Origin of the sequence: Parabacteroides massiliensis (assembly GCF_900155425.1) — a bacterium.
GTDB classification, from domain to species: Bacteria; Bacteroidota; Bacteroidia; order Bacteroidales; family Tannerellaceae; genus Parabacteroides; species Parabacteroides massiliensis.
Genome location: NZ_LT700191.1, coordinates 1,475,826 through 1,533,496 on the forward strand (window position 1 = coordinate 1,475,826; position 57,671 = coordinate 1,533,496).

Below are 57,671 nucleotides of genomic sequence, written 5' to 3' on the forward strand. Positions count from 1 at the left end.
AGTTAGGCTATATGTTTGATCAGATGGGATTGAAAAAGATCGGTATCGGCAATATCTGTGTGTATGCGAACTTGCAGAATCCGTTTACATTCAGCAAAGAAAAACTGGTGGATCCGGAGAGCCGTGGACAGCGTGGCTCTTATCCGTTGGTAAAAACCTATTCTTTGGGACTTAGCTTGAATTTCTAATGATAAATAGATATAAGATTATGAAACTGAATAATATATTCAAAATAGCGGGGCTTTCCTCTATGTTGCTGATTGGAAGTACCGGTTGTGAAGATTTTCTGACGAAAGACCATCCTACTGCAACGACGGATGATAAATTTTGGAAAACGATGAATGAGTGCGAGAGTGCGCTTGGACAATGTCGTTCATGGCCGAAGGCCGGATATGGCGGGGATGATTTGGGATTTGTTTGTATGGAAGGCATGACGGACAATATGTATTTCTTGTCAAATTTCGAACAGCGTATCGTCATGATGGGAAATGGCTCTTTGGTGCCTCCTACATCTAATAATTCTCCCTCTTCGTGGGAATCGACTTTTTGGACTTGGCGTTATTATTATCAGAAAATCCGTCGCTGTTGCCGTTTCTTGGAACATGTGGATGGCGCTTATTTCTCAGATGAATCCGAACGGACCCGTATGAAGGTGGAAGCACGGACGTGGCGGGCTTGGTATCATTTGAATTTGTTGCGATGGTATGGCCGCCACGATGGTATTCCTATTGTGGATAAGGCTTTGAATCCGACGGAAGTATATATGGGACGCAATACGGTGGAAGAATGCCTTGATTTTCTGAACCGGGAGTTTGATGAGATCTTGAGTGTCCAGGACGAAAAGGCTTTCCCCTTCTTGTGGGATGAAGGACGCCGTGACCGTATCAGCCAAGCGGTTGTCTTGGCCATGAAAATGGATATCAACTTGCAGTTTAAAAAGTATGATCTGGCGAAAGCGGCAGCAAAACGTTTGATCGATTCAGGGGCGTTTGAACTGTATTACGATACGGAATCCGGTGATTCGGATCCGTCGGCTAATTACCGGAACTTGTTTACTTATAAAGGAGAACAGAATAAAGAACGTATATTCTTCACGAGAGATGGGGCAAGTGACATTTGGTTCCGTAATATGGGAACTCCTTTAGGGGGACAAGGTTGTGCGGCTCCTTTGAAATCGTTGTTGGATACGTATGAAACGATAGACGGTAAGACGATTCAGTCGTTACCGGCATCCGAACGTGGGCTGTATGAAAAGGACCCGCTGTATAAACCTCGTGACCCGCGTTTAGCTGCAACGTTCATACTTCCGGGGGATGATTCTTCAATTACCAATTATACATACAAGCCATTTGATCCAAGCAGTAGCGATTATGTAGGTAAGACCGGAGCTTCTCGTTCCGGCTATATGCTGAAGAAATATATTGACGAGAATGACCGTTCGACAGGTAACGGTTCTTTGGATTTTCCTCTGTATCGCTATGCCGAAGTGTTATTGGACTATGTAGAATGTCTGGTTGAAACGGGCGATTGGCAGAGTCCGGAGGTCGAGACGTATATCAATATGATCCGCCATCGTGCCGGATTGCCGAATATGGATAAATCGGTCTATAACTCACAGGAGAAAGTTCGTGAACTTTATCGTCGTGAACGTCGCGTGGAACTTTGTTTTGAAAACAAACGTTATGACGATATCCGTCGTTGGGGAATAGGAGCGGAAACCATGAGCGGCCCGATTTATGGAGCCTGGAATCCGAATGACGAGGCTTTCGTATTGATTGAAACTCGTGCTTGCACATTCCCGAAACATGATTCTTGGCCATTCCCGCAACAGGAAGGAACGGCTAATCCGAATATCCAACAACCGACAGGTTGGTAAAATAATTCAGGTGTGTCAAAATATACTTGTCCCCGCGTCAAGCGCGGGGACAAGTATATTTTGACACACCTCCACTATTTTTACTTATCCGGCCAACGCAGAAGCGATGAACATGTAGATCATCATACCGATAAAAAGCCTGGGAAAGGCAGGTGTTAGTTTGAATGATGCCGAATATGGAGCAAAATCTATCTCTATAATACGCTTCCAAATTTTATCACTATATTTGTAAAGAGAATCTATTTATATGTATTAGATGGCATTCCGAAAAGATTACCTTAGATTTGCATCCGAGGATTACAGATGAAGGCATTGGATTCTCAAAAACATATTTGGAAATACCGGATGGCCTCAAGAATATACTTCTGGTTATTTTTCAAAGAAGAAAAATGAATATGATGAATACAGAATCCCATAACATAGAATTTAAAGAATCTTGGCGTGACGAATATCTGAAATGGATATGTGGTTTTGCCAATGCACAGGGTGGGACACTATTTGTCGGCATTAAGGACAATGGCGAAATCTGTGGTGTGCAGGATGCCAAGAAGTTGATGGAGGATATTCCCAACAAGGTACGTGATATGCTTGGTATCTTAGTAGAGGCCAATCTGAAAGAGGAACATGAAAAACAATATCTGGAAATTGTAACAGAAGTGTATCCTTATCCGATTAGTTTTCGTGGCAAATATTACCAGCGGAGCGGTGCTACCAATCAAGAATTGAAAGGTGCGGCACTTGACCGTTTCATGCTTCGCAAACAGGGAAAGACATGGGATAGCACACCTGTGCCTTATCTGAAAACAGAGGATTTGGACAATGCTACTTTTGACTTATTCCGTAAATATGCCAAACGAAGTGAACGCATGGAAGATGCTGATTTAATGGATGACAATCATGGTTTGTTAGAAAAACTTCGGCTTTATGAAGGCAATTATCTGAAACGCGCTGCAGCTTTGTTATTTCATCCTGACCCGGAACGTTACGTGACCGGAGCTTTTGTAAAGGTTGGTTTCTTCCGTGAAGGAATGGATTTGGTGTATCAAGATGAGGTACATGGCAATCTGTTTCAGCAAATTGTAAAACTGATGGATTTGCTATGTACTAAATACATGAAAGCTATCATTACCTACGAAGGCATCCACCGAATAGAAACATTGCCTATACCGAGAGAAGCTCTGCGCGAGGCACTACTGAACGCATGCATTAACAAAGATTATGCAGAACCTTCTCCCATACAAATCCGTGTATGGGAAAATAAACTGGAAATTGTAAATGGCGGTGTGTTGCCAGATGGATGGACTGTAAAAACACTACTATCTTCCCATCGAAGTTACCCTTACAACCCCGATATCGCTAATACATTCTTTCGCTCAGGAGAGATTGAAGCATGGGGACGTGGTATTGAGCGTATTATTATGGCTTGTAAGAATGACGGATTTTCTACACCGGAATTTCGTTACGATGCTTCGGGTATTTGGACGATATTCAAGTATGAGTATCCGGAAAGAGCAACTACCCAAAAGACTACCCAAAAGACTACCCAAAAGACTACCCAAAACCTGACGGAGCAACAACAGGCTATGCTATCCTTCCTAAAAGAGCATCCCGAAGCGACCCGGAAAGAAATAAGTGAAAACCTCCCTAACATCACAGAGAACGGTGTTAAGTATAATCTTTCACGTCTTCAAGAACTTGGCTTATTGGAACGTGTAGGAGGTAGAAAACAAGGCTTTTGGCGGATTGTCGAGTAAAAACTTTATGAATGATTTACAGACTTATCCGGCCAACGCAGAAGCGATGAACATGTAGATCATCATACCGATAATGTCGTTTGTGATCGTGATAAACGGGCCGGTGGCTAAAGCGGGATCGATCTTCAGTTTATCGAGTGTCATGGGGACCAATGTCCCGAAGATACTGGCGAACATCACGACTGCAAACAGGCTTAAAGAGACCGAAGCGGTGATGCCTCTGTCGCCTAACATGAAGAAATTATAGATAAATACGACTAAGCTGATGATACTGGCGTTGATCAGCGAAACGACAGACTCTTTCAATATCTGGGGCAGGATATTCCCTTCTTTCAAGCTGTTGTTGGCCAGGCCTTGCACCACGATGGCGGAAGATTGGATACCGACATTTCCGCCTGTTCCTCCGATCAGCGGGATAAACAGCGCCATTTTGGGGTTGACGGCAAAATTTCCTTCGAAATTCCCTAAAATCAGGGAATTCCCGATTCCACCTATCATTCCGATCAGAAGCCAGGGTAGACGGGCGGCTGTCTGGGTGAAGACGTTATCTGATGTTTCCACATCTTGCGAGATACCGGATGCCAACTGGTAGTCACGCTCGTGCTGTTCGCGGACTTCGTCCATAACGTCGTCGATGGTGATGCGTCCGACGAGACGCCCGATACTGTCGATGACCGGCAGGGCGACCAAGTCATACTTCTCGATTGTCTCGGTCACCTCTTCGATACTGTCGCTGTCACGGACGGAGATCGGGTCTTTCTTCATCACGTGCTTGATCTTCGAGACGGAAGGATTGGTGATCAGTTTCTGCAAGGGGAGGACTCCGCGCAGGCGTTCATCGTCGTCGACAACATAGACATAATAGATTTCATCCATGTCTTCGGCTTGCTTGCGCATCTCGTCGATGCATTTGGGCATACTCCAGTTCTCGTTCACCACGATCATTTCGGTACCCATCAAACCACCGGCGGTGTCTTCGTCGTATTTCAACAGGTCGACGATATCGCCTGCCTGTTCTACGTCTTCGATGTGCGAAAGAATCTCTTCCTGGGTGTCTTCGTCCAACTCACGCATCAGGTCTACTGCGTCGTCGGTCTCCATATTGTCCACGAAGCGTTTGGCAATCAGTTCGTTCGGGAGCTCTTTCAGTAACTTGTGGCGGTCTTCTTCGTCCAGTTCCATCAAGACATCCGCTGCCTTTTCACCATCCATCAGCAGATAGAGGTAGATCGCCTCTTGCAGATCAAGTTCCTTGTATAGTTCGGCTATATCGGCCGGATACAGTTCGTGCAGTATTTCCTTAATCTTTGCGTCATCCTTCTCTGTGATGATGTTTCTCAGATTGTCGATGTATTCTTTCGTCAGTTCAATCATACCTTGGAGAATTTATGATTTATGATTTATGATTTATGAAGCTTGTGTTTTGTTTCATAAATCATAAATCATAAATCTGAAATCATAAATCTTTTAAGTTCCGCTCCGTTATCAGCGTCAGTTCCACAAACTGCTCTACGGATAACTGTTCCGGCCGTTTGTCGAAGATCGGGAGCGAATAATCGGGACAATCCTTGCCCAGCAGAGGTTTCATGGAGTTACGCAATGTTTTGCGACGCTGGTTGAATGAGGTCTTGACAACCGTTTTGAAAAGTTTCTCGTCGCATCCCAACGATTTCCGGTCGTTACGCACCATCCTGATCACCGCACTCTTGACCTTTGGAGGCGGATCGAATACTTTTTCGCTGACGGTAAACAGATATTCCACTTCGTACCAGGCTTGCAGCAGGACGCTCAGGATACCGTATGTCTTACTGCCCGGACCGGCGGCAAGGCGTTCGGCTACCTCTTTCTGTATCATGCCTGAACAGCAGGGAATATGCTCCTTGTAGTCGAGCACTTTGAAGAATATCTGGCTGGATATATTGTAGGGGTAATTGCCGATCACACAAAACTGGTCCGGAAACAACTTGCCGAGATCCAAACGCAGAAAGTCTTCCGCCAAAATCTTACCTTCCAGAGTGGGAAAATTCTGTTCCAGATAATCGACTGATTCCATATCCAGTTCCACAACTGTCAGATCATGTCCTTTTTCCAGTAAGAATTGGGTGAGGACACCCATGCCCGGGCCGATTTCCAGTATGGGCAACTGTTTGTAGTCGGACAATGTATCTGCAATACGTTCAGCTATTTGCAGATCTTTCAGGAAATGTTGTCCTAACGCTTTCTTTGGCTTAACTAATCTCATCCACTTCTTCGGTGTAATGTGTTCGTATTTAAATATAATGCTTATCTTTGCAGGTGTACAAAAATACAACAAATAATTTAAAGTCATCTACGCATAATGGATTTTAAAGCAATTCTACGCACGTTTCTCAAGATAATTCTCCCGCTTGCTTTCGGTTGTTTACTCCTTTGGTATCTGTACAGTAAGATGGATATTGGCGAAATCTGGAATGTGATACGTAAGGGTGTCCGTTATGAAATCATTCTTTTTTCCCTTTTGTTCGGCTTGGGAGCCAACATTATCCGGGGATTGCGTTGGGGACTGTTGATCCGTTCGCTGGGCGATAAGGTGAAGACTGTCAATGTGGTCTATGCCGTGTTGGGAAATTATGCCGTGAATCTTGTGCTGCCACGTGTCGGTGAAATCTGGCGTTGTGGGATGATAACCAAGTATGACAAGATCCCGTTTACCCGCTTGTTGGGAACGTTGCTGATCGATCGTGTGAGCGATACCATCATGGTCGGGCTGATCACCATGTCTATCATTGTCTTCAATTTTGATTTCTTCCGTAGCTTCTTTGCGAAGAACCCGGCGTTGCTGGACGGCTTTCAGTCTATGTTCAACTCGATATGGATTTACGTGGTCGGCGTAATTTTTATTGCCGGAATTTGGTTTATATTCACATATATGAGTAACTTTACGCTGGTCAAGAAAGCAAAGTCGATGTTGCAGAACGTCTGGGACGGAATGAAGAGCATTTGGCTGATGAAGCGTAAAGGTCTTTTCGTGATTCAAACCCTGTTGATCTGGACAGGATATTTCCTGTATTTCTACATCACATTCTATGCTTTCGATTTTACCCGTGACTTGGGCGTGACGGTCGGCCTGATCGCTTTTACGATGAGCAGTATCGCCGTGGCAGTACCCGTTCAGGGAGGAATCGGCCCGTGGCATTTTATGGTGATCGCCACCTTGATGTGCTTCGGGGTGAAAGAAACCGATGCTGCGGCTTTCGCCCTTGTGGTGCATACGGTGCAAACCGCCTGGCTCGGGCTTACGGGGTTGTTCGGTGTGGTGGCACTGCCCTTTGCGAATAAAACAATTGACAATGGACAATTGACGATTGACAATTAATGGTCTGGTTGTCCATTCGAAATATATAAATAGTAGTATCAACCTAATTGTCATTGCCAATTATCAATTGTCCGTTGATTAATAAGTTGTCAATAGTCAATTAAAACGCAGTTTTATTTATGTCAGCAGAAATCAAAAATCTTTCTCCGCAGCCTGTCTGGGGTTATTTCTATGACCTTACGCAAATCCCGCGTCCGACCGGGCATATGGAGGCTGTAACCCGTTTTATGGTAGCTTTTGGTAAAGGTTTGGGATTGGAAACCTTGCAGGATGAAGTGGGAAACGTTTTGATTCGTAAACCGGCTTCACCGGGGATGGAAGGACACAAAACCGTGACCATGCAGTCCCACCTCGATATGGTTCCACAGAAGAACTCTTCGGTAAAACATGATTTTCTAACCGATCCGATCGATGCTTACATAGATGGAGATTGGGTGAAGGCGCGTGAAACGACATTGGGCGCCGATAATGGCATGGGGGCTGCTTTTGCGATGGCTGTCCTGGCAGACAAGACGTTGAAGCATGGTCCGCTGGAAGCTCTTTTCACTATTAACGAAGAAGTGGGAATGGATGGGGCAGTCGGTCTGAAGCCGGGGTTCCTGAAAGGGGAGATACTTTTGAACTGTGATTCGGAGGAAGAAGGCGAGCTGTTTGTCGGCTGTGCCGGTGGCGCCGATCTGAATGTCTCCATGCAATTCAAGGAAGATACTTATATCCCGGAGGGCGATGTTGCCGTGAAAATCTGCCTGACCGGTTTGAAAGGCGGCCATTCCGGTGTGGATATTCATTTGGGGCGTGCGAATGCGAATAAGCTGATGTTCCGTTTCTTGAAAGAGGCTGTACGCGATTACGGGGCTCGCCTGTCGTCTATCGACGGCGGTTCGTTGCGCAACGCAATCCCGCGCGAGGCTTTTGCCGTCATAACGATCCCGGGCGATAACGTGGAAGCTCTCTGGGAGCTTGTTTCCGATTATCAGGAAATGTATCGTTCCGAATATAAGGGCATCGAACACAATATTAATTTTATGGCTGAAATGACCGATATGCCGGCAACTCTGATTCCGGAAGAGATTCAGGATGATTTGATCAACGCGATAGAAGGTTGCCAGAACGGTGTGATCAGTATGTTGGTCGATTTCCCGGGCACGGTCGAATCGTCTACAAACCTGGCAATCGTCAAGTCATCGAACGAAATGATCGAGATTCAGATTTTGGTTCGAAGTTCGTCCGAGAGCCGTAAGGATGCTGTTTGTTCGAGCTTGGAAAGTATTTTCTCTCTGGCCGGGGCGAAGGTGGAATATTCGGATGGTTACGGCGGATGGCAGCCGAATATTGATTCACCGATATTGAAAATCATGCAGCAGGCTTATCTGGATCTGTACGGAAAGAAACCGGAAGCGAAGGTTATGCATGCCGGCCTGGAATGTGGAATTATCCAGGAAGCCTATCCCGGTATGGATATGATCTCTATCGGTCCGGACTTGCAGCATCCGCATTCTCCTGACGAACGTGTGAGCATACAGTCTGTTGCCCGTACGTGGAACTTTATTGTGACGACGCTTGCGAGAATCTGATTCGTATCCTATATATAATATTGTAAAAAAAGCCTCCGATGAATTCAATCCATTGGAGGCTTTTTTATTTCGTCTTCATATTCCCGACTTATCTCATGGAATGATTGCGATACATCATCAACTATACAAAGTCTTTATTTTATCGGTTCAAAAGGCAGTTCCGTGTCTTTTCTGTAGCCTGTGCCGTTGAAGGTGGCGATCAGGTCGCCGGCTTCGTTGGTGATACGTACTTCACAGTTGGCAAGCCTTTTGTGGCTGAATGCTTCGTGAGCTTCGGCATAAAGGAAACCTTTGCTTTCGGCTTTGAAGAAGTTGATGCTGGAAGTAATGGAAAGCGTCAGACGCGCATGGCTGTTTGTCGCAGCAGCAAAAGCCAGATCTGCTAAAGTGAAGATGGCGCCGCCCTGGCAGACGCCGCCACCGTTGAGGTGTTCGGGCTTTATTTCCATGCGGGCCTTTGCATAACCGTTACCAGTCTCCAACAGTTCGACACCGGCCAATAATGCAAATTTGTCTCCTTGAAGGAATTCGTTTATCGTCATGATCCTGCTTTATTTGCTTAATTTCCATTCGGCTCCGTCTTTCGTATCTTTGATCTCAAAACCGATAGCCGTCAGTTCGTTACGAATCTTATCCGATGTAGCCCAGTCTTTGTTGGCTTTCGCCTGTTGGCGGATGGTCAGCAACAGATCCATTGCTTTTCCAAACGCTTCATTGCTATTGTTGCCGGCTGAAGCCGCTTCGTCTTTCATTCCGAGGATATCGAAGATGAACGTATGGAATACATCCTGCAATTCTTTCAGGTCTTCGGCCGAAATCGTTGCCTTACCGTCCTTTACGGAATTGATGGCACGGGTCGCATCGAACAAGTGTGCGATCACGATCGGTGAGTTCAGATCGTCGTTCATCGCATCGTAGCATTTGCGGCGCAAATCCTTTACATCCACTGTTGAAACATCGGCTGCCTTTAATTTCATCAGATGATTGTAAGCGTCCATCAAGCGTTCCAATCCCTTTTCGGCTGCCAGCAGGGCTTCGTTGCTGAAATCTACCGTACTGCGGTAATGGGCCTGGAGGATGAAGAAGCGGATGGTCATGGGCGAATAGGCCTGGCTTAACACTTTATTATTACCGGTAAAGAATTCGTCCAGCGTGATGAAGTTGCCCAAGGATTTTCCCATCTTCTGTCCGTTGATGGTGATCATGTTGTTGTGCATCCAGTAATGGACCATTTCTTCGCCTTGGGAAGCGACAGCCTGTGCAATCTCGCATTCGTGATGCGGAAAGATCAGGTCCATCCCACCGCCGTGGATATCGAAATGTTCACCCAAGTATTTTTTACCCATTGCCGTACATTCGCAATGCCAGCCGGGAAATCCGTCGCTCCACGGGGAAGGCCAGCGCATGATATGTTCCGGCTGTGCACATTTCCAAAGGGCAAAGTCGATCGGATTATGCTTCTCGTCCTGTCCGTCCAACGCACGGGTCGTATTCAACATGTCATCGATGTTACGTCCGGAAAGAACACCGTAGTTATGATCCTTGTTGTATTTCTCCACGTCGAAATAGACAGACCCTTTGCTTTCGTATGCATAACCGTTATCCAGTATCTTCTTGACCAGTTCGATCTGTTCGATGATATGGCCGGACGCATGTGGCTCGATGCTGGGCGGCAGCACGTTGAGCGCTTCCATCGCATGATGGTAACGGTTTAGGTAATACTGCACGACCTCCATCGGTTCGAGCTGTTCGAGACGGGCTTTCTTGGCAATCTTGTCTTCACCGTCGTCTGCGTCATGTTCCAAGTGACCGACATCCGTTATGTTGCGTACATAGCGTACTTTGTATCCTATATGTGTCAGATAACGGAACAGCAGGTCGAATGTGATCGCCGGACGTGCATGACCCAGATGGGCATCGCCATAAACAGTAGGGCCACAAACATACATACCCACATGCGGTTCGTGCAGCGGGATGAACTGTTCCTTTTTTCTTGTGAGTGTGTTGTAAATGCTTAATGGATGTTCCATATCTATTTGTATTTAAGTGGGGCAAACTTACAATAAAATCGGATAATTTTGAGTAAGTTTGTCCCTAATAATTGAAAATATAATAAACGAAAGATTCAGTCATGAAATTAAACTCTGTTTTGACATTCTTATTTATTGCCCTGTTTACGGCTTGTAAAGGTGGCACGTATGATCTGTCCGCGTACGGACTGAAACCTGATACCGGTGAAAATGCTTCTCCATTGATAGCGAAAGCCCTTCAGCAAATAGCGGCGGAATCGAACTCCGACACGGTCCGGATTTTCCTGCCGAAAGGTCGTTATGATTTTTACCCGTCGGGTTCTTCAGAGCGTGAATATTTCATTTCCAACCATGACCAGGATAATCCGAAACAGGTGGGACTGGCTTTCGAGAATATGAAGAACGTGGTTTTTGACGGGCAAGGATCCGAACTGATTTTCCACGGACGGATGCTTCCGGTCTCTCTGGTAGGTTCGGATAATTGTACGTTGAAAAATTTCAGTATCGACTTTTTAAATCCACATATCAGCCAGGTAAAAGTGTTGGAGAACGACACGATTGGCGGTATGATCACCTACGAGGTTGCTCCCTGGGTGGAATACGAAATACGTGACAGCAACTTTGTTGCCAAAGGGGAAGGTTGGGAGCATGTCCCTGCTGGAGGAATCGCTTTTGAAGGGGATACGAAGCGATTGGTCTATACGACCAGCGATATCCGTGTGGGTAGCAAGCGGGTCACCGAGATTGCGCCACGCAAAATCCTTGCCCCTTGGAAGAACAAGAAACTGATACCGGGAACAGTTGTCGTATTTCGTGGGTATGGGCGTCCAACACCGGGCGTTTTCATGTATCATGATACGAATACGATACTTGAAAACATACAGGTGCATTATGCGGAAGGAATGGGTTTGTTGGCTCAGATGAGCGAGAATATCACACTGGATAAATTCTCGGTCTGCCTGCGTGGCCAGGATGATCCGCGTTATTTTACGACACAGGCCGATGCCACTCATTTTTCCGGTTGCAAGGGGCTGATCCGTTCGGTCGGCGGTCTGTATGAAGGGATGATGGATGATGCCATCAATGTGCACGGAACTTACTTGAAAGTGCAGAAACGGATAGACGACAAGACGTTGGTCGGCGAGTATATGCACGGTCAATCCTACGGTTTTGAATGGGGGCGTCCGGGGGATACCGTCCAGTTTATCGATTCCAAGACGATGGAGATTTTAGGAGAGCAGAACAAGGTGACAGCGATTGAGGCTGTCGATAAGCCGGACGATCACGGTGCCAAACAGTTCCGTATTACGTTCGAGAAGTCTGTCGATCCTGCCATCAGTGAAGCCGGCACTTACGGTATCGAGAATCTGGAATGGACACCTGAGGTTTATTTTGCCGATAATGTGATCCGCAATAACCGTGCCCGCGGTTCCCTGTTCAGTACTCCGAAGAAGACAGTGGTCGAGAATAACATCTTCGATCATACATCCGGTACGGCAATCCTCTTGTGCGGTGACTGTAACGGCTGGTTCGAGACGGGTGCCTGCCATGACGTATTGATCCGGAACAATCGCTTTATCAACGCATTGACAAATCAATTCCAGTTCACGAATGCTGTTATTTCCATCTATCCGGAGATACCGGATTTGAAGGATCAGAAGAAATATTTCCATAGTGGAATCGTGATCGAGGACAACGAGTTCGAGACTTTTGACATGCCGATCCTGTATGCTAAATCGGTGGATGGCCTTGTTTTCCGTAATAATGTGGTTAAACAAAATCACGATTATCCGGCTTTCCATTGGAACAACCATCGCATCTACTTCCAGCGCGTTGTTAATGCCGAGATCAAAGATAATCGGTTCGATGGAGGGTTCGATGAAGCCAAAGATATAAGGTCTGAGGACTAAAAAAAGCCTCGGTAAGGTAGCAGAATGCTGGGGAATTATTATCCGGGGTTTTGCAGAAGTGAAAAAAAGGCGGTGTGCCAAAAAGTACTTGGCACACCGCCTTTTTTATTATACTTATTAATGATCCGTCCAATCCCCATTCTCCATTATCAGCTGGATCAATCGTTCCACAGCTTCTTCTTCGGGAATGTTTTTCAGGACACATTCTTTTCCTTTGTATAAACTGATCCGGTTCTTTCCGGCACCGACATAGCCGTAATCGGCATCCGCCATTTCGCCAGGCCCGTTCACGATACATCCCATGATGCCGATCTTCAAGCCTTTCAGGTGTGCGGTGGCTTCTTTGATACGGGCGATTGTCGTTTGCAAGTCATATAAGGTACGCCCGCAACTTGGGCAGGAGATATATTCTGTCTTGCTGATGCGGGTACGGGTTGCCTGCAGAATGCCGAACATGCAGCTATCCGTCACCATTGCTTCGCAACCTTCGTTGTGCAGCATGATGCCATCACCGAAACCGTCTAACAACAAAGTCCCGAAGTCGGCAGCCGATTTCAGTTGCAACGCTTCGATATCCGTTTCCCTATAATCGCGGTGCAAGACGACCGGCACGTCGCAACCGGCTGACAGCAAGCGATGCATGGCTGCACGTTCGGCGGCGATACCGTTCCGGTGATGCGTACTCAAGATTACGATTACGGAAGTGTCTTCTTTCAGGACCTCGATTACGCGGTCGGTCAGATCCCGGTAGGTGAGGCGTATAAATTTCAGGGGAGCGGAATAATCTTTCAGTTCCTCTATTTCCGATGCTATAAAGAAAGGGTAGGCATTCGGACGTTCTTTCCAGAAGTGGGCGTCTACCAAAAGGCGGAAATTGTCCGGCAGATTGTCAGGATCTTCCTTACCTATATATAGATAGTCCGGTTGAGACGCATAATCGAACTCGAAATCACCGTTGCTGCGGTCGGAAATGACAACCGGCGGGAAATTACCCCCCATTCCTTCCGTCACCCGGCTACGGCGACGCTCGACAGCAACCGGATCGTATCCCGGAGCCGGCATGGCTTCTATCGGTTCGTGCCCTTCACGTTCGAGTATGTAATCGACCAGTTTGCGGGCAACCGGAATTTCAGCTTCCGGATCTTCACTCAGGGAGACGCGAATCGTGTCGCCGATGCCATCGGACAGCAAAGCGCCGATACCGACGGCACTCTTGATACGTCCGTCTTCGCCGTCGCCGGCTTCCGTCACACCGAGATGCAACGGATAGTGCATATCTTCCGTTTCCATTGTCCTGACCAGCAAGCGGACGGTTTTTACCATGACAACCGTGTTCGAGGCCTTAATAGAAATCACGACATCGGAAAAGTTTTCATCCCGGCAGATACGCAGAAATTCCATACAAGAGGCAACCATGCCTTCGGGAGTGTCGCCATAGCGGCTCATGATCCGGTCGGACAGCGAACCGTGGTTCACGCCGATGCGGATGGCGGTTCCGTGTGCTTTGCAGATGTTAAGAAATGGAATGAAACGGTCGCGTATCTTCTGCAATTCTGCGGCATATTCCTCATCGGTATATTCCAGCAGGTCGAACGTCTTCACTTTGTCGACATAGTTTCCGGGGTTGATACGCACTTTCTCCACCTCTTCGGCAGCGGCGTCGGCCGCACGTGGGTTGAAATGGATGTCGGCGATCAACGGAGTCGTATATCCGGCTTCGTGAAGTTGTTTACGGATTACGCCTAAATTGCGGGCCTCACGTTCTCCTTGGGCAGTGAAACGCACATATTCCGCACCGGCCTCGATCATCCGGATCGCTTGGCTGACGGCCGCATCGGTGTCCATTGTGGAGACGTTTGCCATCGACTGGATGCGAATCGGATAGTCACCTCCAAGCGGCGTGTTCCCTATGTTGACAACAGACGATTTACGGCGACGATAGTTAAAAAAATCTTCCATTTTTTTAAGTTGAAAGGTGAAAGTTGAAAGGTGAGAGTTGAAAGTTGAAAGTCAACAAAAACGCAAAGTATTCGATACCGCTTGCCTCCCTTGTTGACTCTCACCTTTCAACCTCACCTTTCAACTAATTCGTTTTATATTTGAAGGAAACCTTAGCCAGTTCTTCGTTTGCTTTTACAATTTTCTTTTTAAGGTCTTCCTTGTAGGCTGCGAGCTTATCCTGGAGCTGTTCGTCTCCGACGGCAAGTATTTGGACTGCCAGAATCCCGGCGTTCAGGGCTCCGTTGATACCGACGGTGGCAACTGGTATTCCCGGAGGCATCTGTACGATGGCCAGTAAGGCATCCATACCGTCGAGCGTCGAATTGATAGGTACGCCGATTACGGGAACTGTCGTCATGGAAGCGATCACACCACATAGATGAGCAGCCATACCGGCAGCCGCAATAATCACTTTGATACCGCGTCCTTTGGCTCCTTTGGCGAATGCTTCCACTTCGGCAGGCGTGCGGTGGGCGGATAAAGCGTGCATTTCGAACGGGATCTCCATCTCGTCGAGCAGTTTGGCCGCTTTTTCCATTACGGGCAGATCCGAAGTACTGCCCATAATGATACTAACTACAGGTGTCATTTCGCAATCATTTGTTCGTATTCGGCAGCAGACATCAGTTCATCCAGTTCGGAAGGATCTGAAATGGTGATCTTGATCAGCCATCCGTTACCATATACATCTTCATTCACCAGTTCGGGTTTGTCTTCCAATTCGGCATTCATTTCGATTACTTCACCACCTACCGGCATGAACAGGTCTGAAACAGTCTTTACTGCTTCGATTGTTCCGAAAACTTCTTCTTTGCCAACAACTTCGCCTTCTGTCGTGATGTCGACGAAAACGATTTCGCCCAATTCGCTTTGTGCGTAATCAGTAATACCAACGTAGGCAACATTGCCATCTACACGGATCCATTCATGATCTTTTGTGTACTTTAAATCTGTAGGAAAATTCATAATTTTAGTGTTTTTATTAGATGAATAAATAGATATAACTCAAGAATGAGGCTACAAAGGTACATATAAATCCGAGACAAAACCCGGCGTATACCTGCATGGGAGTATGCCTTTTCAGAAAGATACGTGAAGTCCCGACCAGCCCCGCTATTATGATCACGATAATAAAGGCCCAATAAGGGTTTATCAAGTGGATCCGCGCTACGCCCATGATGCCACCCAATAATCCGCCTATCCCGATCGCATGAGCGCTGATCTTCCAGAAAAAGTTGATGAGCAACGCTAAGATTAGCGCTATACAAGCACCTAATAGCAAAGAAATGAACCAGAACGGCAACATCATTTTATACATATAGAAAGCGCAGACCATGATCGATGTGATAAAGATCAGGTACGGAACCACGCGTTCATGCCTGTTCGAGAGTTCCATATCGACTGCCGCCCCGTTTTTTACCATCATAAAGATGAATGCTCCGGGGATAACTGCCGTTGACAGGAATGCTCCGCCTGCGAGCAACAGCTTTATCGTCGGCGGATAGATTGCCAGATACGTGAAGGTGAGAGCCAACACGACCCCATACGTCACCATCAGCAACGGGTGGAACATACCGGATATGATATTTGAAAATAACCTCATAACGTTTCAATTTTATATTTCTTTTCTGAGTCGCGCAACCGGAATACCCAATTGTTCGCGGTATTTGGCTACCGTACGGCGGGCGATGATATAGCCTTTCTCTTTCAAGATGGAGGCCAACTCCTCGTCGGTAAGCGGTTTGCGTTTGTCTTCACCGTCGATATGCTCTTTCATGATCTTTTTCACCTCACGGGTGGAGATTTCTTCGCCACTGTCGGTTTGCATCGATTCGGAGAAGAAATATTTGAGCGGATAGATGCCGAAGTTCGTCTGCACGTACTTGCTGTTGCTCACACGTGAGATTGTCGAGATGTCATATCCGGCCCGTTCCGCCACATCTTTGAGGATCATCGGGCGCAAGGTCGCTTCATCACCGGTGAGGAAGAAATCGCGTTGCAGGAGGATGATTGTTTCCATCGTGCGTTGCAAAGTTTCCTGACGTTGCTTGATGGCATCGATAAACCACTGGGCGGAATCGAGTTTTTGCTTCACAAACTGGACGGCTTCCTTCATCTGGTTCGTCTGGTTCGCCTTGTTGCCGGCGTAATCCTGAAACATCTCCGCATATTCACGGTTGATGCGCATATCGGGAATTCCCCGGTTGTTCATGCTTAAGATCAGTTCACCATTGACAGCTTCCACCACAAAATCGGGAATGATCTGGCTCATAGCCGTCTCCATGGAACCACCCCAGCTGCTGCAAGGTTTGGGATCGAGGGTCGTTATTTCACGGATCGCTTTTTTCAAGGCGGCTTCATCGATCTCCAGCCCTTTCATGATCTTGTCGTAATGCTTGCGGGTGAACTCTTCAAAAAAGTCGGTCAACATCCGGGTTGCCAACTCCGTCTCGGGTGTTTTTTCCCGGCGGGCCAACTGGAGCAGCAGGCATTCTTGGAGGTTGCGGGCGCCGACTCCTGCCGGATCAAAATCCTGTATGATGGCAAGTACTTCTTCTATTTCTTTTTCCGTCACATCCTGCCCTGCCTGAAACACCAGGTCATCGGCTATGGCGGACAGGTCACGGCGTAAATAACCGTCGTCGTCTATATTCCCGATGATATATTCGGCGATTTTCACCTGCTTCTCCGGCAAATCCCGCAATCCGAGCTGTTGGAGCAGATATTCGTTCAGAGATTCACTGACCGAGAAAGGAACATCCTCCTTCTTTTCCGTCCGCTCGCTCAATTCGCGAAGCTTGTAATCGGGTATGTCGTCCTCGCTCATATAGTCGCCGAGTGAAAGGTCGATGTCTGTTTCGCCTCCTCCTTCCGTCTCGTTAGATGTCAACTCCTCGCCACCTTCGTCAGTACGGTCAAAGTCTTCCGCAATATCCTTTCCTTCTTCCAACGCGGGATTATCTTCCAGTTCATGCTTCACGCGTTCTTCCAGCTCTATGGCGGGGAGCTCCAGAAGCCGGATCAACTGAATCTGCTGCGGAGAGAGTTTTTGCTGTAACTTTTGCTGTAACTGTTGCTTCAACATAATCAAATTCAATAAATAAAGGACAATCGCCGGATCGTCCGATGTTAGAACATGCAAATATAACTTTTTACACGGAATGACCTCGATATTCAAAATATAATAGTTCTAAAGGAAGATAGATTAAATCATTATTATTGACGAAAAATGCTCAGAATCAAAACTATTTTTTATTTTTGTCATCATATAAAGAATCTGATATGACTCTTAAAACATCGCTATACGATCGGTTGACCCGGGAAGAATTAATACGATTACTGGAAGCCAAAGATAACAAACCTGGCAATACCGGAATTCGTATGTCTTCGGAAACGCCGACAATCAAACGTGTTATTTCTGAAGTCTTAGTTATCCTGTTCAACGAAGAAAACAAGCCAATCGAAAAAGCGATGAACTTGTTATTGGATTATTTCTGTGCTGATTGGGGGTATGTTGCCATCTTTGAGAAAGACGGGTTGGCTGCTAATTTTACGTGTGAAGTGAAGAGCTCGTGGGTGAAAGTCCCCAAAGATGACCGGAATAAATTGACATACGACACAATCCCGTGGATTATTGACACCGTCAAGGACGGGCACGATATCGTGCTGGGAGATATAGCCGGCCTACCTGCAGAAGCGAATGTCGACAAAATCCTGCTGGCCGAACAACGGCTGAAGTCTATGCTGATCATCCCGCTTACCTTCCATAATAAAGTACAAGGGTTCATCGGTTTCGACTCGGTGCAGAAGAGCCGTTTCTGGACCGCCTCGGAGGTGGAGGACATGCATATCATTGCTGGTATTTTCTCCATTATAATAGAACGTTGGCAAACCAGTTATAATCTGGAAGAGTCGAGAAAACGTATCTCCAAATTGAGCACGAAGTTCTATCAGTTTTTCAATAATCTGCCGATCGGTGTGGAACTGTATGATGCGGAAGGAAACTTGATCGATATAAACGATGCCGACACTAAAATCTTCGGTAGCCCGATGAAACGGAAAAACAGGCTAAAGAGGAACAGACGCAAAACAACCTAGCGATCCTGAAAGCCATTCTCTTGTCCGGTCATTCTCTTATAGCCGAATACGATATAGAGAAGAAAGAGTTGTTTGTCGATTCGCTCCTGAACGAAACGCCGGACGACAATAAACTGTTCAATTACTTGAGAGATAACAAGCATATGACGCTCGAAGGTGTACAACGGATTGTTCGTTCGAGCGATAATGTCAACCAACTTTTCCAAGTGATAGAAGGTAAACTGGACCATTGCAGCTTTGAATGCCGCACCGCTATCGAAAACGAAACGATCTGGATTCGTATCAATGCGCAGGCCTATAAGACGAAAGGGAGCAAGCGGCAAAACAAAATGATCTGCCACGTCACTAATATCACTGAAGAAAAACTGTTGGAGGAGAAGCTGCGGCATGCGGAGTACGAAACCCGGCAGTCGGAGTTGGAGATACAGAAAGTTCGTGAAGCGGACAAGCTGAAATCAGCCTTCCTTGCCAATATGAGCCACGAGATACGGACACCGCTCAACGCCATAATCGGATTTTCCAATATTCTTGCCGAGACTGACGATAGAGAAGAAAAAGAAGAGTTTGTCAAAATAATCAATAATAACAGTGACTTGCTCCTTCGTCTGATTACCGATATCCTGGACTTTTCCAAAATAGAATCGGGCATCCTGGACTACTCGCTTGCCGATGCCAGCCTGAAAGAGATATTCTATGAACAGTTTCAAGTACATGCGTTGAAAATACAGGAACAGGTTTCATTGATCTGTGACTTCGACGCGCTGCCGGACATCCTCGTTCATACCGATCCTAAGCGAGTCACGCAGGTGATTTCGAATCTGATCTCCAATGCTGTCAAATTTACGGAAAAGGGAAGCATAAGGCTTTCTTTCCGCATCGTAGAAGGGTATGTGCTGATTGAAGTAATCGATACGGGTATCGGGATCTCGCTCCAGCATCAACAGACGATCTTCGACCGTTTCATGAAAGTCAACTCATTCAAACAAGGGACCGGTTTAGGTCTGACAATCTGCAAAACCATTATCAAAGCCCTCGGTGGGACAATCGGTGTCGATTCGAAGGTGGGAGAAGGCACGCGCTTCTGGTTTACGCTCCCTTACAATAGATAATTTTCTGCGTGTGTAGCAGGCAACGAAGAAAAATTTTCACCTGTTTCCATTTGGTGAAAATTTATTTTCTCCCGCGGGAAAATAAATTATCATGGGCAGGAAATAAAATTTTCATGCCTATGAAAATTTTATTTCCTCATAAGAAAGTATTCCGTTATAGCAACTCAATACCGGAAACTGCCGCCTCCGAGGAATTCACGCAAAAGGGAAGTTCCCGGAAGCCCGGCATCGGGAATATAATTGAAGTAGCGGAGGAAACGGAGCAAACGATACGCTTCGGCATTTTCCGGATCGCATTCGCGCACTTCGCGCAGGATCGGTTCGGCTTCCTTACGCAAGGCGGCCAGTTCATACAACATGGCACTGTTGAACATCGCATCCGCATTTTCCTGATACGGGAATATCCATTTGTCTTCGCCCCGGCGTACGCTGGGCCAGCGGGCGATTGTGTCACGGGCGGAATATCCGCGGAACCGGTAGTCGCGGATGATACGGCGCAAGAGTCGGTTGTCGGTTGTCGGGATCCAGTTGTGATTGTCCAACGAGATGGAAGTCAGCACAGACACATAGATGCGGTATTTGTAGCAATCTTCGATCATGGCGGTCAGTTCGGGGTTCAAGGCGTGGATGCCTTCTATCACCAGGACCGAGTTTTTCTGCATCTTCAGTTTCTTTCCTTTGAAAACGCGGCGGCCTGTCTCGAAATTGAAACTCGGCACATCGATCTCTTCGCCTGAAAGCAACTTTTGCAGTTCGCTGTTGAAATAAGGCAGGTCGAGGGCATACAGCGACTCGAAGTCATATTCGCCGGATTCGTCTTTCGGCGTATCTTCACGGTTCAGGAAGTAATCGTCCAGCGAAAGTCCGACCGGATGGATCAGGTTTGTAATCAACTGAATCTCCAGCCGTTTGCAGAAAGTCGTTTTCCCCGATGAGGACGGTCCGGAAATCAGCACGATACGGATGCCGTTATCATAGCGGGCGGCAATTTCTTCTGCGATCTTGGCTACCTGTTTTTCCTGTATGGCTTCGGAAACCATCACGACCTCGGAGGCCAGGCCTTTTTCGATCACCCGGTTCAGGTCTCCGACGTTGTCCAACCCGACCGTACGTTGCAGAGTCAGGTGTTCCTTATAGACCTGGAACATTTTATCTTGGCGGATGACAGGTTCCAATTCTGTCGGATTCGCTCTTTGAGGCACACGCAGCAACACGCCGTCGAAGTAGGGAACCAGGTCGAAATGCCGGATATAACCGGTGGAAGGAGTCAGGCAGCCGTAGAAATAGTTGATGTAGCCGTCCAATTCATAATAAGAAGTATAAGGCATGCCGGCGCTTTCGATCAGGCGGGCCTTGTCATTCATGCCTCTTTCACGGAACAGGACTGCTGCATCGGCTGTCCGGACCGTCTTCAAATGGAAAGGCAGGTCGGCATCGATGATTTCACGCATCCGCTTTTTGATCTTGCCGATCGTCTCTTCGTCTATGTTTTTGCCATTGTGGATAACACAATAATAGCCTTTCGAGATAGGATGTTCCAGGTTCAGGGTTGCCGAAGGGAGCACGTCGTTCACAGCTTTCGAGAAAATATGGCAGAGGGAACGGACGTATGTTCGCATTCCCGAAAGCGTGGAATAGTCGACATATTCTACGTCTTTCGGATGCCAGCAACGGAAGGTCAACCCTTCCGTTTTATTATTCACCTGTGCATTCATCGGGCGTAACCGAAGCGGTGCGCCAACCAATGAATAGATCTCCAACAATGAAGAACCAATCGGTACTTCTTTATAAGTATTGTTGTTTTTGCAATAAATTGTAATAGTTTCAGACATGGTATATCAGTTATTATATGTACTTTTGTCCCCTAAAGTTAGGAATATTAATCGGATATACATCCACTTAAACGTATTTTAAATGGACTATTCATTTTTTGATTTTCTACGCCTTATAGGTTCCTTGGGTTTGTTCCTGTACGGTATGAAGATCATGAGCGAAGGTCTGCAGAAGTTTGCGGGAGACAGTTTGCGCAGGATTCTGACGGCCATGACGACCAATCGGGTTACCGGAGTTCTTACCGGGGTTTTGATTACAGCCCTGATTCAATCATCCTCCGCTACAACGGTCATGGTGGTCAGTTTCGTAAATGCCGGGCTGCTTACTCTTACCCAATCCATCGGTGTCATAATGGGAGCCAATATCGGTACGACCGTCACTGCTTGGCTGATCTCGGCTCTCGGATTCAAAGTCGACATTGCGGCTTTTTCTCTTCCTCTGCTCGCGTTCGGTATTCCACTCCTGTTCTCCGGAAAAAGTTCACGTAAATCGGTCGGAGAGTTCATTTTCGGTTTCTCTTTCCTTTTCATGGGGCTTCAGGCCCTAAAAGCTAATGCTCCAGATCTCGGAGCCAATCCGGAGATGCTTGCCTTTGTGCAGAATTATGCCGATATGGGCTTCTTTTCCATCATCCTGTTTCTGTTTATCGGGGCTATTCTGACCATGATTGTGCAGGCCTCTGCTGCGACGATGGCTATCACGTTGATTATGTGTGCCAACGGATGGATTGACTATCAATTGGGTGTGGCGCTCGTATTGGGTGAAAATATAGGAACAACGATCACGGCCAACCTGGCGGCTTTGACCGGCAATACACAAGCCAGGCGGGCAGCTTTGGCACACCTTGTCTTCAACGTGTTCGGTGTGATCTGGGTATTGATCCTGTTCTATCCGTTCACCAATGCCGTTTCCTGGTTCGTCACGAACGTAATGCGCATTTCCGATCCGTCGGTGGCTGTCTCTTTCAAACTGGCCGCTTTCCATACGGCTTTCAATATCAGTAATACATTTATTATGATCTGGTTTGTCGGCTTGATAGAGAAGACGGTTTGTTTCCTTATCAAAGGGAAGAAAGACGAGGACGAGGAATATCGTTTACGTTATATTACGGGTGGTATGTTGTCGACAGCCGAACTTTCGATCTTGCAGGCACATAAGGAGATCACACTGTTTGCCGAGCGTACAGGCCGTATGTTGGATATGGTGAAAGCGCTGTTTTATGAGAAGAACGAGGATGCTTTCCTGAAAACCTATAGCCGCGTCGAGAAATACGAAAGTATCAGTGACCGGATGGAGATAGAGATTGCCAATTATCTGACTTGTGTGGCGGAAGGACGCCTGAGCTCGGAAGGTAAGGAAGAAATCCGCATCATGCTGCGTGCCGTATCGGAGATCGAGAGTATAGCAGACTCCTGCAATAACATGGCGCGAAGCATCAAACGTCGAAACGAGTTTAAATCGGTCTTCACAGACGAGCAGAACCACAATGTGGACCAGATGCTGGCACTTACGGAGAAGGCTTTGCATCGCATGATCGAGATTCTGAAGAAATCGGAACTTGTACGTGACGATGTCAACCCGTCCTACAACATCGAAAACGAAATAAACAATTATCGCAACCAGTTGAAAATCCATAATGTGGAAGACATCAATAACAAGAAATACCAGTATCAAGACGGTGTCTATTACATGGATATCATCGGTGAAGCCGAAAAATTAGGCGACTACGTGCTGAATGTGGTACAGGCGGTTATCGAGAAAAAGATATAAGAATATTTGAAACATTAAAGAACCAGGTTTGCGGATGACGCGGATCGGGCGGATCTTAACGGATAAAATAATTAAAATCCGCTTTCATCCGTTTCATCCGCGTCATCCACGAACCTGGTTCTTTAGTGAGACATTTAGTCTCACACCTGCCAACACCGAGCTGTTCTTTTATATTGGACTTGAGTGGATCACAGTGTCACGCCGGATTTGAAGATGGCGATTTCTCTGTAGCCGTTCTTCTCATTGTTAGTCGGGTTGCCGCTTGCAACACCGATGATAAACCGGATAAAACAGTCGCAAACTTCCCCCATGCTTTTGCCCTCCAAAAGAGAGCCTGCATTGAAGTCGATCCAATTCGGTTTACGGTGATATAGATTGCTGTTAGTCGAAACTTTGACTGTCGGAACAAACGTCCCGAATGGAGTCCCTCTGCCGGTCGTAAACAAAACCAGATGGCAGCCCGAAGAAGCAAGGGCTGTACTGGCCACAAGGTCGTTTCCGGGGGCACTCAACAAATTCAGTCCTCTTGTCTTTAGGCGTTCGCCATAGAGCATCACATCCCGGACAGCCGAAGTTCCGGCTTTTTGCGTACAGCCCAGTGATTTTTCTTCCAAGGTGGAAATGCCTCCCGCCTTATTACCCGGGGAGGGGTTTTCGTAAATCGGTTGTTTGTTTTCTATAAAATAGGATTTGAAGTCGTTGATCAGATGAACGGTCTTCTCAAAGACAGCTTTCGATTCGCACCGGTTCATCAGAATCGTCTCGGCACCGAACATCTCCGGAACTTCCGTCAGGACAGTCGTTCCTCCCTGTGCTGCCAGAAAGTCGGAAAAGACACCCAACAGAGGATTGGCCGTAATGCCGGAAAAGCCATCCGACCCTCCGCATTTCAATCCTACACGCAACTCATTTAAGGGAATATCCGTCCGCCGGTCCTGCGATACAATCGCATGGAGTTCCCGCAACAGTCCCATTCCCGTTTCCAGTTCATCGTCCACCTTCTGCGTTTCCATAAAGCGGATGCGTTCCGTATCGTAATCGCCAAGCATTTCCCCGAAAGCGCTGACTTGGTTGTTCTCGCAGCCTAACCCGACAACGAGAACAGCACCAGCATTCGGATGCAGAACCATATCCCGTAAAATCTTCCGGGTATTCTCATGATCGTTTCCCAGTTGGGAACAGCCATAATTGTGAGGAAATGCGACGATCGCATCGACCCCTGCGCCCTGTGTCTCCTGTCGTAACCGGTCTGCCAGCCGGTGCGTGATGCCGTTGACACAACCAACGGTCGGAATCACCCATATTTCGTTCCGGATTCCCACTTCTCCGTTCTTGCGGCGATATCCTTTGAAAGAAAGCAGTTTTTCGGATGGCTGTTCCGGAATAGGCTGCGGGCTGAATTCATATTCCCGTAATCCTTTCAGATTGGTCTTGATATTCTTTTCGTTCACCCAGCTTCCGGCACTTATCGCCTCATGGGCATGTCCGATGGGAGCGCCATACTTTATGATAAGGTCTCCCTCTTTCAAGTCCTGCAAGGCTACTTTGTGCCCTGCAGGGATATCCTGCAGGACAGCAATCGTTTTGCCGTTGATATCCAAAGAAGTACCGGCCTGTAAATCCTTTATGGCGACCACGACATTGTCCGCCGGATTTATTTGTATATAAGTCCGCATCAGCAAATTTCTTTAACGACAGTAAGCATTCCTTTTTCCTGAATGGCATCCAGAAAACCTTTCACCATACCGGTCAATCCCGGAATGCGGTTCAGGTCTTCTCCCCAAATGGAAGTCGCTGCCAATACACCTTCGGCGACCTGCTGTGTCGAGCCGGTAGCCCAAAGATCCTGTAGCAGTTGAAGGTTTTCGGCGGAATCATTCGGCTCGGATTTCGTCCCGTCGTTACGCACATATCCCTTATAATAGGTAATAATGGCAGCCAGACCTAACACCAGCCCCTTGGGTAATTCGCCTTTCCGTTCCAGATAGACTTTCAGTCCCGGCAGATCGCGTGTTTCATATTTAGGGAAAGAGTTCAGCATGATGGAAACGACCGAGTGGTCGACAAACGGATTGTTGAAACGTTCCATGACATCATTGCCGAACTGCACCAGTTCTTCTTTGGGCAGATTCAGCGTTTCCAGCAATTCTTCGAACATCACTTTGTGGATATATTTCCCCAGTATCTCGTGCTGGCAGGCATCCCGTACGATATTCACTCCGGAAAGCCAGGAAACAGGTGCCAGAACCGTATGAGGACCGTTCAAAAGAGTTACTTTCCGCTGGTGGTAGGGCTCTTCGCTCGGAACAAACAGTACATTCAAACCCGCCTTGTCTGCCGGAAATTCTTTGGCAACCGATTCGGGCGCCTCGATTACCCATAAATGGAATATTTCCGCCTGCACGACCAGATTGTCGTTGTATTGCAGTTTTTCTTTGATCGAATCGATCTCTTTACGCGGAAATCCCGGAACAATACGGTCGACCAATGTCGCATATACCCCGCAACTTTCCGTAAACCACGTTTTGAAACCTTCTCCCAATTGCCATAAATCAATATATTGGTAGATAGTCTCTTTCAGTTTATGCCCGTTCAGGAAGATCAATTCGCATGGAAAAATAATCAAGCCTTTGTCTTTGTCTCCGTTAAATGTCTTGTAGCGGTGATAAAGCAATTGCGTCAGTTTGCCCGGATAGGAAGAGGCCGGCGCGTCTTCCGGCTTGCAAGCCGGATCGAAGGTTATTCCTGCTTCCGTCGTATTGGAAATGACGAAACGCATCTCCGGCTGTTCCGCCAGTTCCATAAAAGCGGAAAAGTCCGCATAAGGATTCAGCGCACGGCTTATCACGTCGATCCGGGTGAGGCTGTCGACCTTTTCGCCTTTGTCCAATCCCTGAAGATTGACATGGTACAAGCAATCTTGCGCGTTCAACATATCAACCATTCCCCGGTCGATAGGCTGGACCACTACGACACTGCTGTTGAAACCCACTTTCTCATTCATTTTCTGGATAATCCAATCCACGAATGCACGGAGAAAATTACCTTCACCGAACTGGATGACCCGTTCCGGATGCTGTATTTTCCCGGCAGTTTTTTCATTCAACTCTCTCATCTTACTATCATTTAAAATTTGTTCATTAATGGCAATTAGAGCCGATTATATAAATTCGGGTCTAATTTAAAAGAAATCTCGGATTTATTTTCTATATTTGCATAAAACTTATCCGTAACTAGCAAGAACTTTTTTCTTTTAATACCATGAAACAATATTTTATTGATGCATCCATTTTATTATCTATTTTAATTATGACGACATCCTGCTCACCTAAAGTCGAAATGATTCCAGTAGAATTAGCTTATAAGGCAGAAGCAACTACTGGAGAGGGTTCTATCTGGCATCCCGAACGCCACACTCTGTTCTGGGTTGATATCGAAGGACAAACATTGTATGAATATCATCCCGAAACAAAAGAATGTAATTCTTGGAAATTCGACCGTATGGTATCGACGGTTGTCCCCGAAACAGACAGTACGGTTATCATAGCTTTGCAAAACGAAATCGTGCGGGTAAACCTGCATGACGGACATACCACTTCTATCGCTCCGATACCTGACGGAGACGGAAAGATCCGTTGCAACGACGGTAAATGCGATCCTGCCGGGCATTTGTGGATCGGGACGATGGGGTTCGGAGCGCCTAAAGGGGCCGGGACCTTGTATACTGTTTCACCGGACGGAACTGTTACGACGAAATTGAAAAAGGTCACGATCTCAAACGGGATCGTCTGGTCGTCCAATAAGAAGTTTATGTATTACAACGATACGCCGACCGGCAAGATAGCCCGCTACCGCTACGATGCCGACAACGGAGACATCCTGTTCGACGGCATAGCCGTTACTTTGCCCGAAGGGACAGGGGTGCCCGATGGTATGGCAATCGATAGCAAAGACCATCTTTGGGTGGCCCAATGGGGAGGATATGGCGTTTATTGCTACAATCCTTATACCGGAGAGTTGTTGACAAAAGTAGAAGTCCCGGCGCCAAATGTCGCATCCTGTGCTTTCGGCGGCAATAAAATGGATATACTTTATATCACAACGGCTCGTGCAGGGTTGTCTGAAGAACAGCTCTGGAAATATCCGTTAAGCGGCAGTGTTTTTTGTTGCAAACCGGGTGCTAAAGGGATAAGGGCCAATAGTTTCGGAGAATGAAATCTCCCGAAGATTATTTATCACAAAGGTAAACAGCTTCTCAAAATTTATTGTTTACTTTGTAAAACATTGAAAAGGAATATGACTAAGAATAAATCTGAAAAGAAAAGTAATAAACCGGGGAAGAAGAAAAGCCACTCCAAAGGTGAAAACAAACGGATGAAAAAAGAGGCTATGATCAATGCCATCATCAACGTTTTCAAATCTTCTCCCAAAGAACCTTTTAACTATCGACAAATCAGCAGTATGATTGGAGTAACCAATCAGGTGCAGAAGTTGCAGGTGGTGGATATCCTGTATGAGCTTTCTTCCGACAATTTCATTTCCGAGATAGACCGGGGACGCTACCGCTATAACGATTGGGGAACGACTGCTGTCGGAACTTTTATGCGCCGCCAGAATGGCAAGAACTCTTTTATCCCCGAAGATGGCGGGACTCCGATTTTCGTGGCAGAGCGAAACTCCGCACATGCGCTTAACGGCGATAAGGTAAAAATTCAGCTTCATGCCAAAAGAAAAGGAGCTGACCCGGAAGGCGAGGTTATTGAAATACTGGAAAGCCAGCAACGCTCGATCACCGGAAAATTGCAGGTGACCAAAGGGCTCGCATTTCTTATTACGGAAGACAAGACTCTTGCAAACGATATCTTTATTCCGAAAGACAAACTGAAAGGGGGCAAGACCGGCGACAAAGCGATCGTACGTATCACCGAATGGCCGGAAGGAGCCAAGAACCCGTTGGGCGAAGTAGTCGATATTCTGGGTACTGCCGGCGACAACAATGCGGAGATGAATGCTATCCTGGCCGAGTTTAACCTTCCATACAAGTATCCGGCCAACGTCGAGAAGGCAGCAGAAAAGATATCGGAAACGATCCCTGAAGAGGAAATTGCCAAACGTGAGGATTTTCGCGGTATCACGACTTTTACGATCGACCCGAAAGATGCCAAGGACTTCGATGATGCCCTTTCCGCCCGTAAGTTGGATAATGGCAATTGGGAAGTAGGCGTTCATATTGCCGATGTGACCCACTATGTTAAGCCGGAAAGCCTGATAGACCGGGAAGCTTTCAGTCGTGCAACTTCTGTGTATCTCGTGGATCGTACCATCCCGATGTTACCGGAACGTTTGTGCAATCAGATATGTTCACTTCGGCCGGATGAGGAAAAACTTTGTTTTTCTGTGATTTTCGAGCTGAATAAGAATGCCGAAATCCAACAGTCCCATATCACCCGCACCATTATCAAGAGTGACCGCCGTTTCACTTATGAAGAGGCTCAGGCTGTCATTGAAACAGGCGAGGGCGATTATAAAGAAGAAATCTTGGCACTTAACAGCCTGGCACAAAAACTGCGCGACCGACGTTTTAAAGACGGGGCAATTGCTTTCGACCGTTACGAAGTCAAATTCGACATAGACGAGAATGGCAAACCGTTGGGAACGTATATCAAAGAATCGAAGGAAGCCAATAAGTTGATCGAAGAATTCATGTTATTGGCAAACCGTACGGTTGCCGAGTTTGTCGGAAAGAGTAAGAATAAGACTAAGAAGACGTTTGTCTATCGTGTCCATGAACAGCCTGATCCTGAAAAACTAAGAGACTTCTCTGCGTTCATCAGCCGTTTCGGTTACAAGATGCGTACGGAAGGAACGAAAACGGATATCTCCAAAGGTATCAACAAGCTGTTGGACAGCGTACAGGGCAAACCGGAAGAAAACTTGGTGGAGACTTTGGCTATCCGCTCCATGCAGAAAGCCCGCTATACGACAGACAATGTCGGACACTATGGGTTGGCAATGGACTATTATACGCATTTCACTTCTCCCATCCGCCGTTATCCGGATATGATGGTGCATCGTTTGCTGGAACGCTATCTGGCTGGTGGGCGCAGTGTGATAAAGAATAAATACGAGGATTATTGTAAACATTGTTCCGATATGGAAGTGTTGGCTTCAAACGCCGAACGCTCCTCCATCAAGTACAAACAGGTCGAATTTATGAAAGATAAGTTGGGGCAGGTATTCGACGGTACCGTGTCCGGTGTCGCCGAATGGGGATTGTATGTGGAACTGAATGAAAACAAATGCGAAGGACTTGTCCCGATCCGCGACCTCGACGATGACTACTATGAGTTTGACGATAAGAATTACTGTTTGTTGGGACGCAGGACAAAACGCATTTACCGGTTAGGAGACTCCATTACGGTAAAGGTGGCACAAGCTAACCTGGAGAGGAAACAGTTGGATTTCGCATTGGTCTGAACAATGGACATTGGACAATTGACAATTGGTTCGGTTTTTGGCCGATTTAGTATTCCTAAGATTGTCAATTGCCCATTGTCAATTCCAAAAGACAAGTCCTGCCACTCCGCAGGCTATCAACCCTAATCCCAGCAAGGCATAGAAAATACGGGCACCTTTACGGCCCAGCCATCTGACAAAAGTCATAGCTCCGCTGGTCTGGAAATACCAGTCGAGATTCAAGATCGCAGCAACAATGGAGAATGCCCCTAATGCGATAAAGAGTAGTAGGATGAAATATTCGGTAGGCTCCATTTTACTTCACTTCTACGGTACGGGAGCCGTCCGGGTTTTCTGTAATGGTAACATCTACAACATCACCGGGCAATAATTCTTCGATCTTTTCCGGCCATTCGATAAAGCAGAGAGCATCGCTATAGAAATAGTCTTCCGTGCCTATATCTTCCGCTTCACTTAGTTTGTTGATGCGATAGAAGTCAAAATGATAGATAAGTTCACCGGTCTTATCGCTGCGATATTCGTTGATGATGGCGAATGTCGGGCTGTTGATGACATCTTCCACACCCAACTCTTCGCAGATAGCCTTGATAAAAGTTGTCTTTCCCGCTCCCATGTTGCCCCGGAATGCAAAAACAGTACGGTCGTCCATTCCGGCAATGAACTCTTTGGCTGCTTGACGGATCGTATCTAAACTTTCGATTTTAATTGTATGCATAACTTTGATAATTGATTAATTGGCAATTGACAATTGACCATTCAGAGAGAAAAAGGAGAATTGGTAACTGGCAACCGGCAATTGAAGTTTATGGTTGCAAAGTTAAAACAATTGTCAATTGTCAATTCTTAATTGTCAATTATTTTGCAGTTGCCAATCATTTTACTGTCATCGTGATGAAAGGAATCAACATTTCCTCCATCGAAATACCTCCGTGCTGGAATGTGTTCTTATAGTAAGAAACGTAATAATTGTAGTTGTTCGGATAGGCAAAGAAATCGTTACTCATCGCAAAGATATATTTGCTGCTCAAATTCGGGGAAGGCAGTCCTGCCTTGTCGGGAAAACGAATGTCGAAAACTTCCTTCGGATTATAATTCAAGTTCTTGCCTACCTTGTAGCGCAGGTTGGTATTTGTATTCTTATCGCCTATCACCTTCTGCGGGTTGTCAACGCGGATCGTACCGTGGTCGGTCGTGACGATTACTTTATATCCTTTTCCGGCGATACGTTTGAAAAGTTCCAGTGTACCTGAATGTTGAAACCAAGAGCGTGTCAGGCTGCGATAGGCTGCTTCGCTCTGGGCCAGTTCGCGGATCATCTTGTTTTCTGTACGAGCATGAGACAGCATGTCGACGAAGTTCAGCACTACCACATTCAACTGGTTACGAAGCAGAGATGGAACGATATTCAGCAATTTGTCGTTATACTGCGAATCATGTACCTTATGATAGGAGAACGTATATTTTTTACGGAACCGCTCGATCTGTGTCTGGATAAGCGGCGCCTCGTTCAGGTTTTTCCCTTCTTCACTATCTTCGTCCACCCAAAGTTCCGGAAACATCTTTTCGATCTGCAAAGGCATCAGTCCGGAGAAGATCGAGTTGCGGGCATATTGTGTGGCGGTCGGGAGGATGCTGTAGTACAGGCTTTCGTCGAACGTATAGTATTCGGCAAGCAGATCTTTTACTTCGCGCCACTGGTCGAGACGGAAATTGTCGATCAGGATAAAAAAGACTTTTTCTCCGTTGTCGAGCATCGGAAATACTTTCTTTTTAAACAAATCCGGACTCATCAACGGGCGGATTTCAGGATTTTGAATCCAATCCAAATAGTTCTTTTTGACAAATTTCCCGAATGCACAGTTTGCCTCCTGTTTCTGCATACGGAGCATGTCAGTCATCGGAACCTGGCTGTTTTCCAACTCAATTTCCCAATAGACGAGCTTCTTGTATACCTCCATCCAGTCGTCGGTCGTCAGCGAATCGTTGATTTGCATGCCGATACGTCCGAACTCCTGCTGGTAGCCGACAGTTGTCGTTTCGGATATGATTACATTCTTGTGGACATTTTTCTTGATAGACAAAAGCAATTGGTTTGGGTTGACCGGCTTGATCAGGTAATCGGCGATCTTGTTGCCGATAGCCTGGTTCATGATGCTCTCTTCCTCGCTCTTGGTAACCATGACGATCGGAACATCGGGATTGATAGCCTTGATCTGCGCCAATGTTTCCAATCCGGTCAGCCCCGGCATATTCTCGTCCAGAAAAATAATGTCGAACGATTCTTCCTTACAGCATTCGATGGCGTCCTGCCCGCTGATTACCGGAATCACTTCATATCCCTTGTCCTGCAGGAAAAGGATGTGGGGCTTTAACAAATCTATCTCATCATCTGCCCAAAGCACTCTGTCTTTCTTTGCTGCCATAGTTCTATCTTTCTTTTTTTTGAGGATGAACAAACGGGTTCATCCCTACAAATGTATGATATTATAACGATATACCCCTTTATTTTGTATGTTCTTCCCTCATTTTTTAGGCTCTTTTGCATTACCTTTGTATAATATAAACGAGTTAACTATACACACGTATGAGACTATCCGTATTTATCCTGATCTACCTGTTTCTTACCGTATGCGGCACACAAGGAAAAGGCCGTGAAAGAATATCCTTTAACAGGAATTGGCGCTTTGCCTTGACAGAAAAACAAGCCGATGCTTCTGCTCCCGGTACGGATGACAGCAATTGGCGGATACTGGACCTGCCTCACGACTGGAGCATCGAGTCGGATTTCTCCCTCGATAACCCGGCAACTCCTGGAGGCGGTGCGCTGCCTGGCGGAACAGGGTGGTATCGGAAACACTTCAAACTGCCTGAAAGCGACAAAGGGAAAGTGATCTATATTGATTTTGACGGCGTTTACCGGAACAGCGAAGTCTGGCTGAACGGTCATTTGTTAGGTTTCCGCCCCAACGGGTATGTCTCGTTCCGTTATGATCTGACGCCGTATCTGAATTATGGAAAGAAGGAGAATGTTTTGGTTGTCCGAGCCGATAACAGTGAACAGCCTAATTCCCGCTGGTATTCGGGTTCCGGCATTTACCGGAATGTATGGTTGGTGAAGACCGGACAAGTCCATGTGGATAATTGGGGGACAAACATCACGACTCCGGTCATTAATGCGGACAAGAGCACGGTCGAGATTGAAACGACTTTGAAAAACGACGCTTCCGATGTGACCGTGGAAGTTTCTACCCTGATACAAGACAAGGAAGGAAAGATACTATACCGGATATCCTCCCCGGCCGAGATAGCCGCAGGAGGGAAGAAAACCGTTACACACACGATAGAAATGTTCTATCCGGAACTATGGAGCGTCCGGAATCCTTATCTGTACACCGCCATAACCGAGGTGAAAGTCGGCAATAAGCTGACGGATCGTTATCGGACCACATTCGGCATACGTAAATTCGATTGGGACGAGCATACGGGATTCTCCCTGAACGGAGAACCAACAAAAATATTGGGCGTCTGCCTGCATCATGACTTGGGATGCCTCGGAAGCGCGGTCAATACGAGGGCACTCGAACGTCAGCTGCAAATGATGAAAGACATGGGCGCCAATGCCGTCCGCACCAGCCATAACCCACCGGCACCCGAACTGCTCGACATCTGCGACCGGATCGGATTGCTGGTACAAGACGAAGCTTTCGATATGTGGCGGAAACGGAAATCACCGTACGACTATGCCCGATATTTTGACGAATGGCATGAAAAGGACTTGACAGACCAGATCCTGCGCGACCGTAACCATCCGTCCGTCTTTATGTGGAGCATCGGAAACGAGGTGCTGGAGCAATGGCAACATGCCGATGCCGATACGCTCAGTCTCGAAGCTGCCAACCTGATCTTAAATGCAGGTCATCCGGTGGATGACAAGGTATTGTCCGATACTGCCATGAGCGTACAGGGATTGATCGCCCATTCGCTGGCGGCGATCGTCAGGCGCCTGGATAAGACGCGCCCCGTCACTGCTGCCAACAACGAAGCGACACCGGGTAACTTGATCTTCCGTTCGAATGCGTTGGATGTATTGGGATTCAACTATCACGAAAAGAATTACGAGCCGTTTCCGCTGAATTTCCCGGGTAAAAAGTTAATCGTAAGCGAGTCTACTTCCGCCTTGATGACACGCGGTTACTACCAGATGCCATCCGATTCGATGTATGTCTGGCCGAACACCTGGCGGGAACGCTTCGATCGTCCCGAACACCTTTGCTCGGCTTATGACAACTGCCATGTGCCTTGGGGATCGACCCACGAGGTGACTTGGCGGGAAGTCAAACGGTTGCCTTATGTTTCAGGTCTGTTTATCTGGACGGGCTTTGACTATCTGGGTGAACCGACACCTTACTGGTGGCCGAGCCGTAGCAGTTTCTTCGGTATTGTCGACTTGGCAGGCATCCCGAAAGATATCTATTATATGTATCAGAGCGAATGGACCGACACGCCGGTTCTTCACCTTTTCCCGCACTGGAACTGGAAGGAAGGAGAGACTGTCGATGTCTGGGCCTACTATAACCAAGCGGACGAAGTGGAGCTTTTCCTGAACGGTGAGAGCCTGGGTGTCAAGAGCAAGCCGGACGATGTTTTCCACGTCTGCTGGCGGGTACCTTTTGTACCGGGCACGTTGAAAGCTGTTTCCCGCAGGAACGGCAAGGATGTGCTTGTACGTGAAATCCGTACGGCCGGCGAACCAGCCCGGATCATGCTGATCCCCGATCGTTCCGTCTTGCACGCCGATGGCACGGATCTTTCATTCGTGACCGTGGAAATACAAGACAAAGACGGGAACTTGGTGCCGGATGCCGACAACCTGCTTCACTTTACGGTTGAGGGGAATGGCTTTATCGCCGGGACAGATAACGGAAACCAGAACGATTCCGTCAGTCTCAAGAAACCGGAACGCCATGCGTTCTACGGAAAAGCAATGGCGGTTGTACAAAACACGGGCAAGGCTGGAACCATCCGGTTGAAAGCTACGGCGGAAGGTCTGCCGGATGCAATCGTGGAAATAAAGGTTGGAGAATAAGAGGAACAGGGCTTGGTCGCAGAACTTGTTATTGCGGAATCCTCTGCCACTCTATCGCACTTTACCATGCGAGTTTTGATAATCATGGTGCGTAGGAGTGATAGATGCCGTATTTGTCTATCACTTATGTATCATCGGTTTTCTGAAAGCCATAGTCTTTATTTTACAATATAGGTATGTATTAATCAATCAGTAGGTATGTTTTGTTTTCGGACACCCGGGTGTCCGGGGCAGAAACACCCGGGTGTATGGGGCGGCTACACCCGGATGTTGAAAGGTGCAAGATGGGGGTGTCTGCGATCATTTCTGCTTGTTTTCGATACTTTTCTTGCTTGTTTTGAAGAAAGTATCATAAGGGAACCAAAACATTCCGGTGTGGATGTATATAGGTGTACTTAGTATAATTTAAAGAATAATGAAACTTCCGGGAGATGGTAATCAGGGATATTTATGTAAATTTGCCCGGAAATAAAAGAGTTTATGGAAGTAAAGATCATAAATAAGTCACATCATCCGCTGCCGGGATACGCGACTCCACTGTCGGCAGGAATGGATATTCGTGCAAATCTGACGGAACCGGTAGTATTGAAACCCCTTGAACGGAAACTGATTCCGACCGGATTGTATATCGCGTTGCCGGAAGGCTATGAGGCACAGATGCGCCCCCGTAGCGGCTTGGCATTGAAACATGGCATCACATTGCTGAACACGCCGGGCACTATCGATGCCGACTATCGCGGCGAGATCGGCATAATTCTGATAAACATCTCATCCGAACCGTTTACCGTCAACGACGGGGAGCGTATTTGCCAGATGGTGATCACGACTCACAGCCAGGTTGTTTGGCGACCGGTAGAGGCGCTGGACGACACCGAACGGGGAGACGGCGGTTTCGGTCACACTGGAAGATAAATGAAAATTAAATATTAAGAATTTAAAAATATGGGAGGGATGCTGAAATCTCTGATTTATATATCTTTTCTCTTATTCCTGATCGGAAGTTCGCAATTGCTGAAGGCGCAGAATCAGGATGTGGAAGTGGAAACATCGCCGAAGCCGAATAAAGTGAGTGCCGAAGATCAGCGAAAATTCGATTACTTCTTCTACGAAGGGCTGAACCTGAAGACAGCCGGTAAATTCGACGCCGCTTATGATGCCTTTAACCATTGTCTGGCGATCGATTCGACTGCATCGGCTGTCTTATACGAACTTTCTTCATTTTATGCTCAACTGAACCGTCCGGAAAAATCACTGGAGATGTTGAGGCGTGCGGTGGCTTACAGCTCTGATAATTTCACCTACCGGATGGCGTTGGCAACAATGAGCCGTAACCTCGGTATGTTCGGGGAAGCGGTAGAAGAGTATGAAAAGCTGGTAAAAGATTATCCCGGAAAACCGGAGTTGAACTATTATTTGGCGGATGCGCTTTCGCAAGAAGGTGAAATCGGGAAGGCGATCGATGCTTATGACGCCCTCGAGTCGTCTATCGGTATGAACGAAGCGCTTTCCATGCAGAAATATAAATTGTATAATACGTTGGAGCAGACCGATAACGCGTTTAAAGAAGTGGAAAAGCTTGCTGCCAAGTTTCCGATGGAATCCCGCTACCAGATAATTTTAGGTGATCTCCATCTGGAAAAGAACGATACGGTCAATGCCCTGAAATATTATCAGAAAGCACACGAAATCGATCCGGGAAGTCCTTACTACATTGTCTCCATGGCAAATTATTATGAAGCCGTTGGTAATAAAGAGGCCGCCGAGACGCAGATACGTAATGCATTGGTGAATGAGAAACTGGATGTCGATACGAAAGTCGGTATCTTGTCTCGCTATATTCTCAAACTGCAACAGACGAAGAAAGGGACCGAGAGCGCGAATACTCTTTTCCAGGCATTGCTGGAACAACATCCGGAAGATATCGATCTGAAACAGATGTACGGTGGCCTGCTGGTTGCGCAGGGAAAGACCGATGAGGCTCGTTTTCAGTTTCAGCTGATTACCGAAATGGAACCTTCGAATGCCGCTGCCTGGCAACAACTCCTGAACTTGGCGTTGAAGTCGGAAGACATTCCCGAAGTGATCCGTATCTGTACCCGTTGCCAGGAACTCTTCCCCGATGCGCCGGAGTATTACTTTTATCTTGGAATCGCTTATTTCCAGCAGGAAAAGTATCAGGATGCATTGGATACCTACAAGGCCGGATTGGAGATTATCCCGGAGACGAACGTCGGGTTAAAGTCTGATTTTTACGGGCAGATAGGCGATATCTACTATCAGATCAAGAATATGCCGGAAACCTACAAGGCGTATGACGAAGCCCTGAAATACAACGATAAGAATGTGGTTGTCCTCAATAATTACGCCTATTTCCTTTCGTTGGAAAAGAAAGACTTGAAAAAGGCGGAACGGATGAGCGCGTTAACGGTTAAACTGGAACCGGGCAATTCAACTTATCTCGATACCTATGCGTGGATATTCTTTGTGCAGGGAAATTATACGCTTGCCAAGATATACATAGAAAGTGCACTTGCCAACGACACGACCAAAAGCTCCGAGCTGGTAGACCATTACGGTGATATCCTCTTTATGAGCGGCGATAAGGAAAAGGCGCTTGAACAGTGGAAGAAGGCGAAGGAGATGGGAAAAGAAAGTGATGTGTTGAATCGTAAGATCGCAGAGGAAACCTATATAGAAGAGGAGGTCAAGAATGAATAAGATAAGCCTTGCTTTTGCGCTGCTCCTTGGTATTGCCCTGTCGTTCGCGGGCTGTAAATCGACTAAGAAAGTCGGTACGGTCGAAGCGGGTGGAGCGAAAGCTCATAACGATTTTTTTGCGCTTATGCAGAAGCAGGCGTTCAAGTACGAAACTCTGACCGCACGCTTGAATGTGGATTTGGATTTGCCGGGCAACAATATGAGTTCGCGTGTGGACCTGAAGATGGTAAAAGACAGTGCTTTCCAGTTATCCGTACAACCTTTTTTAGGAATCGAGGTTTTCCGGGCCGAGATCAGTGTGGACAGCATAAAGGTGATTGACCGTATGAACAAACGCTATGTCGCCGATAATTATGCCAACCTGAAAGGACAGACGCCGATCGAGTTCAATTTCTATAATTTGCAGGCGCTTTTTACCAATCATCTGTTCCTCCCCGGACAGCAGGGAATCAGCCCGAAACAGTACAATCGTTTTAAGTTGAAGCAAGACGGGCCCGCAGCCGAAATACAGGTGAAGGATGTGATGGGGCTACTGTACACCTTTATGGCGGACGGAGAGGAGAAGATTCTTTCAACTTGTATCGCCGAACCTTCGGACCATTACACTTTGCAATGGAACTATGCAGATTTTCGTCTGGCAGACGGACAGCCGTTCCCGATGAAGATGGATGTGCAGGTAACGAAGGACGGTGCTTCGCAAGGTGGTATTACGTTACATTTCTCCCGTATGCAGACGAACGTCCCGGTGAAAATGGATTTTTCCATTCCTGCCAAATATAAACGTATTACATTGGCTCAGATCCTCAAATCTTTGAGTAGTAATAAAATGTAAGATGAGATACTTCTTGTTCGTCATATTCGTGCTGTCGATAGGTTCTGTATCCGCACAGAACTCGGCAAGAGTACGCGAACTCGAGAAGCAGCGTAAAGCTGCACTTGCCGAGATCGAAATGACCAACCAGCTATTGAACGAGACACGGCAAACAGCGCGTAACTCTCTGAACCGTTTGAACCTGCTCTCCAAACAGATTCTTTCCCGCAAACAGGTCATCAGTCTTTTGAATCAGGAGATTGGTGAAATAGATAAACAAATCGCCGCTTCCCGCCGGAACATCTCTCAACTGGAAAAAGAGTTGGGAGATAAACGTCTGAATTACGGGAAGTCGGTTCAAAGCATGTACAAGCGTCGCAGTTCGCAAGATAAGTTGTTGTTTATCCTTTCCGCCGATAATTTTGCCCAGTCTCTTCGCCGTGTTCGTTATCTTCGCGAGTATGCCGACTGGCAGAAGTTACAGGCCTCCGAAATTATCGATAAGCAGAAGGAAATTGCCGACAAGCAGAAAGAATTGGAAAAGACGCGTACCGAGAAGAATGCTTTATTGGGTGTGCGTGAGAATGAAAGCCGCAAGCTCCAGACCGAAGAATCGAGCCAGAAAGAGGAGGTACAGCAGTTGAACAAGAAGCAAAAGCAGTTGCAGGCCGACTTGAAAAAGAAGAAGCAACAGGCTGATGCCCTGAACCGTCAGATCGAAAAACAGATAGCAGAAGAAATCGCCCGTGCCGAAGCAGAGGCCAAGGCTACGCGTGAACGGGCTGCCCGGGCTGAAAGGAACCGTCTGGCACGTGAAAAGGCAACTGCCTCAGGGAAGAAAGTCCCCGATACTGCTCCGGAGGCGGATCCGGTTCGCGAAGAACGTGTTGCCGACACCAAAGGTGGGTATGCCATGACAAAAGCCGAGAAGCGTTTGTCTGATGATTTTGCAAGCAATAAAGGTCGTTTGCCTTATCCAGTGTCCGGTCGCCATACGATTGTCGCTACCTTTGGCGAACAGCAGCATCAAGAGTTGAAGTATGTACGCACGAATAACAGCGGTATCGACATCCAGACTTCTCCGGGTGCAGATGCCCGTGCCGTGTTCAATGGTGAGGTGACACGTGTATTCGTTGTTCCGGGATATAATAATTCGGTCATTGTCCGCCACGGTAATTATCTGACGGTCTACAGTAACCTGAGCCAGGTCTATGTGAAGGCTGGCGATAAGGTGAGTACCCGCCAGGCGATCGGGAAAATCTTTACCGACACCGAGGATGGCAATGCAACGATCCTTCATTTCCAACTTTGGAAAGAAAAGACGAAATTGAATCCGGCTCCGTGGTTGGATTGACGAAGAGATGCATTAGGGTTGGATTAGGAAGCGCGTCAGGACAAATCAGAGATGTGCATCAGGGTGTCGACTGTCGTCATGGATCAACCGGAGTTTCCGGAGTGCAAACCTCACATCTTCTTTATTGATCAGAAAGTCCTTCGGCCGAGTTGCCGTTTTCCAACAGAAAATGGTCATGGAGAATGCCAGCATGCCACAGAATGCGATACTGGAACTGATGGCCGATCCGAACACTCCGTAATAAGGAATCAGCAGGTAGCCCGAAACAAGCAGACTTATCAAACCGGTAAAAGAACTTCCCGCACTGTAACGTATTTTCCCGCTTCCGTTAAAATATTGGCACAGTATGCTATTACAAGCCAATGCAATGATTCCGGCTGACAGTCCCGTTATGACGTGGCGCATTCCTGCAAACTCGGCACTGAACAAATAATCCGTATAAACCCATTCCGGGATCAGAAGAATGCAACCGGTCGCAAGCGTCACTGCACAGAAGGTTAGTTTGAAGAACCGGAGTGTAATCTGTTTTTGCTCATCGGGATTAGACGTCTGGGCAACGCGGCTGTACGCGATAAAGCCGATGCTGCGATTGATATGCCAGACGCTTTCGGATATCTTGGTTCCCGCATCCAATAGCCCGACGCTTCCCAAACCGGCAAACCGTTGGATCATAAAATAATTGAGGCGAGTAGTCAGGATCTCGGCAATATTGTCCGCACTTCCCCAAAGCCCGTAGGCGAACATCTCTTGCAAAAGAGCGTATCGGGAGCGCCCCTTCCGGGGATCTGCCTCTTTTTTGTTCAGAAACGGCAGGAGAAGGAACAGGCTGACAAGGAATGCGATGCCGTTTGTGAGATACATCCCCCACAGGTAGGCTCTTACATTCTGTATCTTCAGTCCGTAATAGAGGAGTAGCAATATAAAAAATAGTAATCCACCCTGCAGGACGAAGGTCAGGTTGAACCCGAATATCTGATTTTTCCCTAACAGGAAACGGGAGTTCGCCGCAACGAGGGAGGTCAGGATAGAAAGAATATAGATGTCAAGGGCATACCCATCTGGAAGTAGTCCTAAGACAGCCATACAGCCGCAAGCGATGCCAGCACCGACCGGTGTCCAGCAGTAAGAAGGCAGAAACACGGCTTGCATGGAATAGCGGTTCATGAAATAGACGATCGTATTTCCCGCCAATATTCCGCAGAACATGGTGGCAATTCCAACTATCGCCAGGATCAACCCGACCAACCCGACTCCTTCGACTCCCAATACCTTGGCATTGATAAAGATCAACGCCAGGTTCAGGGTGGCAATCAGATAGCGTGTGCCGATGGTTGTGAAGAGATCCTTCATGATGATAATTGACAATTAAAGAAATTCATGTGATGGAGACTTCTCAATCGTCAACTGGTCGAGTAGCTTGATATACATATCGATTGCTTCCCGTATCTCCATCAGGCCGATATATTCGTCGGCGGCATGAGAACGGGCAGAGTTCCCCGGTCCGATCTTGACGGAAGGGAAGTGCATGAGGGCCTGGTCGCTCAAAGTAGGCGAACCGAAAGGTTCTTTTCCCATCATGACGGCACGGCGTACGAACGGATGTTGCAAATCCGTACGGGTAGAATTGAGGCGGAAGCTGCGGGCTTTTATTTCACAGCCGACCTGCGGCTTGATCAGTTCAAACAGCTTTTCGTTGGGGTAGAATTCGTTTGTCCGGATATCGACGGTGAATTCACAACGGTCCGGAACGACATTGTGCTGTGTCCCGGCATGAATAATCGTGACACTCATTTTCACCGGTCCGAGGAAATCGCTTTTTTCCGGGAACTGATAGGTGTTGAACCATTCGATATCTTTCATGGCAAGTGTGATCGCATTGATCCCTTCGTTCCGAGCAGCGTGTCCGGCCTTACCTGTACTTACACAATCCAGCACCATCAGTCCCTTTTCGGCTACAGCCGGTTGCATGCCGGTCGGTTCGCCGACAACGGCGAATGTGATAGGAGGGAGGTCGGCAAGAGCGCTTTCCAGCCCGTTCTTGCCAGAAACTTCTTCTTCGCATGAAGCCAGGAAGATCAGATTGTAGGGTTGTTCCTTATCGGACAATACCCTGAATGCTTCGTACAGAGAGACTACGCTCGCACCGGCATCGTTGCTTCCGAGACCGTACAGACGCTCGTCTTCCGTCTCTTCCGGATTGAACGGATCTTTTGTCCAACCCGAAGCCGGTTTGACAGTGTCGATATGCGAGTTGAGCAGCAGAGTAGGTTTGTCCAGATCAAAACCGGGAGCAATCAGCCACAGATTATTTCCCTTGCGATTCACCTTATACCCGGCCTTTTCCCAGCTCTGTCCGAGAAAATCCGCCACATCTCCCTCTTCCCTGCTGAAAGAGGGACGTGAAATCATCCCTTTTAATAAGTCTATTGCGTCGTAGTACATGATATATTTTATTCCGTTAATATTTTATCCACCGTCTCCCGGTCTTTTTTCAGTTGGTCGATCAGTTGGTCGAGGGTGTCGAATTTGATGTCGCCTCGTACGTGTTGTATGAACGCGACTGTTATTTCTTTATTGTAGATGTCGCCGGAGAAGTTGAGGATGTTTACTTCCAGTGTGATATTGTCTCCGTTGTCCAAAGTCGGGCGGTTACCGATGTACAACATACCCTTGTAGCACAGCCCGTTCAGATACACCCGAACGGCATACACACCGATACCCGGAATAATCTTGAAAGGCTCGTCCACCTGGATATTGGCAGTCGGGAAACCTAATTTCCGGCCAACCTTATAACCGCTGACGATGCTTCCCCTTAACCCGTAGGGGTAAGTCAGCAGATGAGCCGCCTCTTCCACCCGGCATCCCGAAAGAAGTTTCCGTATTTCGGAAGAGCTGACGGCCGCTTCCCCTTCGCTGTATCGTGAAGCCTTGATGACCCGGATACCGCAAGCCTTGCCATACGTTACATATTGCTCGAAGCCATCCTCGCGGTTATGCCCGAAACGGTGGTCGTAGCCGATCAGCAGCGTCTCCACATGCAACCGGTCCGCCAATACGGTCGTGATAAATTCTTTTGCCGTCAGGCGGGATAGTTCGAGAGTGAAGTCCAGCACGATACAATAGTCGATCCCGGTGGAAGCCAACTGTTTCAACTTCTCTTCGAACGAATTGAGCAACTTCGGTTGATAGTCGGCGTGCAAGACTGCGCGGGGATGTTCGGGAAATGTAATGACGGCAGAAGGCAATCCGGCGGCTTCGGCCACCTGTCTCAGCTCGTGAATCAGAAAACGATGTCCCAAATGAACTCCATCGAAAAAACCGATAGTGGCTACCAGCCTTTTCCCTTCCAATGTCTTTGTGTCTCTTACAACTATCATCTTTGGTTCTTGTAATTATCGTAACAAAAGTACATAAAAACTGTGAGTAATAATAATACGGAAATAAATCGTACATTTGGAACGTGATTTGGACAAAAAACATTTGCATTAAATTTATATGAAGAAAACATTTATCTCCTTATTGTTAATCGTATTTGCCGTATTTCAGGCATACGCCGCCTCTTCCTGGAAAGAGACAAGAACGGTTGTCTTTACCCCCTCGGGAAGTGAAAAAACACATCTGCTCCAACCTGATCAGAGTATCTCCGAAACCGTCACATTCGGACAGTCCGGAATCCCGACGCGGAAATTCCTGCGTGTAATCGGAGGAGTGAAGATGCCTGCCCCTTTCCAAAGCAGAGGAGAGGAAATGTTTCGCCGGTCCGAGTTCTATATTGACGACAACCTGGATTCGGTGATCCGTAAAAAGGACCGTTATTCGCTTTATTTCAAAGGCGAAGACAATAATTTCGAGCGCCATGCCTATTACCGCATTTCCGGCAAGTTGCTGAAGCCGGGTGAACTGACGGTTACGCTGCCGGTCGTGAAGAAACAGGATTTGGCTGTTTCCGGCAATGGCGATTTCGGAGTCGAGATCGAACTGTTCTACCGGAAACCGGGACGGGCGGCTGACGATATTTATGACAAACCGGATTCCGTGCTCTACATGCCGGTTCCGGAAGGTACGGGAAAATACCAAGCGGTGTCTGAGACATTCACGTTGCCGGAAAATGTGGCTTGCGCTTTCCTGCGTATCGGCGGGACGCATTTCAGCGGTGAATGCTGGGTGGAAGCTCCGCGCCTGATGCAGAACAAGAAAACGGTTTGCTCCATACCGTTCACCAAGTTTGCCCAAAAACCGGACAACTACAACTACTGGATCGGCTGTAACCTTGCAACCCGCAGCTGGCCGATGTGGAAACTCGAATTTAACGAGGAGACGCTCTTCGAAGGAAACATCTTCGATCGCGCTTCCGATGTGGCAGATTTCTATATCCCGCTTCCGTCTACCTTGCAAGGCAGTGGCGAGATGAAGCTGACGCTCCGGAAAGAGCCGCATCGCGCCGCTTATCCGTATGAACTGCGCGGTCTGGAGATCATCGAAGAGGCCGCACGTGATTTCGAAGTCATTTCCGTACCCGAATATGTTGCCAAAAACGCCTCTTTCGGCATATTGGTGGAGACGAACAAACCGAATGTCAGCCTCAAAGTGAAGGCAAACGGAGCAGCCGTACCTGCCGAGCAGGAATGCCTGTTTGAAACCCCCGGCCTGCATGTCGTGGAAATGCGTGCAGGCGAGGCCGGCCATGCCATTCCGCTGGTGTTTGACGACGGCAGCCGTACGGAACAGGCGCAAATCCGCCAGGTGATCGACAAGGAAGCAGAGCAAATCTATCTTTCGTCCGGTGACGAAATCTATATCGACAAGCAATACACGCCGTATGATTATTTCTTCAAATGGTATATTTCCAACCGGATCGGCAACTGGTATCAGTTCCGTCCTTCCTACCAATGGAGCGGTTTCCGCGTTGCCGACCCTGCCGTGATCGGCCACTACACCCGGTTGTTGGATCAGTTGAAAATACCGTACGCCTGGCAAGCAGAAGGACGTACGTTGGCAGGAAGCCGGATCAATCCTTCTTTGGAAACATTGGCTTCCCCGATGTTCCGGGGCAAGCAGGCGCATGAAAATGACGGCGGCTACTATTACTGGCAGCATTTTCTCTACCAGGGAGTCTTCTCCGATATGGCTGCCCGTAACCGTCCCTATGGCGGAATCTTTGCCAAACATCGTCCGATTTATACTGACCACGGCGTCTTTATCCATTATGATCCGGAAGGAGTGACGGATATGGCCGACGGCGCCCGCAAGCTCGTTGCCAATTTCCGCTATTCCAAAGGCCCGAGCACGCGTCATACGGGACCGTCCACACTATTCCGCTATCTGTATCAGGCCGGTTACGACTGGCTGGGAGCCGAACAGATGTACGGGCCGGAAGAAATCATACTCTCTTCCCTGCGTGGCGCATCCCGCGCCTACAGTCGTCCGCTTTACGGGACGCTTCATGCCATGCAATGGGGCTCAGGGCCGTTTACCGATCCGAAACATTCCCTGCGGCTGTATATGTCGCTGGCTGTTGCCTATATGCACGGTTCTTCCCACATGAATACGGAAGAAGCCTTGTGGACGGACGAATATATGAACGACCGCTATTCCGTTTCCGGCAAGGAACACCTGTTTGCCCAGCACCAGATGCTCGATTTCGTGGAGACGCATTCCCGCCGTGGCGACTTGAGAAGCAATATCGCTGTGATCCAGGGACGTAACGATGCCTGGAAATCATTCGGTCGCGGCAGCCTGTGGTCGCAGAAAGGCGATAAATGGAAGTTCAACAAGGCATGCGAAAGCTTCGACCTGCTGAATGTCTTTTATCCGGACAATATCGTGGATGGTTGCGGGCCGGAAGGTTGGTTCACATCCACCCCTTACGGCACGGTCGATCTGCTGCCAGTCGAAGCACCGCAAGACGTGATGGACCGGTATAAGGCGATGATCTTTCTCGGATGGAACAGCTACGACGCGAATGATTTCCTGCGTATCCGTGATTTTGTATTCAAAGGAGGGACACTGTTGCTCACGGCAGCCCATCTGAACGAAGAGTTGCAACCCGACCAGGCGGTCCGTTTCCCGGCCGACGATGCGGTTATCCGTGAGATGTTGGGAGAAAATTACCGGCAACTGACAGCTAAGACGGAGATCGCTTACGGTTTGGGGAAAATCGTCTATTTCCCTCAAAAAAACTATCCCGTCGAAGCAACGCTGAAAGCCGACTATGTGGCAGCCATGAAAGAGATTGCAGCGAAAACGGTTGCAGAAGAAGCAGACAAAGGTTGGATGGAAGCGGCTCCTTCCGTCGGTTTCACCGTTTGGGACAGCTCGGACCGTCGTACGGTCTATCTGTTGAATGCCGATTGGGCGAGCGATCAGGAACAGCATCCGGCAACCTTTGTATATAAGGGTCAAAAGTTCCCGGTAGCCGTACGCCGTTATCACATCGAAACGATTCATTGTGCCGACGGTTTGGCTGTTATGCCGGCTTCCAACACAACGGATATCCTGTCTGTCAGCAGAAAAAGGAATGGCTGGACTGTTAAGGTTCAGACCACCGGAAGCGATGTTGTTCAATGCATGAATGCTATCACCGGAAAGGTTGAGCCAGTAAAATTCAATAACCCAGGTGTATATGAGGTGTTTATCAATGAATAATTGGATTTTTTGGTTATATTTGCAGATATGGGGAATGCATCTTTGGATATTATAGATCGATATCAGCATATTTATATGGAGTATGCCCCGATGTTGATACGCTTTGCAGAGAAATTCGTTTCCGGTTTCTTTGCCGAAGATATTGTCCATGATGTATTCCTGAGACTATGGGATAAGCAGGTATTCCGTCTCCCGGAGAATGACCTGAAACGGATTCTTTATGTCTCCGTCCGGAATGCCTGCTTGGATTACCTCCGCCGGATGAATATAGAACAAGAGGTCATCGATCATCGTGCCCTTCAGCTGAAATTGGACGAACTTGACTTCTTTGAGGCTTCCGACGAACTTTTCATGCGGGAAGACCTCCTTGAGCTACTGATGAAAAAGATAGCCGAGTTGCCTGAAAGAAGCCAGGAAATCTTTCGAATGTCTTATATCGAAGGCCTGAAAGCGGCCGAAATAGCCGAACGCCTGAATCTCTCCGTCCGCACGGTCGAGAACCTGCTCTATCGCTCCCTCCTTCATTTGCGTAAGAGCTGTTCGAATCTGTTCCTGCTTATCTTCCTTTTATAACGGAATCCCGTGCATTGTTCCGATATGTGGTCGGCCTTTTCTTCGTCAGTCGACAAACTCGCCGGAAGGAGGATTCATCCCTTTTCTCACTCCCCACTTCTTATTGGGGCGGTTTCCCATAAATAACTCCAATGTCCCGCCGTTTATGACATCCTCATGAGTAAACCAAGTCTTTGTATATTGAGCGCCATTCAATTTTGCGGATTGAATATATTTATTTTCCTGCGAGACTCCATGAGCAATCACGGTGAACACTTTCCCATTCGCCAATCGAATCTCCGATTTGTCGAATAGAGGACTTCCTATCGTATAAACAGGCACTCCCGGAGAGACCGGATAAAAACCTAATGCGGAGAATACATAGAAAGCCGACATTCCACCACCATCTTCATCACCGCAAATACCCATCAGGTCATTCCTGAACCAACTTTCCATCAGCATACGAATCCGTTTTTGCGTCTTCCATGGTTGCCCGGCATAGTTATATAGATAAGGAATGTGGAAACTCGGCTCATTTCCCATCACGAACTGCCCGACATTGCCCGTGGCATCCGGGTGAAGAGCGTAATATTGCCATTTAGCCATTTTCATATCCTCGACAAACAACTGGTCCAGCCTCTCGATAAAAGGCGCATTACCACCGAAAAGATCAATCAAATCCTGAATATGATGACGCACATCCCAATTATAAGTCCAAGCATTGTTCTCATCAAAATAAGCCCTGGCTCCGATACCCCCGGAAAAAATGTAGTCGAAAGGTTCTATAAATTTCCCCTCCTTATCCTTCGGATGGAAGAAATTGGTCTCTTTGTTAAAGACATTCCGGTAGTTGTAAGAACGATCCTTAAAGAAACGATAATCCTCCTCTTTCCCCAAGTATTTAGCTAATTGGGCGATACACCAATCGTCGTAGGATGCGGCTGTAGTTACGGCTACCGCTTGTCGCTGTTCAAATGGACTTACCTCCGTAAACTCTTCTTTTTCGCCCGGATGCAAAGCCGGGAACCAACCATTCTTATGGTAAAAATCATCCAAAGCAGTTTTAGGCCCCCGATACCAAGGGATCATCGACTCTGTCATCACCGTATGTTTCATTCCTTCGAAAGCCTTTTCCACGTCAAATCGCAACCCTTTGTTTAAAGCATCCGCAAAAACACTTGCCGCATGATTGCCGTTCATGTAATGCGCATCTCCAAACACACAAGGGAAAGTAGGTACCCATCCGGATTGCTCATACATCCGGATATAAGACGCTAATTTTTGTTCCTGAGCCTCCGGATTTAATAGCACTTGCAACGGATGAAGGGCCAGATAAGTATCCCATACCCAATCATCCACCCAAAAATCCACTCCGTTATCTTCATGTACCTTACCATCATACGCACTGAAATATTTTCCCTCTTCGGAGATATTGACCATTCTCTCGTGTGTCCGGTACAAAGCGGTATAGAATGTGGTCTTTTGATCCTCTGTCCCTCCTTCAATCTTTATTTTGCTCAACACGTCGTTCCATTTCTCCCGAGCTTGCGAAGCTAATTTTTCTACGTTGAAGTCTTTGATTTCATTATACAAATTACGTTTGGCCTGTTCTATCCCGATATAAGAAATTCCATAACGAACATTCACCTCATTCTCCGACGCCGGGAATTCGGCAAATACCAAAGAACGAGAGAGGCTGTCGACTTGAATTGGACGGGCATCAAACTCCAAATAGAAATAGTGTTTTATCCCGGCGAAATTATCATATCCGCACAAAGCTCCATCTTTTATATCGATCTCTCCTCTGCCATTGGCTTTCAACAGGAGAAACCGTCGGTCCGAGTCCTCAAACCGGAAACGATAGATCGCGGATTTAGCAGCTGGAGCAAAATCCACCCCTACGGAGAAATCATCCAAATACACGGAATAATTATAAGGTGTAGATTTTTCATGATCATATCGATACTTTAGATTCTCGTCGAAATCTTTGATATCCCCTCTGTAAGGCAACAGCAGCAATGAATAGCCTTGCCTATGGGAAGGGCTGTTCAGAGCCAGTCCTTCCATACGATCCGTTATAAATTCATTATGAGTTGGAATCATCCGCAACATGCTGTTAGGCAGATGAGTAGTCGGGTAAGTAGGCACAAGCAGATGGCTGATATTCCCAATCCTGTTATTCACATAATCCACGGGTGTTTTTTCTATTTCACTTATGCAACCACATAATAATAGAAATAAAGCTGTCTGAAATAATAGTTTCTTCATGAGATTGTATTTGATAATAGCGATTCCCAAACATCTATCTTACTACAAAGATGGAAAATTAAAATTGATGAAGCAAAATTTTTCCAATCAGACTCAAACTACTTGCCGACAATTGTAGGCTTGCATCCGGCGTATTGATCCTGTCCGTCGCTTGCAAAAAAAATGACAATATCCCCACTAAAATCGTATTTATACTGTAAGTGTTTGATTATTATAGAAGTAATGAAAATGCCAGTTTATTAAAAAATATTACCCTATAGGGAAATTTGAATTAAACAGGGTAGAAAACCAAATTAGATGCAGTAGTAGTTTCGATTCGAACCAATGGCTTTTTGGGGAATATGACAATAACTATTAAGGTCGGAGAAAGACGGTCTGTTTGATTTTTGTGTTTAGTTCTCAATGATTATCGGGTGGACTATGATAAGGTTTATTACAGAAAATAAAAATTAAGCAAAGCCTCTTGTGCGGTCGGCTCTCTTTTTTGTAAAGTTCTTCAAAAAGAATACTTGCCTTTAACATTAAGAGAAGTGTCGGTTTGTCGTGAAAAAGGGATTGTTGGTTGTTGATTTGATTGCTTTTTATATGTTTTGCCGACATATGTATATATCGTGGTGGAGCATGTAGCTATAGGAATGAACGTTTTTAATATCTTTTATTAAAGTCGAAAACCTTTAAAAGGTAAGATTGTCTCAGTTCCTATCTGTTCAAAAGATCGTTTATCCTATGAGTATCAAAAGAAGTGTAATTGTAAAGTGTTTGCTTTTTAGTAGATTGGATGATGTTGTAGTCCTGGAAGAACTATGGTATTTTTTTATATCGGGGGTAAATGTACGGGAAAAAAGTCATATTAGTGTTTTATTTATATAAAAAATATATCACAAAAAAGCTTTAGAAATATAATTGCTTGAAAATAAAAGCTCCAACTTGTAAAAAAGTGTATGATCCTTCTTTTGTGGGTAAGATATCAAGATTTTATTTTTGATATTCTTATACCTGCTATGTTTATGATATGCAGACTAAGCATGTGTCGGTCTTTGGTTTAACATTCGGATGCGATAAGCTTGAGTTTAGAGCGAATTGCTGTGATAGGAGCTGCTACTTTAGAATAATCGCCATAGTTCTTCCAGAACTAATTATTGTTAAACTTTAAATTATCCAAAGCATGGATTTAGTATCAAAGGGAAAAAAGAAGCGGAAACGGATAATAATCCTGCCACTCCTTGCCGGAGTTATAGGATATTATCCATTAGAGACCAGTGCTACTTTGTACAACTATCCGGTGTCGGAAGTCGCACAAAGCAAATCTCTCACGAAAAGAACTGTACAAGGAGTTGTGTATGATGCTGTGACTAACGAAACGCTGATCGGTGTGAATGTCCGTATAAAGGGAACAAGCCAAGGAACGGTTACCGATATGGATGGTAAGTTTTACATCGATGTCACCGGTAAAGATGAATTGATCTTTTCGTACATCGGCTATAAAGAGCATGTTGTGGAAGTCGGCGATTTGGGTGTTATCAATGTGAAAATGCAATCCGACAACGAAATGCTGGATGAAGTGGTCATTGTAGGAGCAGGTACACAGAAAAAAGTATCTATCACAGGAGCGATCACTTCGGTTGAAGGTATAACCTTGAAAACGCCGACTTCTTCGCTTACCAATTCGTTTGCGGGAAAACTATCCGGTATCATCGCAACGACAAGTTCCGGAGAACCCGGACAGGCTTCAACATTTTATATCCGCGGTATCAACACTTTCGGAGGGGTGGCAACTCCTTTGATCTTGCTTGACGGAGTGGAAATTTCCAGTGGCGACCTGAACCGTATTCCGGCAGAATCCATTGAAAGTTTTTCTTTGTTGAAAGATGCATCTGCAACAGCCATCTATGGTAATCGAGGAGCTAATGGCGTTATGTTGGTGACAACCAAAAGCGGATCCGAAAACATGAAGACAACAATCAATGTTTCTTTGGAAACGTCTTATTTCCATCCGATGAACAAAACTGAATTTGCCGATGGACCAACGTTTATGCGGACATACAATGAAGCGGAACAGGCACGTAGTTTGACGACGATCACGCCGAGATATACGGAAGAGCAGATCATGAATACCTTGAACGGAGTTAATCCTTATGTCTATCCCGATGTCGATTGGTACGACTTGCTGTTTAAAAAAGGCAACCTCAACCAACGTGCCAACGTCAACGTGCAAGGAGGCGGCTCGCGTGTAAGATATTATATGAGTTTGCAGGCCAACCATGACACAGGCTTGCTGGATGCTCCGTCTGACTATTATTACAATCCTAATATCAACAACTGGGAATATAACTTCCAAAATAACATTTCATACAAGCTGACCAATACGACGACTATTGATATGCGTATGATAGCGCAGATCGGCAATAAGAAAGGCCCAAACTATAGCGTTTCGGATCTGTACAAAAGTGTTATGACTGCAAACCCTGTTTCTTTCCCTGCCTATTTTCCGGGTGAAGATGGGGATGAACGTCACATCTATTTCGGAAATACATTGATTAAATCGGGAAAATACGGGCAAAATCCCTATGAATACATGATGAGTTCGTTTAAGGAAAACAACTATAACACGTTGAACACATCCATTGTAATCAACCAGGATTTCAGCTTTCTTACGAAAGGGTTGAGTGCAAAAGTGCTGGTCAATTTCAAGAACTATTCATCTGCAAACTACAACCGAACGATCGAGTCTTATTTCTATGAAGTAAAGGAAGGCTCTTTTAATCCTGAAACAGGAGGGTATGAACTGAACTTGTTGCGTACGGGTGAAGATTTTATCCGTCAGTCGGACATCAGCAAAGCCTCTGACCAGACGTTCTATTTGGATGCACGTGTAGACTGGAAACGTAGTTTCGGTATGCATAACATGAGTGCCATGTTCATGTACATGATGCGCGAATACAGGAATAGCATCCTTCCGAACCGCAACCAGGGCTACTCCGGCCGTCTTACGTATGATTATTCTAACAAGTATCTGGTAGAATTCAATTTCGGCTATAACGGTTCCGAACGCTTGGCGCGAGAAGACCGTTTCGAATTCTTTCCTGCTGCTTCTGTCGGTTGGGTTATAAGCAGTGAAAAGTTTTGGAAACCGCTCTCCGATTATATCAGTCATTTTAAAGTTAGAGGATCTTATGGGTTGGTTGGTAGTGACTCGTTCAATGGGGATGCCCAGCATTTCTTGTATCAAAACCAAGTCGGCATAGGTAACGGTGCCAGCTATATAACCGGTTTGCCGACTAATTCGATAACCAGACAGGGACACTCGTTCAACATCCTTGCCGTGCAAAACGCCAGTTGGGAACATGTCAAGAAATTGGATATCGGGGTTGACTTGTCTCTGTTTAACCAAGTGAATATCACGTTCGACTATTTTCGGGACCATCGCGACCGTATTTTGATGAAACGCGCCTCTTTCCCAAAAATTCTGGGATATTGGGGATCTACGCCTTGGAGCAATATCGGGGAGGTTATCAACAAAGGTGTCGAACTGAGCGTAAATTGGAATAAGCAGATAGGAAGGGATTGGAACATCGACTTTAGGGGCAACTTTACCTATAACCAGAACAGATACGAGTATGTGGACGAACCGGACTATCCGTATGTATGGCAGACCAATACCAACAAACCCTTGAACACACTGAAAGGTTTTGTTGCAGATGGTTTGTTTACCAGCCAGGAAGAGATCGATAATTGGGCCGACCAGTCTCAATTGGGCAGTAACATCATGCCTGGCGATATCAAATATCGGGATATAAACGGCGACGGGATCATTAATAATGAAGACAAAGTCCTATTATCTTCTTATAACAATATACCTCGTATTCAATATGGTTTGGGACTGAATGTCAGATACAAGAAGATTGATTTTGGCGTATTCTTCAATGGTTCGGCAAAGCGTAAGCTTATGATCAATTCCGGTTATGCGCCTTTTATTGCTTCCGGTGGAGACGGGAACAATACTGAGACCCTATCTCGTAATTTGATGCAGTGGATCGCGGATGAGCATTGGTCGGCAGACAATCCGAATCCTAATGCCATCTATCCTCGATTGGGTATTACCGATGCCGATATCAAGAACAATACGCAAGAAAGTTCCTATTGGATACGCAACGGCAACTTCATTCGGTTCAAGACATTGGAAGTCGGCTACAATTTCCCGCATTGCCGCGTTTATTTCACCGGTGACAACTTGGCCGTTTTTAGTCCGTTCAAATTATGGGATCCGGAACTTGCCTGGAATGCATATCCGTTGCAACGGACGTTTAATATTGGAGTTCAACTTACATTCTAATTAATTGAAAACATGATGATAAAAATTAAAAACAAGATGGAAATCTTAAAATATATCGGCCGCTTCATAAAAATGATGTTACCGGCCTGTTTACTGAGTTTGCCTGCCTGCAGCTATTTGGATGTCATTCCGCCGGCACAAGCAGATTATGAAGACACGATGAAAGACGAAGCAACCACATTGGCGTTCCTTTTTACGGCCTATTCGTATGTTGCAGATGTAAACCCTTTCATGTATACCAACATTGAGAATTCGGCCGATGAGATTGTCCACCCCAAGGACTGGGGAATTGCAGAACAGGAAATGCTGTTCGGAAACATTTCTGCCTCCAGCGATCCTGCCAAATGGGAGAATATCTACAATTATATCGGTTATGTTCATTATTTTACCGAGCAATTGGAGAAACTCAATCCTGTCGGTGTGACAGAAGAAGACAAAAATCAATATCGGGCCGAAGCTCATTTTTTGGAAGCTTACTATCATTTTCGGGCATTGGAAGCTTTTGGCCCTTGCCCGATCATTCCGGCCAAAATGGACCAGAATATATCAAAAGAGGAAATTCCCGGACGTTCGCATTTCGATTATTGTGTCGATTATATTGTAGGCAAGTTGGATGATGCTGCCCAGGTCTTGCCCGCCGTACGTGATATAGCAGATCTGGGACGTGCCGATGCTACCATCTGTAAATGTCTGAAAGCACGTGTGCTCCTATATGCCGCTTCTCCTTTGTGGAACGGTTCGTTTTACAACAAAAGTTGGCAAAATTCCCATTATGAAATTCCTGAGTATGGGAATGCCTTGGTCAGCATGACATACGACAAAGCGAAATGGGACCGAGCTTTAGCTGCCTGCCAAGAGGCCTTGAATGCGGCAGAAAGTGCCGGCTACAAACTGTTCGACATCAAAACAGCTAATCAAATTGCCGATCGGCAGAACGTCCCTCTTCCGTTTATCCCCGGAATGGAAGACGATACGGAAGATAACCGGGAATTCAAGGAACTTGTCCGCATGTTTCAATATCTGTCCACCGCGACCGAAGGTGACAACAATAAAGAGATTATTTGGGGACAGATCACGAAAGACAGCAAAGTAACTGACTCGAATCCCAATATCAGCCGCTTACCGGAAAGATGCATCAAGAAGAGTGATAATAGTTGGGCAGGAGGCTATAGCGGTTGGGCTCCAACCTTGAATGCTGCAAAGCGCTTCTATACCATAAATGGAGAATTGCCGGAGAAAGATACGCATTTCTATCCGGAAAGCCAATGGTACACCCGTTATCACGAAGGTGCGTCGAGTCCGGAAAAAACGGAGGACTTGGGCGACAGCAACGTGCAAAACGATATCGTCAAGTTTAACGTCAATCGGGAGGCGCGTTATTATGCGTGGATCGCATTCGACGGCGGACAGTATTCACCGATCCTGAGGAATGGAGAGCCACTTTGGCTGGATTTTAAAAATTCGAAAACCAATGGCAACAGGTCGGGACTGCGTAATGCTGCCGGGACAGGTTTTCTGACGAAAAAATTCGTCACTCCGGATCTCAAATATAACAATACCGGTGGGCTTAGCGGAAGTCGCATACGGGCGCCATTTATTCGATTGGCCGAATTGTATTTGAATCTGGCAGAATGTTATGCTGCTTTGGACCGAACCGGTGATGCTCTTGCTCAATTGAATGTCATTCGCCAACGAGCCGGTGTCAAGGAACTGACTCAAAACGATTTGTCGACCATGAGTTTGACCGAATGGATTCGCAATGAACGTTTTGTCGAATTGTATCAGGAAGGCCATCGCTATTACGACGTACGTCGTTGGTGTATCGCTCCGGATGTGTTGAAGGCTGGCGTGCGCTATGGAATGAACGGAATGGTTATCGACCCGTCTTTTGAAGAGTTTAATCAGCCGACATTAATCAATCAGCCGATCCGATGGAATAACCGGCAGTATTTGGCTCCGATCTTGAATAGTGAAATATACAGTAATCCGCAATTGGTACAGGCTCCGGGTTATTAATTATAAAAAGTAATTTGTATGAAAACAAAATATATATTGGCTGCAAGCGCTTTTGTTTTATTGGGCGCATGCGATGAATCAGAATATGAATTGGAAAATTTGGTTCCGGAGCAATACCATAAAGTGTTATACATAAATAATTCCGGGACAATCGACATGATCCTGTATAATACAGGGGAAGACAACACCTGTAAACTTTCCATCTTCAAAGGAGGAAGCCAGTCGGAACAGACAGCCGATGCAATCATCGGAGTATTGGAACAAGATGTGGTCGACAAAACTTACAGTGAGCCAGAAATGGTTAATTACAAGGTCTTGGCTCCGGAATGTTATTCGATAGAGACGACCGAATTGCACTTTTCGAGCGAAGATCGTTTCAAAAACGTGACAGTGGCCATCCATGTCCCGGAGGTGGAAAAGACGATTGCTCGGAATCCGGGTGCGATATGTGTACTGCCTTTGTACCTGTACAGCCGGACAGATTCTGTAAACGAGTACAAGAACGAGACATTCATCAAAATATCGGAAGTTCTCACGCCGACATTAGGCTTTATGAGTACCGGAATTGACTATCAAACCTACACGGTGGGTTTCGATATGGAAACCGCTAAAATCGAATTCGGGCTTGATACGGACAATAGCTGGGATATCGATTGCATGTTTGAAGTCGATCCCGATTTTGTCGCCGGATATAATGCCGAACACGGAACTTCTTTCGTCGTGTTACCCGAAAAGAACTATTCGTTCGAAAAGGAAATAACACTTTCCAAAGAGAAAAAATCCATTGACCTGCCTGTCACGATTAACGGGAACGGATTGCAACCTGTCGATTATTTATTACCCGTACGCGTCGTGGATGTCTCTCTTTTCGGCATATCCGAGACAACGAATATTTATCTGTTGGCTATCCGTGTGATCGGCAATCAATTCGACCGCTCCAACTGGTCTATTACAACCAATACGGAAGAAAAGACCGGTGAAGGAGCAAACAACGGCGTAGCCACTTGCCTGTTGGATGGCAACATCAATTCTTTCTGGCATTCGCAGTGGAGTGGAGGATCGGTAAATCTGCCTCACGAATTGACTGTCGATGTAAAAGAAACAGTCACTTTCTCCCACTTCGGGCTGATGGAAAGGCAACACGCTTCTTACAAAGATGTGAAAGCCGGAGAATTCTATGTCAGTTCGGATAATACGAACTGGACATTGGTCGGAAAATTCGAAGCCAAACAGGTTTATGAAAACCAAGTATTCCCTGTGACCCCGACTAAAGGACGTTACTTCAAGATTCGAATCACGGAAAGTAACAGGGAGCAAAACTCATCGTTGGCCGAGATTTATGCCTACGGTACAAAATAGCCGGTGACAAAGCTGTGTAAAAACATCTTTATCACGATCTTTCAGGCACGGATTATACGGATAATTTTCCGTGTAATCCGTGCCTAAATGATTTTACCTTTTTACCACAATGCCACTTTTCTTACAATACCCAAATCTTATCCTTCATTGGAATGTTTGTTTGGATTGTCTCCGGTGAAGGTGACCGGAATAGGTGAAGGCACTTTTATCCTTTGGGTTCACCTGTTAATGGACTTATAATTAGATCACTATACATAAAATGTGAAGGCAGTTCTCGGATTATGGCGGAAAAATCATTTTTTTGTGAGTATTTTTTCTTTCCCGTTCGTTATGTATATATAAGAACCAAGTTAACCATGTGTCGACTTTGTATCTACATCTAATAATTGAAAGTGAAAATGGAAAACGAACATTCGGATTTAATCATCGGGTATTTGCAAGGACGGCTACAAGGCCGGTCTTTGGACGATTTTTATGTCTGGGTGAATGAAAACGCGGAAAACAAAAGGTTGTTTTTCGAGACCAAAGCGCTTTACGAAGCCAGCCTGCCTTTTCATAAGGCTTCTGAAATACATGATAGTTGGCTGCGCCTTCTCGATAAGAGAAAGTCCCGCCAGCGCAAAAGGTTCTCCCTGTTAATACGCATAAGTACTTATGCGGCAGTGGCAATGTTTGCCACTGCGATTACTTCTATTGCGTTTGTATTTTCTTCAAGAGAGTATGGTACCCAGATTACTAGTTA

41 protein-coding genes (2 of these 41 cut by a window edge) are annotated in these 57,671 nt (G+C 46.6%); 22 read left to right on the top strand and 19 right to left on the bottom strand.

What is annotated here, in order from left to right; translation table 11 throughout:
- The 3 genes from BQ9893_RS17070 to BQ9893_RS17080 all read left to right on the top strand — a co-directional run.
- Positions 1 to 188, top strand: the end of a protein-coding gene (locus BQ9893_RS17070; RefSeq protein WP_244155170.1) for a TonB-dependent receptor. The gene continues 2,893 nt to the left of window position 1, outside the view; 188 of the gene's 3,081 nt are visible here — the last part of the coding sequence; the start codon falls outside the window, past its left edge; the stop codon is at positions 186 to 188.
- Positions 189 to 208: 20 nt separating this feature from the next.
- Positions 209 to 1,876, top strand: a complete 1,668-nt coding sequence (locus tag BQ9893_RS17075) for a RagB/SusD family nutrient uptake outer membrane protein (protein WP_075967433.1) — start codon at positions 209 to 211, stop codon at positions 1,874 to 1,876.
- A 395-nt stretch (positions 1,877 to 2,271) separates the two neighbouring features.
- Entirely contained in the window at positions 2,272 to 3,630 is a 1,359-nt protein-coding gene (locus tag BQ9893_RS17080) for an ATP-binding protein (RefSeq protein ID WP_244155171.1), read from the top strand.
- A 24-nt stretch (positions 3,631 to 3,654) separates the two neighbouring features.
- Here BQ9893_RS17080 and mgtE read toward each other — a convergent pair whose 3' ends face one another.
- Entirely contained in the window at positions 3,655 to 5,004 is a 1,350-nt protein-coding gene (gene mgtE / locus BQ9893_RS17085; RefSeq protein WP_075967043.1) for a magnesium transporter, read from the bottom strand.
- An 82-nt stretch (positions 5,005 to 5,086) separates the two neighbouring features.
- Positions 5,087 to 5,872, bottom strand: a complete 786-nt coding sequence (rsmA, locus tag BQ9893_RS17090) for a 16S rRNA (adenine(1518)-N(6)/adenine(1519)-N(6))-dimethyltransferase RsmA (RefSeq protein WP_075967434.1) — start codon at positions 5,870 to 5,872, stop codon at positions 5,087 to 5,089.
- A 96-nt stretch (positions 5,873 to 5,968) separates the two neighbouring features.
- Here rsmA and BQ9893_RS17095 point away from each other — a divergent pair, with 96 nt between their 5' ends.
- Positions 5,969 to 6,985: a lysylphosphatidylglycerol synthase transmembrane domain-containing protein gene (locus BQ9893_RS17095; protein ID WP_075967044.1), complete on the top strand. Its 1,017-nt coding sequence runs from the start codon at positions 5,969 to 5,971 to the stop codon at positions 6,983 to 6,985.
- Between the two features lie 119 nt (positions 6,986 to 7,104).
- On the top strand, positions 7,105 to 8,559 hold the full coding sequence (locus tag BQ9893_RS17100) for an aminoacyl-histidine dipeptidase (RefSeq protein ID WP_075967045.1): 1,455 nt from the start codon (positions 7,105 to 7,107) through the stop codon (positions 8,557 to 8,559).
- A gap of 134 nt (positions 8,560 to 8,693) precedes the next feature.
- Here the strand turns inward: BQ9893_RS17100 and BQ9893_RS17105 are convergent, their stop codons facing one another.
- The gene (locus BQ9893_RS17105) at positions 8,694 to 9,101 is read right to left on the bottom strand and encodes a PaaI family thioesterase (RefSeq protein WP_075967046.1); all 408 of its coding nucleotides are present in this window, start codon (positions 9,099 to 9,101) and stop codon (positions 8,694 to 8,696) included.
- A 9-nt stretch (positions 9,102 to 9,110) separates the two neighbouring features.
- Complete coding sequence (gene cysS, locus BQ9893_RS17110; protein WP_075967047.1) at positions 9,111 to 10,589, bottom strand: cysteine--tRNA ligase; 1,479 nt, start codon at positions 10,587 to 10,589, stop codon at positions 9,111 to 9,113.
- Between the two features lie 101 nt (positions 10,590 to 10,690).
- Here cysS and BQ9893_RS17115 point away from each other — a divergent pair, with 101 nt between their 5' ends.
- Complete coding sequence (locus BQ9893_RS17115; RefSeq protein WP_075967048.1) at positions 10,691 to 12,499, top strand: alpha-1,3-galactosidase-related protein; 1,809 nt, start codon at positions 10,691 to 10,693, stop codon at positions 12,497 to 12,499.
- A gap of 117 nt (positions 12,500 to 12,616) precedes the next feature.
- Here the strand turns inward: BQ9893_RS17115 and BQ9893_RS17120 are convergent, their stop codons facing one another.
- The 5 genes from BQ9893_RS17120 to rpoN form a co-directional block, all read right to left on the bottom strand.
- Positions 12,617 to 14,458, bottom strand: coding sequence for a 4-hydroxy-3-methylbut-2-en-1-yl diphosphate synthase (locus BQ9893_RS17120; RefSeq protein WP_075967049.1), 1,842 nt, complete (start codon positions 14,456 to 14,458; stop codon positions 12,617 to 12,619).
- A 124-nt stretch (positions 14,459 to 14,582) separates the two neighbouring features.
- Positions 14,583 to 15,089 (bottom strand): 5-(carboxyamino)imidazole ribonucleotide mutase, encoded by a 507-nt coding sequence (gene purE, locus BQ9893_RS17125; protein WP_075967050.1) that lies wholly within the window; start codon positions 15,087 to 15,089, stop codon positions 14,583 to 14,585.
- Positions 15,086 to 15,466, bottom strand: coding sequence for a glycine cleavage system protein GcvH (gcvH, locus tag BQ9893_RS17130; RefSeq protein WP_075967051.1), 381 nt, complete (start codon positions 15,464 to 15,466; stop codon positions 15,086 to 15,088). Before gcvH ends, purE begins: the two co-directional genes overlap by 4 nt.
- Before the next feature lie 16 nt (positions 15,467 to 15,482).
- The gene (locus BQ9893_RS17135; RefSeq protein WP_075967052.1) at positions 15,483 to 16,103 is read right to left on the bottom strand and encodes a hypothetical protein; all 621 of its coding nucleotides are present in this window, start codon (positions 16,101 to 16,103) and stop codon (positions 15,483 to 15,485) included.
- Between the two features lie 12 nt (positions 16,104 to 16,115).
- Complete coding sequence (gene rpoN, locus BQ9893_RS17140) at positions 16,116 to 17,585, bottom strand: RNA polymerase factor sigma-54 (protein ID WP_075967435.1); 1,470 nt, start codon at positions 17,583 to 17,585, stop codon at positions 16,116 to 16,118.
- A gap of 197 nt (positions 17,586 to 17,782) precedes the next feature.
- Between rpoN and BQ9893_RS22240 the strand changes: the two genes are divergently transcribed.
- Both BQ9893_RS22240 and BQ9893_RS22245 read left to right on the top strand, forming a co-directional pair.
- Positions 17,783 to 18,598 (top strand): GAF domain-containing protein, encoded by an 816-nt coding sequence (locus tag BQ9893_RS22240; protein WP_244155172.1) that lies wholly within the window; start codon positions 17,783 to 17,785, stop codon positions 18,596 to 18,598.
- 20 nt (positions 18,599 to 18,618) lie between these two features.
- Complete coding sequence (locus BQ9893_RS22245; RefSeq protein WP_244155173.1) at positions 18,619 to 19,707, top strand: sensor histidine kinase; 1,089 nt, start codon at positions 18,619 to 18,621, stop codon at positions 19,705 to 19,707.
- Between the two features lie 164 nt (positions 19,708 to 19,871).
- On the opposite strand, the gene BQ9893_RS17150 is transcribed toward BQ9893_RS22245, so the two are convergent.
- Positions 19,872 to 21,539 carry a nucleoside kinase gene (locus BQ9893_RS17150; RefSeq protein ID WP_075967053.1) on the bottom strand — a complete coding sequence of 556 codons (1,668 nt, stop codon included), beginning with the start codon at positions 21,537 to 21,539 and terminating at the stop codon, positions 19,872 to 19,874.
- An 82-nt stretch (positions 21,540 to 21,621) separates the two neighbouring features.
- Between BQ9893_RS17150 and BQ9893_RS17155 the strand changes: the two genes are divergently transcribed.
- Positions 21,622 to 23,310 (top strand): Na/Pi cotransporter family protein, encoded by a 1,689-nt coding sequence (locus tag BQ9893_RS17155; protein WP_075967054.1) that lies wholly within the window; start codon positions 21,622 to 21,624, stop codon positions 23,308 to 23,310.
- Between the two features lie 188 nt (positions 23,311 to 23,498).
- On the opposite strand, the gene BQ9893_RS17160 is transcribed toward BQ9893_RS17155, so the two are convergent.
- Positions 23,499 to 24,986: a UxaA family hydrolase gene (locus BQ9893_RS17160; RefSeq protein WP_075967055.1), complete on the bottom strand. Its 1,488-nt coding sequence runs from the start codon at positions 24,984 to 24,986 to the stop codon at positions 23,499 to 23,501.
- Positions 24,986 to 26,425 (bottom strand): tagaturonate reductase, encoded by a 1,440-nt coding sequence (locus BQ9893_RS17165; protein ID WP_075967056.1) that lies wholly within the window; start codon positions 26,423 to 26,425, stop codon positions 24,986 to 24,988. Before BQ9893_RS17165 ends, BQ9893_RS17160 begins: the two co-directional genes overlap by 1 nt.
- A gap of 194 nt (positions 26,426 to 26,619) precedes the next feature.
- Here BQ9893_RS17165 and BQ9893_RS17170 point away from each other — a divergent pair, with 194 nt between their 5' ends.
- Together BQ9893_RS17170 and rnr are read left to right on the top strand one after the other, a co-directional pair.
- Entirely contained in the window at positions 26,620 to 27,525 is a 906-nt protein-coding gene (locus tag BQ9893_RS17170) for an SMP-30/gluconolactonase/LRE family protein (protein WP_075967436.1), read from the top strand.
- 81 nt (positions 27,526 to 27,606) lie between these two features.
- Complete coding sequence (gene rnr, locus BQ9893_RS17175; protein ID WP_075967057.1) at positions 27,607 to 29,787, top strand: ribonuclease R; 2,181 nt, start codon at positions 27,607 to 27,609, stop codon at positions 29,785 to 29,787.
- A 78-nt stretch (positions 29,788 to 29,865) separates the two neighbouring features.
- Here rnr and BQ9893_RS17180 read toward each other — a convergent pair whose 3' ends face one another.
- The 3 genes from BQ9893_RS17180 to porX all read right to left on the bottom strand — a co-directional run bounded on the left by BQ9893_RS17180 (position 29,866) and on the right by porX (position 32,210).
- Positions 29,866 to 30,081 carry an immunity 17 family protein gene (locus BQ9893_RS17180; RefSeq protein WP_075967058.1) on the bottom strand — a complete coding sequence of 72 codons (216 nt, stop codon included), beginning with the start codon at positions 30,079 to 30,081 and terminating at the stop codon, positions 29,866 to 29,868.
- A 1-nt stretch (position 30,082) separates the two neighbouring features.
- Positions 30,083 to 30,502: a tRNA (adenosine(37)-N6)-threonylcarbamoyltransferase complex ATPase subunit type 1 TsaE gene (gene tsaE, locus BQ9893_RS17185; RefSeq protein ID WP_075967059.1), complete on the bottom strand. Its 420-nt coding sequence runs from the start codon at positions 30,500 to 30,502 to the stop codon at positions 30,083 to 30,085.
- A 157-nt stretch (positions 30,503 to 30,659) separates the two neighbouring features.
- On the bottom strand, positions 30,660 to 32,210 hold the full coding sequence (porX, locus tag BQ9893_RS17190; RefSeq protein ID WP_075967060.1) for a T9SS response regulator signal transducer PorX: 1,551 nt from the start codon (positions 32,208 to 32,210) through the stop codon (positions 30,660 to 30,662).
- A gap of 161 nt (positions 32,211 to 32,371) precedes the next feature.
- Here porX and BQ9893_RS17195 point away from each other — a divergent pair, with 161 nt between their 5' ends.
- From BQ9893_RS17195 to BQ9893_RS17215, 5 genes are all read left to right on the top strand, one after another.
- The gene (locus tag BQ9893_RS17195) at positions 32,372 to 34,873 is read left to right on the top strand and encodes a glycoside hydrolase family 2 (protein ID WP_075967061.1); all 2,502 of its coding nucleotides are present in this window, start codon (positions 32,372 to 32,374) and stop codon (positions 34,871 to 34,873) included.
- Between the two features lie 480 nt (positions 34,874 to 35,353).
- Positions 35,354 to 35,785 carry a dUTP diphosphatase gene (dut, locus tag BQ9893_RS17200; RefSeq protein ID WP_075967062.1) on the top strand — a complete coding sequence of 144 codons (432 nt, stop codon included), beginning with the start codon at positions 35,354 to 35,356 and terminating at the stop codon, positions 35,783 to 35,785.
- Between the two features lie 39 nt (positions 35,786 to 35,824).
- Positions 35,825 to 37,591 carry a tetratricopeptide repeat protein gene (locus BQ9893_RS17205; RefSeq protein ID WP_075967437.1) on the top strand — a complete coding sequence of 589 codons (1,767 nt, stop codon included), beginning with the start codon at positions 35,825 to 35,827 and terminating at the stop codon, positions 37,589 to 37,591.
- Positions 37,584 to 38,423: a lipoprotein insertase outer membrane protein LolB1 gene (locus BQ9893_RS17210; protein ID WP_075967063.1), complete on the top strand. Its 840-nt coding sequence runs from the start codon at positions 37,584 to 37,586 to the stop codon at positions 38,421 to 38,423. The genes BQ9893_RS17205 and BQ9893_RS17210 overlap by 8 nt, the downstream gene beginning before the upstream one ends.
- A gap of 1 nt (position 38,424) precedes the next feature.
- The gene (locus BQ9893_RS17215; protein WP_075967064.1) at positions 38,425 to 39,756 is read left to right on the top strand and encodes a murein hydrolase activator EnvC family protein; all 1,332 of its coding nucleotides are present in this window, start codon (positions 38,425 to 38,427) and stop codon (positions 39,754 to 39,756) included.
- Between the two features lie 45 nt (positions 39,757 to 39,801).
- On the opposite strand, the gene BQ9893_RS17220 is transcribed toward BQ9893_RS17215, so the two are convergent.
- From BQ9893_RS17220 to ribF, 3 genes are read right to left on the bottom strand one after another with little or no spacing between them, the layout of a single operon-like run.
- Entirely contained in the window at positions 39,802 to 41,106 is a 1,305-nt protein-coding gene (locus BQ9893_RS17220; protein WP_081415485.1) for a lipopolysaccharide biosynthesis protein, read from the bottom strand.
- 15 nt (positions 41,107 to 41,121) lie between these two features.
- Positions 41,122 to 42,198 (bottom strand): M20 family metallo-hydrolase, encoded by a 1,077-nt coding sequence (locus BQ9893_RS17225; protein ID WP_075967065.1) that lies wholly within the window; start codon positions 42,196 to 42,198, stop codon positions 41,122 to 41,124.
- Positions 42,199 to 42,206: 8 nt separating this feature from the next.
- A complete protein-coding gene (ribF, locus tag BQ9893_RS17230; protein WP_075967066.1) occupies positions 42,207 to 43,133 on the bottom strand; it encodes a riboflavin biosynthesis protein RibF in 927 nt (308 codons plus the stop codon).
- Between the two features lie 118 nt (positions 43,134 to 43,251).
- Between ribF and BQ9893_RS17235 the strand changes: the two genes are divergently transcribed.
- Together BQ9893_RS17235 and BQ9893_RS17240 are read left to right on the top strand one after the other, a co-directional pair.
- The gene (locus BQ9893_RS17235; RefSeq protein ID WP_075967067.1) at positions 43,252 to 46,401 is read left to right on the top strand and encodes a hypothetical protein; all 3,150 of its coding nucleotides are present in this window, start codon (positions 43,252 to 43,254) and stop codon (positions 46,399 to 46,401) included.
- A gap of 27 nt (positions 46,402 to 46,428) precedes the next feature.
- On the top strand, positions 46,429 to 46,974 hold the full coding sequence (locus BQ9893_RS17240) for an RNA polymerase sigma-70 factor (RefSeq protein ID WP_075967439.1): 546 nt from the start codon (positions 46,429 to 46,431) through the stop codon (positions 46,972 to 46,974).
- A 45-nt stretch (positions 46,975 to 47,019) separates the two neighbouring features.
- Here the strand turns inward: BQ9893_RS17240 and BQ9893_RS17245 are convergent, their stop codons facing one another.
- Positions 47,020 to 49,221, bottom strand: coding sequence for a GH92 family glycosyl hydrolase (locus BQ9893_RS17245; RefSeq protein WP_075967068.1), 2,202 nt, complete (start codon positions 49,219 to 49,221; stop codon positions 47,020 to 47,022).
- Between the two features lie 1,165 nt (positions 49,222 to 50,386).
- Here BQ9893_RS17245 and BQ9893_RS17250 point away from each other — a divergent pair.
- The 4 genes from BQ9893_RS17250 to BQ9893_RS17265 all read left to right on the top strand — a co-directional run.
- On the top strand, positions 50,387 to 53,554 hold the full coding sequence (locus tag BQ9893_RS17250) for a SusC/RagA family TonB-linked outer membrane protein (protein WP_075967069.1): 3,168 nt from the start codon (positions 50,387 to 50,389) through the stop codon (positions 53,552 to 53,554).
- A 36-nt stretch (positions 53,555 to 53,590) separates the two neighbouring features.
- Positions 53,591 to 55,570, top strand: a complete 1,980-nt coding sequence (locus BQ9893_RS17255; protein WP_075967440.1) for a RagB/SusD family nutrient uptake outer membrane protein — start codon at positions 53,591 to 53,593, stop codon at positions 55,568 to 55,570.
- A gap of 18 nt (positions 55,571 to 55,588) precedes the next feature.
- Positions 55,589 to 56,929 (top strand): BT_3987 domain-containing protein, encoded by a 1,341-nt coding sequence (locus BQ9893_RS17260; protein WP_075967070.1) that lies wholly within the window; start codon positions 55,589 to 55,591, stop codon positions 56,927 to 56,929.
- 398 nt (positions 56,930 to 57,327) lie between these two features.
- Positions 57,328 to 57,671 carry the 5' end (the start) of a FecR family protein gene (locus BQ9893_RS17265; RefSeq protein WP_075967071.1) on the top strand. The gene runs 637 nt beyond the window's last position, so the window shows 344 of its 981 coding nt (coding positions 1-344); it begins with the start codon at positions 57,328 to 57,330; the stop codon falls past the right edge of the window.

Excerpts from the sequence above, each read along its gene's own strand:
- BQ9893_RS17075 (WP_075967433.1), top strand. The coding sequence starts at position 209 with ATGAAACTGAATAATATATTCAAAATAGCGGGGCTTTCCTCTATGTTG.
- BQ9893_RS17080 (WP_244155171.1), top strand. The coding sequence starts at position 2,272 with ATGATGAATACAGAATCCCATAACATAGAATTTAAAGAATCTTGGCGT.
- mgtE (WP_075967043.1), bottom strand. The coding sequence starts at position 5,004 with ATGATTGAACTGACGAAAGAATACATCGACAATCTGAGAAACATCATC.
- rsmA (WP_075967434.1), bottom strand. The coding sequence starts at position 5,872 with ATGAGATTAGTTAAGCCAAAGAAAGCGTTAGGACAACATTTCCTGAAA.
- BQ9893_RS17095 (WP_075967044.1), top strand. The coding sequence starts at position 5,969 with ATGGATTTTAAAGCAATTCTACGCACGTTTCTCAAGATAATTCTCCCG.
- BQ9893_RS17100 (WP_075967045.1), top strand. The coding sequence starts at position 7,105 with ATGTCAGCAGAAATCAAAAATCTTTCTCCGCAGCCTGTCTGGGGTTAT.
- BQ9893_RS17105 (WP_075967046.1), bottom strand. The coding sequence starts at position 9,101 with ATGACGATAAACGAATTCCTTCAAGGAGACAAATTTGCATTATTGGCC.
- cysS (WP_075967047.1), bottom strand. The coding sequence starts at position 10,589 with ATGGAACATCCATTAAGCATTTACAACACACTCACAAGAAAAAAGGAA.
- BQ9893_RS17115 (WP_075967048.1), top strand. The coding sequence starts at position 10,691 with ATGAAATTAAACTCTGTTTTGACATTCTTATTTATTGCCCTGTTTACG.
- BQ9893_RS17120 (WP_075967049.1), bottom strand. The coding sequence starts at position 14,458 with ATGGAAGATTTTTTTAACTATCGTCGCCGTAAATCGTCTGTTGTCAAC.
- purE (WP_075967050.1), bottom strand. The coding sequence starts at position 15,089 with ATGACACCTGTAGTTAGTATCATTATGGGCAGTACTTCGGATCTGCCC.
- gcvH (WP_075967051.1), bottom strand. The coding sequence starts at position 15,466 with ATGAATTTTCCTACAGATTTAAAGTACACAAAAGATCATGAATGGATC.
- BQ9893_RS17135 (WP_075967052.1), bottom strand. The coding sequence starts at position 16,103 with ATGAGGTTATTTTCAAATATCATATCCGGTATGTTCCACCCGTTGCTG.
- rpoN (WP_075967435.1), bottom strand. The coding sequence starts at position 17,585 with ATGTTGAAGCAACAGTTACAGCAAAAGTTACAGCAAAAACTCTCTCCG.
- BQ9893_RS22240 (WP_244155172.1), top strand. The coding sequence starts at position 17,783 with ATGACTCTTAAAACATCGCTATACGATCGGTTGACCCGGGAAGAATTA.
- BQ9893_RS17150 (WP_075967053.1), bottom strand. The coding sequence starts at position 21,539 with ATGTCTGAAACTATTACAATTTATTGCAAAAACAACAATACTTATAAA.
- BQ9893_RS17155 (WP_075967054.1), top strand. The coding sequence starts at position 21,622 with ATGGACTATTCATTTTTTGATTTTCTACGCCTTATAGGTTCCTTGGGT.
- BQ9893_RS17160 (WP_075967055.1), bottom strand. The coding sequence starts at position 24,986 with ATGCGGACTTATATACAAATAAATCCGGCGGACAATGTCGTGGTCGCC.
- BQ9893_RS17165 (WP_075967056.1), bottom strand. The coding sequence starts at position 26,425 with ATGAGAGAGTTGAATGAAAAAACTGCCGGGAAAATACAGCATCCGGAA.
- BQ9893_RS17170 (WP_075967436.1), top strand. The coding sequence starts at position 26,620 with ATGACGACATCCTGCTCACCTAAAGTCGAAATGATTCCAGTAGAATTA.
- rnr (WP_075967057.1), top strand. The coding sequence starts at position 27,607 with ATGACTAAGAATAAATCTGAAAAGAAAAGTAATAAACCGGGGAAGAAG.
- BQ9893_RS17180 (WP_075967058.1), bottom strand. The coding sequence starts at position 30,081 with ATGGAGCCTACCGAATATTTCATCCTACTACTCTTTATCGCATTAGGG.
- tsaE (WP_075967059.1), bottom strand. The coding sequence starts at position 30,502 with ATGCATACAATTAAAATCGAAAGTTTAGATACGATCCGTCAAGCAGCC.
- porX (WP_075967060.1), bottom strand. The coding sequence starts at position 32,210 with ATGGCAGCAAAGAAAGACAGAGTGCTTTGGGCAGATGATGAGATAGAT.
- BQ9893_RS17195 (WP_075967061.1), top strand. The coding sequence starts at position 32,372 with ATGAGACTATCCGTATTTATCCTGATCTACCTGTTTCTTACCGTATGC.
- dut (WP_075967062.1), top strand. The coding sequence starts at position 35,354 with ATGGAAGTAAAGATCATAAATAAGTCACATCATCCGCTGCCGGGATAC.
- BQ9893_RS17205 (WP_075967437.1), top strand. The coding sequence starts at position 35,825 with ATGCTGAAATCTCTGATTTATATATCTTTTCTCTTATTCCTGATCGGA.
- BQ9893_RS17210 (WP_075967063.1), top strand. The coding sequence starts at position 37,584 with ATGAATAAGATAAGCCTTGCTTTTGCGCTGCTCCTTGGTATTGCCCTG.
- BQ9893_RS17215 (WP_075967064.1), top strand. The coding sequence starts at position 38,425 with ATGAGATACTTCTTGTTCGTCATATTCGTGCTGTCGATAGGTTCTGTA.
- BQ9893_RS17220 (WP_081415485.1), bottom strand. The coding sequence starts at position 41,106 with ATGAAGGATCTCTTCACAACCATCGGCACACGCTATCTGATTGCCACC.
- BQ9893_RS17225 (WP_075967065.1), bottom strand. The coding sequence starts at position 42,198 with ATGTACTACGACGCAATAGACTTATTAAAAGGGATGATTTCACGTCCC.
- ribF (WP_075967066.1), bottom strand. The coding sequence starts at position 43,133 with ATGATAGTTGTAAGAGACACAAAGACATTGGAAGGGAAAAGGCTGGTA.
- BQ9893_RS17235 (WP_075967067.1), top strand. The coding sequence starts at position 43,252 with ATGAAGAAAACATTTATCTCCTTATTGTTAATCGTATTTGCCGTATTT.
- BQ9893_RS17240 (WP_075967439.1), top strand. The coding sequence starts at position 46,429 with ATGGGGAATGCATCTTTGGATATTATAGATCGATATCAGCATATTTAT.
- BQ9893_RS17245 (WP_075967068.1), bottom strand. The coding sequence starts at position 49,221 with ATGAAGAAACTATTATTTCAGACAGCTTTATTTCTATTATTATGTGGT.
- BQ9893_RS17250 (WP_075967069.1), top strand. The coding sequence starts at position 50,387 with ATGGATTTAGTATCAAAGGGAAAAAAGAAGCGGAAACGGATAATAATC.
- BQ9893_RS17255 (WP_075967440.1), top strand. The coding sequence starts at position 53,591 with ATGGAAATCTTAAAATATATCGGCCGCTTCATAAAAATGATGTTACCG.
- BQ9893_RS17260 (WP_075967070.1), top strand. The coding sequence starts at position 55,589 with ATGAAAACAAAATATATATTGGCTGCAAGCGCTTTTGTTTTATTGGGC.